This window comes from Amycolatopsis thailandensis (assembly GCF_042723255.1).
GTDB lineage: Bacteria > Actinomycetota > Actinomycetes > Mycobacteriales > Pseudonocardiaceae > Amycolatopsis > Amycolatopsis thailandensis.
The window spans coordinates 38,789-96,459 of record NZ_JBHXJK010000001.1 but is presented as its reverse complement, the minus strand read 5'-3'; the positions used below and the strand labels follow the sequence as shown (position 1 = coordinate 96,459).

54 protein-coding genes and 2 tRNA genes (1 of these 56 cut by a window edge) are annotated in these 57,671 nt (G+C 68.0%); 39 read left to right on the top strand and 17 right to left on the bottom strand.

Going from position 1 to position 57,671, the window contains the following annotated elements; all coding sequences use genetic code 11:
• The 8 genes from ACFWMR_RS00490 to ACFWMR_RS00455 all read left to right on the top strand — a co-directional run.
• Positions 1-433: the 3' end of a DUF6049 family protein gene (locus tag ACFWMR_RS00490; protein ID WP_378375733.1), read on the top strand. 1,718 nt of this gene lie to the left of the window's left edge; 433 of the gene's 2,151 nt are visible here — the last part of the coding sequence; the start codon falls outside the window, past its left edge; its stop codon occupies positions 431-433.
• A gap of 623 nt (positions 434-1,056) precedes the next feature.
• Complete coding sequence (gene murJ, locus ACFWMR_RS00485) at positions 1,057-2,793, top strand: murein biosynthesis integral membrane protein MurJ (RefSeq protein WP_244199919.1); 1,737 nt, start codon at positions 1,057-1,059, stop codon at positions 2,791-2,793.
• A 120-nt stretch (positions 2,794-2,913) separates the two neighbouring features.
• Positions 2,914-4,476, top strand: coding sequence for a protein kinase family protein (locus ACFWMR_RS00480; protein ID WP_378375822.1), 1,563 nt, complete (start codon positions 2,914-2,916; stop codon positions 4,474-4,476).
• A gap of 200 nt (positions 4,477-4,676) precedes the next feature.
• A complete protein-coding gene (gene sigM, locus ACFWMR_RS00475; RefSeq protein ID WP_026467183.1) occupies positions 4,677-5,336 on the top strand; it encodes an RNA polymerase sigma factor SigM in 660 nt (219 codons plus the stop codon).
• A complete protein-coding gene (locus ACFWMR_RS00470) occupies positions 5,333-6,118 on the top strand; it encodes a hypothetical protein (protein ID WP_378375731.1) in 786 nt (261 codons plus the stop codon). The genes sigM and ACFWMR_RS00470 overlap by 4 nt, the downstream gene beginning before the upstream one ends.
• A gap of 175 nt (positions 6,119-6,293) precedes the next feature.
• Entirely contained in the window at positions 6,294-7,289 is a 996-nt protein-coding gene (trxB, locus tag ACFWMR_RS00465; RefSeq protein ID WP_378273572.1) for a thioredoxin-disulfide reductase, read from the top strand.
• A 41-nt stretch (positions 7,290-7,330) separates the two neighbouring features.
• Entirely contained in the window at positions 7,331-7,657 is a 327-nt protein-coding gene (gene trxA, locus ACFWMR_RS00460) for a thioredoxin (RefSeq protein WP_005154472.1), read from the top strand.
• A gap of 251 nt (positions 7,658-7,908) precedes the next feature.
• A complete protein-coding gene (locus ACFWMR_RS00455; RefSeq protein ID WP_005154474.1) occupies positions 7,909-9,057 on the top strand; it encodes an N-acetylmuramoyl-L-alanine amidase in 1,149 nt (382 codons plus the stop codon).
• Positions 9,058-9,431: 374 nt separating this feature from the next.
• On the opposite strand, the gene ACFWMR_RS00450 is transcribed toward ACFWMR_RS00455, so the two are convergent.
• Positions 9,432-10,076 (bottom strand): GNAT family N-acetyltransferase, encoded by a 645-nt coding sequence (locus ACFWMR_RS00450; RefSeq protein ID WP_093937688.1) that lies wholly within the window; start codon positions 10,074-10,076, stop codon positions 9,432-9,434.
• Positions 10,077-10,270: 194 nt separating this feature from the next.
• Here ACFWMR_RS00450 and ACFWMR_RS00445 point away from each other — a divergent pair, with 194 nt between their 5' ends.
• Positions 10,271-11,590, top strand: a complete 1,320-nt coding sequence (locus ACFWMR_RS00445) for an aminotransferase-like domain-containing protein (protein WP_378273571.1) — start codon at positions 10,271-10,273, stop codon at positions 11,588-11,590.
• Positions 11,591-11,626: 36 nt separating this feature from the next.
• Complete coding sequence (locus ACFWMR_RS00440; RefSeq protein ID WP_093937686.1) at positions 11,627-12,577, top strand: D-alanine--D-alanine ligase family protein; 951 nt, start codon at positions 11,627-11,629, stop codon at positions 12,575-12,577.
• A 6-nt stretch (positions 12,578-12,583) separates the two neighbouring features.
• Here the strand turns inward: ACFWMR_RS00440 and ACFWMR_RS00435 are convergent, their stop codons facing one another.
• The 10 genes from ACFWMR_RS00435 to rpmH all read right to left on the bottom strand — a co-directional run bounded on the left by ACFWMR_RS00435 (position 12,584) and on the right by rpmH (position 19,218).
• Positions 12,584-12,958: a hypothetical protein gene (locus ACFWMR_RS00435; RefSeq protein ID WP_378375729.1), complete on the bottom strand. Its 375-nt coding sequence runs from the start codon at positions 12,956-12,958 to the stop codon at positions 12,584-12,586.
• Positions 12,955-13,647 (bottom strand): HAD family hydrolase, encoded by a 693-nt coding sequence (locus ACFWMR_RS00430; RefSeq protein WP_378375727.1) that lies wholly within the window; start codon positions 13,645-13,647, stop codon positions 12,955-12,957. Before ACFWMR_RS00430 ends, ACFWMR_RS00435 begins: the two co-directional genes overlap by 4 nt.
• Positions 13,648-13,711: 64 nt before the next feature.
• On the bottom strand, positions 13,712-14,737 hold the full coding sequence (locus tag ACFWMR_RS00425) for a ParB/RepB/Spo0J family partition protein (RefSeq protein ID WP_093937683.1): 1,026 nt from the start codon (positions 14,735-14,737) through the stop codon (positions 13,712-13,714).
• Positions 14,734-15,663: a ParA family protein gene (locus ACFWMR_RS00420; RefSeq protein ID WP_378375726.1), complete on the bottom strand. Its 930-nt coding sequence runs from the start codon at positions 15,661-15,663 to the stop codon at positions 14,734-14,736. Before ACFWMR_RS00420 ends, ACFWMR_RS00425 begins: the two co-directional genes overlap by 4 nt.
• Before the next feature lie 64 nt (positions 15,664-15,727).
• The gene (gene rsmG / locus ACFWMR_RS00415; RefSeq protein WP_378375724.1) at positions 15,728-16,408 is read right to left on the bottom strand and encodes a 16S rRNA (guanine(527)-N(7))-methyltransferase RsmG; all 681 of its coding nucleotides are present in this window, start codon (positions 16,406-16,408) and stop codon (positions 15,728-15,730) included.
• A gap of 211 nt (positions 16,409-16,619) precedes the next feature.
• Positions 16,620-17,177 carry a Jag family protein gene (locus ACFWMR_RS00410; protein WP_005154507.1) on the bottom strand — a complete coding sequence of 186 codons (558 nt, stop codon included), beginning with the start codon at positions 17,175-17,177 and terminating at the stop codon, positions 16,620-16,622.
• Positions 17,178-17,207: 30 nt separating this feature from the next.
• Positions 17,208-18,326 carry a membrane protein insertase YidC gene (gene yidC / locus ACFWMR_RS00405; protein ID WP_378375722.1) on the bottom strand — a complete coding sequence of 373 codons (1,119 nt, stop codon included), beginning with the start codon at positions 18,324-18,326 and terminating at the stop codon, positions 17,208-17,210.
• A gap of 4 nt (positions 18,327-18,330) precedes the next feature.
• Entirely contained in the window at positions 18,331-18,636 is a 306-nt protein-coding gene (gene yidD, locus ACFWMR_RS00400) for a membrane protein insertion efficiency factor YidD (protein WP_016338357.1), read from the bottom strand.
• Between the two features lie 4 nt (positions 18,637-18,640).
• Positions 18,641-19,051, bottom strand: a complete 411-nt coding sequence (rnpA, locus tag ACFWMR_RS00395; RefSeq protein WP_093937679.1) for a ribonuclease P protein component — start codon at positions 19,049-19,051, stop codon at positions 18,641-18,643.
• A 23-nt stretch (positions 19,052-19,074) separates the two neighbouring features.
• Positions 19,075-19,218 carry a 50S ribosomal protein L34 gene (gene rpmH / locus ACFWMR_RS00390; protein WP_005154511.1) on the bottom strand — a complete coding sequence of 48 codons (144 nt, stop codon included), beginning with the start codon at positions 19,216-19,218 and terminating at the stop codon, positions 19,075-19,077.
• A gap of 602 nt (positions 19,219-19,820) precedes the next feature.
• Between rpmH and dnaA the strand changes: the two genes are divergently transcribed.
• From dnaA to ACFWMR_RS00330, 12 genes are all read left to right on the top strand, one after another.
• Positions 19,821-21,452: a chromosomal replication initiator protein DnaA gene (gene dnaA, locus ACFWMR_RS00385; RefSeq protein WP_093937678.1), complete on the top strand. Its 1,632-nt coding sequence runs from the start codon at positions 19,821-19,823 to the stop codon at positions 21,450-21,452.
• A 1,088-nt stretch (positions 21,453-22,540) separates the two neighbouring features.
• Positions 22,541-23,674, top strand: coding sequence for a DNA polymerase III subunit beta (dnaN, locus tag ACFWMR_RS00380; RefSeq protein WP_378375720.1), 1,134 nt, complete (start codon positions 22,541-22,543; stop codon positions 23,672-23,674).
• 38 nt (positions 23,675-23,712) lie between these two features.
• Entirely contained in the window at positions 23,713-24,603 is an 891-nt protein-coding gene (gnd, locus tag ACFWMR_RS00375) for a phosphogluconate dehydrogenase (NAD(+)-dependent, decarboxylating) (RefSeq protein WP_378275557.1), read from the top strand.
• A 9-nt stretch (positions 24,604-24,612) separates the two neighbouring features.
• Entirely contained in the window at positions 24,613-25,767 is a 1,155-nt protein-coding gene (gene recF / locus ACFWMR_RS00370; protein WP_093937675.1) for a DNA replication/repair protein RecF, read from the top strand.
• Positions 25,768-26,040: 273 nt separating this feature from the next.
• Positions 26,041-26,532: a DciA family protein gene (locus ACFWMR_RS00365; RefSeq protein ID WP_378375820.1), complete on the top strand. Its 492-nt coding sequence runs from the start codon at positions 26,041-26,043 to the stop codon at positions 26,530-26,532.
• Between the two features lie 219 nt (positions 26,533-26,751).
• Positions 26,752-28,719, top strand: coding sequence for a DNA topoisomerase (ATP-hydrolyzing) subunit B (gyrB, locus tag ACFWMR_RS00360; protein WP_378375718.1), 1,968 nt, complete (start codon positions 26,752-26,754; stop codon positions 28,717-28,719).
• Between the two features lie 52 nt (positions 28,720-28,771).
• The gene (gyrA, locus tag ACFWMR_RS00355) at positions 28,772-31,294 is read left to right on the top strand and encodes a DNA gyrase subunit A (protein ID WP_093937673.1); all 2,523 of its coding nucleotides are present in this window, start codon (positions 28,772-28,774) and stop codon (positions 31,292-31,294) included.
• A 36-nt stretch (positions 31,295-31,330) separates the two neighbouring features.
• Positions 31,331-32,017 carry a DUF3566 domain-containing protein gene (locus tag ACFWMR_RS00350; RefSeq protein WP_093937672.1) on the top strand — a complete coding sequence of 229 codons (687 nt, stop codon included), beginning with the start codon at positions 31,331-31,333 and terminating at the stop codon, positions 32,015-32,017.
• A 47-nt stretch (positions 32,018-32,064) separates the two neighbouring features.
• A tRNA-Ile gene (locus tag ACFWMR_RS00345) sits at positions 32,065-32,138 on the top strand.
• A gap of 353 nt (positions 32,139-32,491) precedes the next feature.
• Positions 32,492-32,680 (top strand): DLW-39 family protein, encoded by a 189-nt coding sequence (locus tag ACFWMR_RS00340; RefSeq protein ID WP_093937671.1) that lies wholly within the window; start codon positions 32,492-32,494, stop codon positions 32,678-32,680.
• A 36-nt stretch (positions 32,681-32,716) separates the two neighbouring features.
• Positions 32,717-32,789, top strand: a tRNA-Ala gene (locus ACFWMR_RS00335).
• An 84-nt stretch (positions 32,790-32,873) separates the two neighbouring features.
• Positions 32,874-34,964, top strand: a complete 2,091-nt coding sequence (locus ACFWMR_RS00330) for a tyrosine-type recombinase/integrase (RefSeq protein WP_378375716.1) — start codon at positions 32,874-32,876, stop codon at positions 34,962-34,964.
• Between the two features lie 20 nt (positions 34,965-34,984).
• On the opposite strand, the gene ACFWMR_RS00325 is transcribed toward ACFWMR_RS00330, so the two are convergent.
• Positions 34,985-35,653, bottom strand: coding sequence for an HAD family hydrolase (locus ACFWMR_RS00325; protein WP_378375714.1), 669 nt, complete (start codon positions 35,651-35,653; stop codon positions 34,985-34,987).
• A complete protein-coding gene (locus ACFWMR_RS00320) occupies positions 35,650-36,492 on the bottom strand; it encodes a GntR family transcriptional regulator (protein WP_378375713.1) in 843 nt (280 codons plus the stop codon). The genes ACFWMR_RS00325 and ACFWMR_RS00320 overlap by 4 nt, the downstream gene beginning before the upstream one ends.
• Before the next feature lie 284 nt (positions 36,493-36,776).
• Here ACFWMR_RS00320 and ACFWMR_RS00315 point away from each other — a divergent pair, with 284 nt between their 5' ends.
• From ACFWMR_RS00315 to mobF, 10 genes are all read left to right on the top strand, one after another.
• Entirely contained in the window at positions 36,777-37,046 is a 270-nt protein-coding gene (locus tag ACFWMR_RS00315) for a helix-turn-helix domain-containing protein (RefSeq protein ID WP_378375711.1), read from the top strand.
• A gap of 32 nt (positions 37,047-37,078) precedes the next feature.
• Positions 37,079-39,139 (top strand): type IV secretory system conjugative DNA transfer family protein, encoded by a 2,061-nt coding sequence (locus ACFWMR_RS00310; RefSeq protein ID WP_378375709.1) that lies wholly within the window; start codon positions 37,079-37,081, stop codon positions 39,137-39,139.
• A complete protein-coding gene (locus tag ACFWMR_RS00305; protein ID WP_378375707.1) occupies positions 39,136-39,420 on the top strand; it encodes a hypothetical protein in 285 nt (94 codons plus the stop codon). Before ACFWMR_RS00310 ends, ACFWMR_RS00305 begins: the two co-directional genes overlap by 4 nt.
• On the top strand, positions 39,417-39,794 hold the full coding sequence (locus ACFWMR_RS00300; RefSeq protein WP_378375705.1) for an SsgA family sporulation/cell division regulator: 378 nt from the start codon (positions 39,417-39,419) through the stop codon (positions 39,792-39,794). The genes ACFWMR_RS00305 and ACFWMR_RS00300 overlap by 4 nt, the downstream gene beginning before the upstream one ends.
• Entirely contained in the window at positions 39,791-40,000 is a 210-nt protein-coding gene (locus ACFWMR_RS00295; RefSeq protein ID WP_093939420.1) for a hypothetical protein, read from the top strand. Before ACFWMR_RS00300 ends, ACFWMR_RS00295 begins: the two co-directional genes overlap by 4 nt.
• A complete protein-coding gene (locus ACFWMR_RS00290) occupies positions 39,997-40,443 on the top strand; it encodes a hypothetical protein (protein WP_378375703.1) in 447 nt (148 codons plus the stop codon). Before ACFWMR_RS00295 ends, ACFWMR_RS00290 begins: the two co-directional genes overlap by 4 nt.
• Positions 40,440-41,171 (top strand): hypothetical protein, encoded by a 732-nt coding sequence (locus ACFWMR_RS00285; RefSeq protein WP_378375701.1) that lies wholly within the window; start codon positions 40,440-40,442, stop codon positions 41,169-41,171. Before ACFWMR_RS00290 ends, ACFWMR_RS00285 begins: the two co-directional genes overlap by 4 nt.
• A complete protein-coding gene (locus tag ACFWMR_RS00280; protein WP_378375700.1) occupies positions 41,168-43,171 on the top strand; it encodes a hypothetical protein in 2,004 nt (667 codons plus the stop codon). Before ACFWMR_RS00285 ends, ACFWMR_RS00280 begins: the two co-directional genes overlap by 4 nt.
• Before the next feature lie 11 nt (positions 43,172-43,182).
• A complete protein-coding gene (locus ACFWMR_RS00275; RefSeq protein WP_378375698.1) occupies positions 43,183-44,208 on the top strand; it encodes a DUF2637 domain-containing protein in 1,026 nt (341 codons plus the stop codon).
• Between the two features lie 220 nt (positions 44,209-44,428).
• Positions 44,429-48,946, top strand: coding sequence for a MobF family relaxase (mobF, locus tag ACFWMR_RS00270; RefSeq protein ID WP_378375696.1), 4,518 nt, complete (start codon positions 44,429-44,431; stop codon positions 48,944-48,946).
• Between the two features lie 5 nt (positions 48,947-48,951).
• Here mobF and ACFWMR_RS00265 read toward each other — a convergent pair whose 3' ends face one another.
• Positions 48,952-49,368: a hypothetical protein gene (locus ACFWMR_RS00265; RefSeq protein WP_378375694.1), complete on the bottom strand. Its 417-nt coding sequence runs from the start codon at positions 49,366-49,368 to the stop codon at positions 48,952-48,954.
• 388 nt (positions 49,369-49,756) lie between these two features.
• On the opposite strand from ACFWMR_RS00265, the gene ACFWMR_RS00260 reads away from it, so the two are divergent.
• The 3 genes from ACFWMR_RS00260 (at position 49,757) to ACFWMR_RS00250 (ending at position 52,350) form a co-directional block, all read left to right on the top strand.
• Positions 49,757-50,029, top strand: a complete 273-nt coding sequence (locus ACFWMR_RS00260; RefSeq protein ID WP_093939008.1) for a hypothetical protein — start codon at positions 49,757-49,759, stop codon at positions 50,027-50,029.
• A 192-nt stretch (positions 50,030-50,221) separates the two neighbouring features.
• Positions 50,222-50,566: a hypothetical protein gene (locus ACFWMR_RS00255; RefSeq protein WP_378375692.1), complete on the top strand. Its 345-nt coding sequence runs from the start codon at positions 50,222-50,224 to the stop codon at positions 50,564-50,566.
• Positions 50,563-52,350 carry a DNA cytosine methyltransferase gene (locus tag ACFWMR_RS00250; protein ID WP_378375691.1) on the top strand — a complete coding sequence of 596 codons (1,788 nt, stop codon included), beginning with the start codon at positions 50,563-50,565 and terminating at the stop codon, positions 52,348-52,350. The genes ACFWMR_RS00255 and ACFWMR_RS00250 overlap by 4 nt, the downstream gene beginning before the upstream one ends.
• A 71-nt stretch (positions 52,351-52,421) precedes the next feature.
• On the opposite strand, the gene ACFWMR_RS00245 is transcribed toward ACFWMR_RS00250, so the two are convergent.
• The 3 genes from ACFWMR_RS00245 to ACFWMR_RS00235 all read right to left on the bottom strand — a co-directional run bounded on the left by ACFWMR_RS00245 (position 52,422) and on the right by ACFWMR_RS00235 (position 53,829).
• Positions 52,422-52,706 (bottom strand): hypothetical protein, encoded by a 285-nt coding sequence (locus ACFWMR_RS00245; protein ID WP_378375689.1) that lies wholly within the window; start codon positions 52,704-52,706, stop codon positions 52,422-52,424.
• Between the two features lie 336 nt (positions 52,707-53,042).
• Complete coding sequence (locus ACFWMR_RS00240) at positions 53,043-53,339, bottom strand: hypothetical protein (protein WP_378375687.1); 297 nt, start codon at positions 53,337-53,339, stop codon at positions 53,043-53,045.
• Positions 53,340-53,460: 121 nt separating this feature from the next.
• Positions 53,461-53,829: a hypothetical protein gene (locus ACFWMR_RS00235; protein WP_378375685.1), complete on the bottom strand. Its 369-nt coding sequence runs from the start codon at positions 53,827-53,829 to the stop codon at positions 53,461-53,463.
• 1,083 nt (positions 53,830-54,912) lie between these two features.
• Here ACFWMR_RS00235 and ACFWMR_RS00230 point away from each other — a divergent pair.
• From ACFWMR_RS00230 to ACFWMR_RS00215, 4 genes are all read left to right on the top strand, one after another.
• Positions 54,913-55,461, top strand: a complete 549-nt coding sequence (locus ACFWMR_RS00230; RefSeq protein ID WP_378375684.1) for a hypothetical protein — start codon at positions 54,913-54,915, stop codon at positions 55,459-55,461.
• A gap of 115 nt (positions 55,462-55,576) precedes the next feature.
• Entirely contained in the window at positions 55,577-55,948 is a 372-nt protein-coding gene (locus ACFWMR_RS00225) for a hypothetical protein (protein WP_378375682.1), read from the top strand.
• Positions 55,949-55,956: 8 nt separating this feature from the next.
• Positions 55,957-56,991 carry a hypothetical protein gene (locus ACFWMR_RS00220; RefSeq protein ID WP_378375680.1) on the top strand — a complete coding sequence of 345 codons (1,035 nt, stop codon included), beginning with the start codon at positions 55,957-55,959 and terminating at the stop codon, positions 56,989-56,991.
• Positions 56,992-57,000: 9 nt separating this feature from the next.
• Positions 57,001-57,513 (top strand): YbaB/EbfC family nucleoid-associated protein, encoded by a 513-nt coding sequence (locus ACFWMR_RS00215; RefSeq protein WP_378275553.1) that lies wholly within the window; start codon positions 57,001-57,003, stop codon positions 57,511-57,513.
• Positions 57,514-57,671: the final 158 nt, after the last annotated feature.

The window sequence follows — 57,671 nt, the reverse complement described above, 5'->3', positions numbered from 1 at the left end:
GAAGCAGACGATCGCGCTGGCTTCCGGAGCGTCGCCGCTGCCCGCGTACATCACCAACGGCCTGCCGGTCGGCATCAACGTCCGCACCGTGCTCAAGAACAACGTGGGCCTGCGCTCCACCCAAGAGGTGCCCGAGCGGACCGTCCCGGCCAACGGCGCCGTCAACCAGCTGCTCCCGGTCGAGGCGCTCCGAGCGGGCCGGTTCAGCGTCGACGTGGCCCTGACCACACCCGACGGGACGAAACTCGGCACCGACGCGCGGTTCGAACTGACCTCGACGGAGTACGGCGCGATCACCATCATCATCACCGTCACCGCGGCGGGCGCGTTGCTGCTGCTCTCGTCCCGCCGGATCTACCGGAGGATCAAGGACGCGCGGACCGATCGGGCGAACGAAACCGCTCCACGTGTGACCGAAGACGCACAGGTTTAAGTGTTTCCGGTCGTTCCCGATTACCCTTGGTCGAAAGGTGCCGCCGGGCATCACGTAGTCGAGCACCGAGGATTGGGCGCACGTTGGAAAGAGAGCCGGGTGTACCGCCCGAGCGTGCAGGCCGTCCCCGGCGCGAAGGCACTCCGCCACCGCCCCGTCGCACCGATGGCCCCCGCCGTCCGGAGCGTCGTCAACCGCCGCCGCAGCAGCTCCCGCCCGAGCGCGGTGAGCGGCCGCGTCGTGCCGCGCCGCCGCCCCAGCAGCCGCCGGACGGCCGTCGCCAGCGGGCCGCGGGCCGCCCCGACGACGAGACCCGGCGGCTGAGGCCGCCCCAGAACCAGGCACCGCCGCGGAACGCGCCACCGCCGACCCGTCGTCAGCAGGTTCCGCCACCGCAGCAGCAGGGCCCGCCGCTGCCGCAGCCGACCCAGAATCCTGCTCCGAACCCTGCTCCGCGCCGTCCTTCGGGGCCGCCGCCGCAGGGGCCGCATCAGGCTCCTCACCAGACGCCGCCCCCGCCGCATCGTGGGCGCCGCCAGCCGCCACCGGTCCGCCCGTGGCAGGTCGACCGGCGCGACGAACCCGACGCGACGCGGTTCATCCCGCGCACCCCCGGCGTCCCGATGGGCTCGCGCTGGCCGGTCGCCGACCCCGACGTCCTCCGCCCGTACGACCAGCTCGCCACGCAGGTCATGCCTGCGATCAAGGACGCGCCGCTGGTCAAACCGCGGCCGGGGGAGACCGGCGAACAAGAGGTCGCCGCCCCGGCGCAGGCGCCGTCCATCGCCAAATCCAGCGGCCGGATGGCGATCGCGTCGCTGATCAGCCGCATCACCGGTTTCGCGTGGAAGCTGCTGCTGGTCGCGGCCATCGGCGCCAAGGTCGAGAACGACTCGTTCAACGTCGCCAACACGATGCCGAACATCATCTTCGAACTGCTGATGGGCGGCGTGCTGTCCAGCCTGGTGGTGCCGCTGCTCGTGCGGTCGCAGGACGACAAGGACGGCGGCGAGGCCTACACCCAGCGGCTGGTGACGGTGGCGGGCACGCTGCTCGTCGTCGGGACGGCGATCGCGGTCTTCGCCGCGCCGCTGATCACCAAGCTCTACGTCGACGACAAGGGGCAGGCGAACCCCGACCTGGTCACCGCTTTCGCGTACCTGCTGCTGCCGCAGATCTTCTTCTACGGCGTGTTCGCCCTGCTCTCGGCGATCCTGAACGCGAAGCACATCTTCGGCCCGACGGCCTGGGCGCCGGTGATCAACAACCTGGTCGTCATCTTCACGATCCTCGTGGTGTGGATCATGCCGGGGGACATCTCCACGAATCCGGTGTCGATCACCGACCCGAAGGTGCTCACGCTGGGCCTCGGCGTGACAGCGGGCATCGTGGCGCAGTCCGTGCTGCTGATCCCGCCGCTGCTGCGGTCGGGGTTCAAGCCCAAGTGGCGCTGGGGTATCGACAAGCGCATGAAGGAGTTCGGCGGGCTCGCGCTGTGGACCGTCGGCTACGTCGCGGTCAGCCAGGTGGGCTACACGATCACGACCCGCGTGCTGACCAGCGGTTCGGAAGGCGGTGTGACCGCCTACAGCAACGCGTGGCTGCTCTTCCAGCTGCCGTACGGCGTCATCGGCGTGTCGCTGCTGACCGCGATCATGCCGAGGATGAGCCGCGCGGCCGCGGACGGCGACCACAAGAAGCTGATCGGCGACCTCTCGTACGCTTCCCGGATCTCGACGGTGACACTGCTGCCGATCTCCGCGGTGATGACCGTGGTGGGCGGTTCGGTCGGTATCGCCCTGTTCACCTTGGGCAAGGGCAGGATCGAGGACGCGACGCGGCTGGGCGAGGCGCTGGCCATCTCGGCGTTCGCGCTGCTGCCGTACGCGCTGGTCATGCTCCAGATGCGGGTGTTCTACGCGATGAAGGACGCGCGGACGCCGGTGCTGATCATGATCGTGATGACCGTGGTCAAGGTGCCGCTGCTGTACCTGTGCCCGGCGCTGCTTTCGCCGGACAACATCGTGCTCGGCGTGATGATGGTCAACGGCCTCACGTTCGTCGTCGGCGCGATCCTCGGTCAGGTCTGGCTGTGGGTGACGCTCGGAAACCTGCGGAGCAAGCGGGTTCTCGGGGTGATCCTCTTCACGGTCGTCGCGAGCGTGCTCGGGGTCGGCGCGGCATGGCTCGCCGGGCAGGTCGTGCCTGACTCGTTCGGGCCTACTTTCCATGCCTGGGTGAAACTTCTGCTGCAAACCATCGTCGGGATCGTGGTGTCGTTCGGCGTGCTCATGGCCCTGAAGGTCGAGGAATTGAAGCCCGCCACGGCGAGGATCACCCGGTTGATCAAGCGGCGATAACGATTCACGCACGGATGGCGCGCGTTCACGGGTCGTATTCTGGGTACCCTCGGGGCGGGAGCTACGCGGGAGAGTGCGGTGGATACGAGACGGAGCGAACAGGCAGGGGAGGCGAGCCAGGTGGGCGTTCGTGCCCAAGGCGGGTCGCTGGCCCCTGGCCGGGTCGTCGGTGACGGCCGGTATCGCCTGCTCGCACAGTTCGGGGTGGACGAGCGGGCGGCGGCGCATCTTTGGCGCGCCCGTGACGGGCAGCTGAAGCGGGACGTGGCGCTGACGCTGCTGGTCGGCGACCCCGCGGACGCGGAGGCCGCGAGGCTCGCGCGCCGGACGCTGGAGCGTGCCGCGCACGCCTCGAAGTTCGGCCACGGCGGGGTCGCGCGCGTCCTCGACGTGCTGAGCCTCGGCAGCGGCGTCACCTCGAGCGAAGGTCTGCTCGGTGTCGTCGTGGCGGAATGGACCAAGGGCAGCGACCTGGTCGACCTGGTGGCGCAGCGCCCGGTGGCGCCGGCCGCGGCGGCCAGGATGGTGCAGGCACTGGCGGAAGCCGTCGATCACGCCCACCAGAACGGCCTCGTCCTCGGCCTCGACCATCCGCAGCGCCTGCGGCTCACCCCGGACGGCGCGCTGAAGCTCGCCTTCCCGGGCCCGTTGCCCGAAGCGACCCTCCGCGACGACGTCAAGGCGCTCGGCGCGGTCCTGTACCTGCTGCTGACCGGTCGCTGGGCCCTGCCCGGCGGTCCGGCCGCGATCCCGGCGGCGCCGCACGCGCCGACCGGACGGGTCATCCCGCCGCGTTCACTGGTCCCGACGGTGCCGGTGGAGCTGTCCTCGCTCGCCGTCCGCACCATCGAGGACGGCGGCCACGGTGGCATCCGCACCAGCGCGGCCATCCTGCGCGTGCTGGACCAGGCCGCCGAAGCCGAGGAACGCACCCAGCTGATCAAGGCCGTCGGCGAGGAAGAGGCCGTCGCCGAACCGGACGGCACGGTCTGGACGACGAAGAAGCCGGTCAAGGACGTCGCGCGGCGCAAGAAGCTGGCGTTCGGCGTGACCGTGCTGGTCGTCGCGACCGTGGTCATCCTCGCCTGGGGCGGGATGATGCTGATCAACCTGTTCCAGGGCGAATCGAAGTCCAGCGGCCCGAACATGAACGTCGCCGCGTCGTCGTCTTCGGCCGCTCCGCCGCCGTCGGGCGAGCAGCCCCCGCCCGCGCAGCAGCCGCCGCCGGGTCCCACCGTGGGGACAGCGGTGAAGCCGTCGGCCGTCGCCGTGTTCAACCCGGGCAGCAAGGGCGACAGCCCCGGCCGCGCCAAGAACGCCACGGACGGCGACCCGGGCACCGTGTGGAAGACCGACGACTACGACGAGCAGTTCCCGGTCCTCAAGAACGGTGTCGGGCTGGTCATGACCTTCAAGGACCCGATCAACCTCAGCCAGGTCAAGATCGACGCGGGAAGCCCCGGCTCGAAGGTCGAGATCCGCTCCGCCGACAAGAAGAACCCGAAGCTCGACGAGACGAAGGTCGTCGGCACCGGGGACCTCGCGGCGGGTGAATCGACCATCGCGTTGCAGCAGCCTCAGCAGGGTCAGTACTTCATCGTCTGGATCACTCAGCTGGGTGAAGATGGCGACGGCAAGTTCGTCACCGAACTCAAAGAGCTGACGTTCCTGCCTGCGGGGTGACGCCGAACACCGGGTCAGTGCCCTCTGGGCGCGCTTTCGGATCGGCGTCGCCGGACCGTGGTTTCCGCTGACCCTCACGAGACCGGTTCGGCGGCCCGCCGCCCCCGATCCGAGCCTCCGGCGAAGACGCGCGCGCGTGTTGTCACCTGGCTGTGCACGTCGCGTTCGAGGGACACGCCCGGGTCAGTAGGCTCTCCCGGGTGACAGCTGCAGCTCCAACGGACGCGGATCTCATAGCGGCGCATGCCGCCGGTGACCCGCACGCGTTCAGTGAACTGGTCCAGCGACATCGAGACCGCATGTGGGCGGTGGCCCTGCGCACCGTGCGGGATCCGGAAGAAGCCGCGGACGCCCTGCAGGACGCCTTCATCTCCGCGTTCCGAGCAGCGGGCAATTTCCGAGCCGAATCGCAGGTCACGACGTGGTTGCACCGCATCGTCGTGAACGCGTGCCTCGACCGCATCCGGCGGGGCAAGGCCAGACCGACCGTTCCGCTGCCCGAGACCGGGCAGTTCAACGAACCCGCCTCGCCGCGCGACTCGATGTCCGAGCGCGAGACGAGCCTCGTGGTCAAGGAAGCCCTCGACCAGCTTCCCGAAGAGCAACGTGCCCCGATCGTGTTGGTCGACGTCGAGGGATACTCCGTCGCCGAGACGGCGAAAATGCTCGGCATCGCCGAGGGCACGGTGAAGAGCAGGTGTGCCCGAGGCCGCGGAAAGCTCGCGAAGGTTCTCGGACATCTGCGGAACCCCGATGCGATTGCGAACGTCCCAACTCACGAAAGCAAACGAGAGCGCGCTACCCCGGAACGGGGTGCCAGGCGTCCTCAGGGCACGCCGGGTGACGGGGAGGGAAGATGACAGACGAGAGCAGGGGGATCGGCGGGACCGTCGGTCCGCCGTGGTCTGTCGATGTGCTCGCCGACCTGCACGCAGGTGTACTGGACGAGCGGGAGGCGGCCGAACTTTGGCCGCTGGTGAACGCCGACCCCGAAGCACTGGCGATCATCGAAGCACTCGAAGCGACCACGGCCGACCTCGCGTCACTCGCGAACGAGCCTGTCGCACCCATGCCGGCGGAGTACGCGGCGCGGATCGACGCGGCACTGGCCGCCGAGATGCGGACGTCGCCTGCCTTTCAGGGCACACCTCAAGGGCAGCAGGCGCAGGTCGCCCCGGTGGTGGACCTCGCGGCCGCACGGCGGCGGCGGAACAAGCGGATCGGCTGGGGCGCCGGGATAGCGACCGTGGCCGCGGCGGCCATCGCCGCCGTCGCGATCGTCGTGCCCACCACCCAGCAGACGACGCCGGGCGGCGTCGCGCAGCCTCCGCCCGCTCCCACCGGCCCTTCGGTCGGCGGTGACGGCAACGGGGCGGAAGCGCTCCTCGGCAAGGCGCTCGGCGTCCGCGACTTCGGCTCGTTGAAGACCGAAGAGAAGCTGGACGCCTGCGTCGAGGCCGCCGGACTGGACCCTGACGTGCGGCCGGAGGGCATCCGGCCGGTGAACGTCGCGGGCAAGGACGGTGTGATGGTGATCTACACCACAGGCAAGCTCGCCCAGTTCCGCATCGTCGCCTTCGGGTCCGACTGCGGCCCTGGCAAGCCATCGGTCCTCTTCGACAAGATCATCGGCCAGAAGTAGCGGTAGCAGCGGTAGCAAAGGTCCCTTGCTCCCCCGGCGACGTCCGGGAGGAGCAAGGGACCTTTGCTGTCGCCTGGGAGCAGGGCAGGAGAAGTAGCGCCGGTCACCCCGGGAACACCGGCCCTTACGATCGTGTTGAGCCTGGTGAACAGGTCACTACGAGCGGAGGTCACGGGTGGCTGCCGAGGAGATCAGGAACCTGATCATTGTGGGATCGGGTCCTGCGGGATACACCGCCGCTGTCTACGCGGCACGAGCGCAGCTCGAACCGCTGGTGTTCGAGGGGACTCAGTTCGGCGGTGCGCTGATGACGACGACGGAGGTCGAGAACTTCCCCGGCTTCCGCGAAGGCATCCAGGGTCCCGACCTCATGGAAGAGATGCGCGAGCAGGCCAAGCGTTTCGGCGCGGACCTGCGCCAGGAGGACGTCGAGTCCGTCGAGCTGACCGGTGACGTCAAGTACGTCGTCGCGAACGGCAAACGCTACGCGGCCCGCGCGGTCGTGCTCTCGATGGGCGCCGCGGCCCGCTACCTGAACGTGCCCGGCGAGCAGGAGCTGCTCGGCCGCGGTGTTTCGGCCTGTGCCACCTGCGACGGGTTCTTCTTCCGTGACCACGACATCGTGGTCGCCGGCGGCGGCGACTCCGCGATGGAGGAGGCGACCTTCCTGACGAAGTTCGCCAAGTCCGTCACGATCGTCCACCGTCGCGAGGAGTTCCGCGCCTCCAGGATCATGCTGGAGCGGGCCCGCGAGAACGAGAAGATCAAGTGGGCGCTCAACAAGCAGATCACCGGGGTCGAGGGTGAGGGCAAGGTCGAAGGCCTCAAGCTCAAGGACACGGTGACCGGCGAGGAATCCCAGCTGGACGTGACCGGGTTCTTCGTCGCCATCGGTCACGACCCGCGCAGCGAACTGGTGCGCGGTCAGGTGGACCTCGACGAGGACGGTTACGTGCTCACCCAGGGCCGGACCTCGTACACGAACCTTCCCGGCGTTTTCGCGGCCGGGGACCTGGTCGACCGCACGTACCGGCAGGCGATCACCGCCGCGGGTTCGGGCTGCGCCGCGGCGATCGACGCGGAACGATGGCTGGCGGAGCACGCCGGCGTCGAGACCGCCCAGGAGACGCCTGAGCTGGTCGGCGGCGGCTACGGCGCCACCACCAACTGACTTTCCCGCACCGGAGTTCACCACCCCCAGGAGGAGACACCATGGCCAACAACACCGTGACGGTGACCGACAAGACGTTCGTCGACGACGTGCTGACGAGCGAGAAGCCCGTCCTGGTCGACTTCTGGGCGACCTGGTGCGGTCCGTGCAAGATGGTCGCCCCGGTGCTCGAAGAGATCGCGGCGGAAAACGGCGAGAAGCTGACCATCGCCAAGCTCGACATCGATGCGAACCCGAACACGGCGCGTGACTATCAGGTGATGTCGATCCCGACGCTGATCCTGTTCCAGGGCGGCAAGCCGGTGAAGCAGATCGTCGGCGCCAAGCCGAAGGCCGCGCTGCTTTCGGACCTCGCCGACGTCCTCTGATCTCGCGTTTCACCTGCCGAAACCCGGGGCCTGCCCAGGCTCCGGGTTTCGTCTTTCGGCGGAACGGGTAGATCTGACTGTTACGGCGACGCCTGGACGGGTTCCCCGAACGGGGACTTGACGCACCGACCGGGCCTCCGCGCTCACCGAGAGTTCACAGGGCACAATAGAGCACCGGGGTTCGCCCCGCAGGGTTTTCAAAGTCGTGCATCGAGCTCGATCGGTGCCCCAAAGGGAAGAGCGAGGAGTGCATGCGGGTACTCCGCCGCGGTGACGCCGGACCGGACGTCGCCGAGATCAGGTCCACGCTGGCGGCGATGGAGCTGCTCCCGCCGGTGACCGAATCCGGGGAGTACGAGGTCTTCGACACGGCGATGGAACATGCCGTGCGCGCGTTCCAGCAGCGCCGTGGGCTCATCACCGACGGTCTGGTGGGTCCGGCGACCTACCAGGCACTTCGCGGCGCGGGCTTCCATCTCGGCAGCCGCCCGCTGACCTACATGTTCTCCGCCCCCATGCAGGGTGACGACGTTTTCGCGCTCCAGGAGCGGCTGACCGAACTCGGTTTCGACGCCGGCCGCCCGGACGGGCACTTCGGCGCCCAGACCGAACGCGCGCTCAAGACCTTCCAGCGCGACATGCGCCTGGTCGCCGACGGCATGTGCGGTCCGGCCACGATCCGCGAGCTGCACCGGCTCTCTTCGCCGCGTGCCCGCGGCGGCCGTCCTGTGTTCTTGCGTGAGCAGGAGCAGGTGCGCCAGGCGGGCCCGCGGCTGCGCGGCAAGCGCATCGTGATCGACCCGGGCCACGGCGGCGAGGACCTCGGTGTCGTCGCGGGTGACCTGCGTGAAGCGGACATCGCCTGGGACCTGGCGCGGCGGCTGGAAGGCCGGATGCAGGCCACCGGCATGGAGGCGCTGATCTCGCGCGGCCCGAACCAGAGCCCGACCGAGGGTGACAGGGCCAAGTTCGCGAACGAGGCGGGCGCCGACCTGTTCCTCTCGCTGCACAACGACAAGAACCCCTCGCCGAAGGCGCAGGGTGTCGCGAGCTTCCACTTCGGCACCGGTAACGGCACCACGTCGACCGTCGGTGAGCTGCTCGCGGGCTTCATCCAGCGTGAGTTGGCCGCCCGCACCGGCATGCTCGACTGCCGCACGCACTACAAGACCTGGGAGATCTTCACCCGCACCCGCTGCCCCGCGGTGCGGATCGAGATCGGCTACCTGACCAACCCGGAAGACAGCCGCAAACTGGCCGACCCGGCTTTCCGCGACGTCGTCGCCGAAGGCATCCTGGTCGCCGTGAAGCGCCTGTACCTCCTCGGCGAAGGGGACCAGCCGACCGGCACGTTCACCTTCGCGGACGTCCTGGCCCACGAACTCGCCAAAGCGGAGTAGCCACTCCTCCACACCCCGCACGCGGGCGCACATCCCCCTGCCGAGCCGCTCGGCACAACCGGTTGTGTGCCCCCACTCCCGACCACGCCACCCGTAGATCCCCCCGGCGCGCAGCCCCCGCCCTTCCCGGGGGGCGTCCCCAGGTCCAGCCTACCCATCCACAGATTTTCCACCGCTCCTATCAGGGATCTGTGGATAACTCGGCGGGTTACCCACAGCTGTCCCCAGGCCGGGGTATGGCCGCTGCGCGCACCCGGAAACTCTGCTAACGCGGCCTCGCGGGCGCGCAATGAAGGGGCCTTTCATAGCAAATTTCGCAATGAAGGACGCTTTCATTGCAACCGGACTCAAGCCTCCGGAACAGCGAGAGAAGGTCAGGCGCGGCCCAGGCTCGGTTCGGCGGTCGTGATGGAGACCTGGCCGAGCAGCCGTTCGAGGGCCGCCTCCACGTCTTCCTTCCACGAGATCGCCGACCGCAGTTCCAGCCGCAGCCGCGGCCAGCGCGGATGGGGCCGCACGGTCTTGAACCCGACGCTCTGGAGGAACGCGGCGGGCAGCACGCAGCTGTGTCCGCCGTCGGGATCGGTCTCCTCGGGCTTGGCGTCGCCGAAGGCTTCGATCGCGCGGACACCACGTTTGGTCAGGTCCTTCGCGACGGCCTGCACCAGCATCCGGCCGAGTCCACCGCCCTGGAACTCGGGAAGGACCTGGAAGGCGGTCAGCAGGACCGCGTCCGGTCCGGGCGGCGAAGTCGGGAAGGCCAGCGAACGCGGCACGGCGTTCGGCGGCGCGTAGAGCACGAAGCCGACAGGCAAGGTGTCGCTGTAGACGATCCGGCCGCAGGAACCCCACTCCAGCAGCACGCTGGAGACCCAGGCTTCCTTTTCGACCTCGGTCGCGCCGTATTCCTCGGCCTGCGCCTTCATATGCGGCGCCAGCTCCCAGTACACGCAGCGGCGGCAGCTCTTGGGCAGATGCTCGAGGTTGTCCAGGGTTACGCCCACGACGCGACGCGACACAGACAGACCTCCCTGAACGAAGACACCCGACGCAGCACTGTCCCGAGCAGGGCTCGCTGAAGGGGTCCTGATCGAGGATAGGCCGATGTGATGAACACCGGAAGGCCAGGGCCCCTCAAGGGAGGGTGGTTACACTCGATGGAACTACCAGTCGGTAGCGACTATGTCCACTTCGAAGCACGGGTGAACACCTGATGACCGAGAATCGCCCTGTCCGGCCGGAGCCCGGCCGCCACAACCTCGACCCTCATCTCGACCGCTACGCCGCGCGTACCGCCGGGATGACTGCTTCCGAGATCAGGGCCTTGTTCGCGGTGGCCAGTCGCCCCGAAGTGGTCTCGCTCGCCGGCGGGATGCCGAACCTCGCCGCGCTCCCGTTGGACACGTTGTCCGCGCAGGTCGGCGAGCTCATCGCCGAAGACGGCCTGGTCGCGCTCCAATACGGCTCCGCGCACGGCGTCCCGGCGCTGCGCGAGCAGATCTGCGAAATCATGGCGCTCGAAGGCATCAAGGCCCACCCGGACGACGTCGTCGTGACGGTCGGCTCGCAGATGGGCCTCGACATGGTCACCCGGCTGTTCTGCGACCCGGGCGACGTCATCATCGCCGAAGGACCGTCGTACGTCGGCGCGCTCGGCTCGTTCGCCGCGTACCAAGCCGACGTCGTCCACGTCGCGATGGACGACCACGGCCTGGTCCCCGAAGGGCTGCGCGCCGCCCTCGCGGAAACGCGCAAGGCCGGCCGCCGGGTCAAGTTCCTCTACACGATCCCCAACTTCCACAACCCCGGCGGCGTCACGCTGGCCGTCGAGCGGCGCGCGGAGATCGTGGAGATCTGCCGGGAGAACGACATCCTCATCGTCGAGGACAACCCGTACGGCCTGCTCGGCTTCGGCGGGCAGACGTACCCGGCGCTCCGCTCGATCGACCCCGACAACGTCGTTTACCTGGGCTCTTTTTCGAAGACTTTCGCCTCCGGCCTGCGGGTCGGCTGGGTGCTCGCGCCGCACGCCGTCCGGGAGAAACTCGTGCTCGCGGCCGAGTCCGCGACACTTTGTCCGCCTACGCTTAACCAGTTGATCGTGTCGCGATACCTCTCGACTCACGACTGGATGGGTCAGATCAAGACCTTCCGCGAGAACTACCGGGAGCGCCGGGACGCGATCCTGTCCGCCCTCGAACAACACATGCCCGCCGGCTGCAGCTGGACCAAACCCGACGGCGGGTTCTACGTCTGGATGACCGTCCCCGAAGGCGTGGACACGAAGGCGATGCTGCCGAGGGCCGTCACGGCCCGGGTCGCGTACGCCTCCGGAACCGGCTTCTACGCAGATGGTTTCGGCAGCAGACAGTTGCGTCTTTCCTACTGCTACCCGACGCCGGAGCGGATCCGCGAAGGCGTCCGGCGGCTCGCCGCGGTGCTCGAGTCCGAAATGGACCTCGCGCGTACCTTCGGTAACGTGAGCCCACGCTCGATCTCGGGGCCGCAGAACCCCTCTCCGGACACGGTCTGATCGGCCGGACGTCCCCAAAGAACAAAAGGAGTCCCGGTGGTCGACCGCACCGTTGCCGTACTCGCAGGCGGGCTTTCCCACGAACGCGACGTCTCACTCCGCTCCGGGCGCCGGCTCTCGGTCGCGCTGCGGGCGGAAGGCCTGACCGTCGAGGAATGGGACACCGACGCCGGTCTGCTCGAACGTCTTCGCACCCAGCGCCCCGACGCGGCGATCGTCGCCCTGCACGGTGGCGAGGGGGAGAACGGCGCGGTGCAGACCGTGCTGGAGATGCTCGACGTGCCCTACGTCGGCACCAGCTCGCAGGGCTGCCGCCGCGCGTGGGACAAGCCGACGGCCAAGGCGCTCGTCGCCGACGCGGGATTCACCACGCCGGACTGGGTCGTGCTGCCGCACAGCACCTTCCGTGAACTCGGCGCGCAGGCCGTGCTGGACGCGATGGTCGAGACGCTGGGCCTGCCCCTGATCCTCAAGCCCGACCAGGGTGGTTCGGCGCTGGGCGCCCAGGTCGTCAAGGAAGCCTCGGAGATGCCCGGCGCGATGGTCGGCTGCTTCGCTTACGGCGACACCGTTCTCGCGGAGAAGTTCATCTCGGGCGTCGAGGTGGCCGTGACGGTCATCGAAGGCGAAGAAGGCCCCGAAGCCCTTCCCGCGGTCGAGATCGTGCCTGAGAGCGGTGTGTACGACTACAAGGCCCGCTACACCGCCGGGCTGACCGATTTCTTCACGCCCGCGCGAATCAGCGACGACGCCGCCAAGGCGGTCGGCGAGCTGGCCGTCGCCGTACACCGTCAACTCGGGCTTCGCGACATTTCGCGCACTGACGCCATGATCACCGAGGACGGCACGGTCCACTTCCTCGCGGTGAACCCCTCGCCGGGTCTCACTGAGACTTCGCTCGTGCCCGTGGCGATCGAGGCCGCCGGCGCCACCCTCGGCTCGGTGTTCGCCGACCTCGTCGGGCGGGCGATCTCCCGCAAGAGCTGAGTTCCCTCAGTTCCGGACGACGACTACCTGGTACTCGTCCTCGTAGATGATCCGCCCTGGATCCGCCGACCGGACGGTCTCGCACGGGATCTCGTGCGTCTCCAGAATCGCCAGGTAGCCGTCGACCCGCTCGATGAAGACCCGGGCGCTCGCCTTGAACCATGCCGCGGCGCCGGGATTCACCTCGGCGTCGTAGACGCTCGGATCGGTGTGCGCCGGGTTGATGAAGTTCGCGTCGTACCAGTCGTTGTTCGTCCGGCGGAAGGCTTCTTGTTCGACGGTGAGACGTCCGGCGCGAGCGAGGTTGTTGACGAGACCGAAGACTCCCGTGAAGTTTCCTCGCTTGTCGCGGGTCGGGCTCTGAAAGCGAACGAAAGTCATCGCTGAGTCCACCCACGCACCCACCTCAGCAACTCTTCATCACGCAGGGAAGCGATCACGACGTCGGCGGGGAAGTCCTGCTGCTTCAGCGTGGGTACCCCGATGACAGGCACCCCCGCCGCCCGCGCCGACCGGAGACCGGTCATGGAGTCCTCGAACGCCAGCGCGTCCGCGGGCTCGACGTTCAAGAGGGCACAGGCGGTCGAGTACATCTCCGGATCCGGCTTCGGCGCGGCCACCTCGTCGGCGGCCAGTTTCACGGGAAACATCTCCGAAAGCCCGCCGCGAACGAGGGCGGCCTCCAGGAGCGCTCGAGGCGAGTTGCTCGCGACGGCGACCGGGACGGCGGCGGCGGTCAGTTCGACCAACTCACGCGCGCCGGGCATCGCCTCCGCTTTCGCGGTGACGACCTCGGTCACCAACCTCAGCAACTCGTCCGCGATCCCGGCACCGCCGCCGGGTTCGCCGAACACTTCCGCCATCGCGTCGGCGGCGGCCGGTAGCGACTTGCCGATCACCAACGCCTTCTCGTCCGGCCCGAACGGCAGACCTCGCCGTGAGAACAGTTCGGTCTCGGCCACCGACCAACACGGCTCGGTGTCCATGAGCAATCCGTCGCAGTCGAAGATCACCGCGCGCGGATTTCGACCGCCGAAGAGCCCCTTCACACTTGCCCCCAGTTCAAGCACTCAGCGTCACACCTTCGTCATCACACAGCTATCGTCACCGTGACAAAACGACCCGGGGTAATCCCTAATCGGTTTCGCGTGTCTGTTTTGCCTGATTTTCGTCCATCAGCGCGACGATGCGTTCAAGATCGTCCACCGAGCCGAATTCGAGCGTGATCCGGCCCTTACGGCGACCGAGGTCGACCTTCACGCGGGTGTCGAAGCGGTCCGAAAGCCGGTTCGCCAGTTCCTGAAGACCAGGCGCCTGGATCGGCTTGCGGGGAGCGGGCTTCGGCTTGGCCGGCTTTTCGCTCTTCTTGAGCGTGACGGCTTCCTCGGTCGCACGGACCGACATACCCTCCGCGACGATCCGCGCGGCCAGCTCTTCCTGACTGTCGGCGTCTTCGAGAGAGAGCAGCGCCCGCGCGTGGCCCGCCGAAAGCACCCCGGCGGCGACCCGCCGCTGGACCGCGAGGGGGAGTTTGAGCAAGCGGATCGTGTTCGTGATGACCGGGCGGCTGCGCCCGATCCGGCCGGCCAGCTCTTCGTGCGTGACCGCGAACTCGTCGAGCAGCTGCTGATACGCGGCCGCCTCTTCGAGCGGGTTGAGCTGAACGCGGTGGATGTTCTCGAGCAGCGCGTCGCGCAGCATCGCCTCGTCGGCGGTCTGCCGGACGATCGCCGGGATCGCCTCCAGCTCCGCCAGCTGGGACGCGCGCAGCCGCCGCTCGCCCATGACGAGTTCGTATTCGTCGGCGCCGAGCTCCCGGACCACGATGGGCTGCATGAGCCCGAACTCGCGGATCGAGTGCTCCAGCTCGTTGAGCGCGTCCTCGTCGAAGACCTGCCGCGGCTGCTTCGGGTTCGGCTTGATCTGGCTGACCGGCACCTCGCGGTAGACCGCGCCCGCCACCGTGCCGCCCTGCGAACCGGCCGCGCCGTTGGCCGCGAACCAGCCTTTGTCGTCCGGACCGGACGGCCCCGGCGAACCGGCCGGGGGAGCGGGGACCGCGGCCGAACCGTTCTCGGCCGGTGCCGCGGAGCCCGGCGGCGGGCCGGTGGGGATCAGGGCGGCGAGCCCGCGCCCGAGCCCCCCTCTGCGCTCGCTCATGCCGTACCGCTCCTTTCTTTTATCTCCACCCCACGCTGGGCGATCTCCTTCGCCGCGTCCACGTAGCTCATCGCGCCCCGGGAACCCGGGTCGTACGCGAGGACCGTCTGCCCGTAGCCGGGCGCCTCGGAGACCTTCACACTGCGCGGGATGACGGTCTTCAGAACAGTGTCCCCGAAGTGGTTCCGGACCTCGTTCGTCACCTGATCGGCCAGCTTCGTCCGGCCGTCGTACATGGTGAGCAGGATCGTGGAGACGCTGAGTTCGCGGTTCAGGTGCGCCTGGACGAGCTCGATGTTGCTCAGCAGCTGCCCCAGACCTTCGAGCGCGTAGTACTCGCACTGGATCGGGATCAGCACCTCCTGCGCGGCGACCATCGCGTTGACGGTCAGCAGACCGAGCGACGGCGGGCAGTCGATGAAGACGTAGTCGACGCCGATCTCGTCGAGGATCTCGGAGGACAGCGCCTCCTTGAGTCGCATCTCGCGCGACGCCATCGAGACGAGCTCGATCTCGGCACCGGCGAGGTCGATGGTCGCGGGCACGCAGTAGAGGTTGGGCGACTGCTCGCTCTGCTGCGCCGCCTCCGCGAGCGACACCTCACCGATCAGCACCTCGTAGATCGACGGCGTGCCGGACCGGTGGTCGATGTCGAGCGCCGTGCTCGCGTTGCCCTGGGGGTCGAGGTCGATCACGAGCGTCTTGAGCCCGTGGACGGCCAGGGCGGCGGCTAGGTTCACCGTGCTCGTCGTCTTGCCGACGCCGCCCTTCTGGTTGGCGACCGTCAGCACACGCCGGCGGTTCGGCCGGGGGAGCGCGCCCTCCTTGGGGTGCAGCACGCTGGCCGCGCGGACGGCTTCTTCGGCGATGGGCGTCCAGCCGAGTTCGTGGCCGGTGCTCGCAGGGTCGGACGGTGGGGGAGTCACCGGTCTCGAGCCTCCTCTGTATTAGACGTGGGAGTCGTTCTGCGTTGTTTCACGTGGAACTGGACTAGCTGCGCCTGCCACGCTGTCGCGACGGTTTCGGGGGCAGACGGTGGATCACGACGACCGTGCTGGGGACTTCAAGCACTTTCGTGCCGCACTCGAAGACTTCCGGCTCGCCGCCGCCGGCCTTCCGGACGGCGACGCGATCGCGTTCGATTTCCTCTCCGGCGCTCGCTCCTTTGAGGGCGACCAGAGCTCCTTGCGAACGCACGAGCGGGAGGCACCAGTTCGCGAGCCGGGCCAAGGGAGCGACCGCCCGGGCGGTGACGACATCCGCGCCACCGAGCTCCTCGCGTACCTGCCGCTCTTCCGCGCGCCCGCGGACAACGGTGATGGGGAGTTCCAGCTTCTCGGCAACCTCGGCCAGCCAGTCGACCCGGCGGGCCATCGGTTCGAGCAGAACGATATCGAGGTCCGGTCGGCTGATCGCGAGCGGTACGCCCGGAAGCCCGGCGCCCGACCCGACGTCGACCACGCGGGCACCGTCGGGGATCCGCTCGCCGATCACGGCGGAGTTCAGGACGTGGCGCTCCCAGAGCCGGTCGACTTCACGGGGTCCGATGAGCCCGCGCTCGACGCCGTGACGCTCCAGGAGTTCGACATAGCCGGCAGCTTGCTCGACGCGGTCTCCGAACACTTCCGACGCCGCACTCCGTACCGATGCGGCGACCCCGTCCAAGCCCACTCTCGCTCCTCAATCTCGGCGCCGTTTCACGTGAAACGCGCTCCAGCTGATTGTCCATGACGCCGACCGCAAAGCGGGGAGACAGACCGAAGTTGTGGACAACTCCACTCGGCTCGCGCGTTTCACGTGAAACGCCACGCGTGTAATTCACCCTGATAACGAAGAAGCGGCCCACCGGAAGACCGGCGGGCCGCTTCTCTCAAGAGGACTGTCAGGCGGGGAAGATGACGACCCGGCGCTTCGGGTCCTCTCCTTCACTCTCGCTCTTGACGCCGTCGACGGCGGCGACCGCGTCGTGCACGACCTTCCGCTCGAACGGGCTCATCGGCTGGAGCCGGACACGCTCGCCGGAGGAGACCACCGTCTCCGCGGTCGAGCGGCCGAGCTCGCGAAGCTCCTCGCGACGGTCCGCGCGCCAGCCCGCGATGTCCAGCATCAGACGGCTCCGCGAACCGGTCTCCTGCTGGACCGCCAGCCGGGTCAGCTCCTGCAGCGCCTCGAGGACAGTGCCGCGCGGGCCGACGAGCTTCTCCAGATCCTCGCCACCGTCGATGCTGACGATCGCGCGGCCCGCCTCGACATCGAGGTCGATGTCGCCGTCGTAGTCCAGAAGGTCGAGCAACCGCTCGAGGTAGTCACCGGCGATGTCGCCCTCCTTCACGAGGACGTCGTCGTCGACACCTCCCTTGCGACCCGTCTCTTCAGCGGCGCCTTCGACCTCGGCCGCGCTGTTCTCCTCGGCGTCGATCGTGTCGATCGTCTCCGCCATTGTTGGTCTCCTCTCCAGCCCGGATCGGCGTCAGCGACGCTTCCGGCCCGATTTCTTAGTCGAGTCCGAGATGAGACCGGGCGTCTCCGCGCCGTTCTCCTTCGAGCCGTTCGTCGACGGCTCGGCTGCTGCGTTCGTGGTGTCCTTCGCCGCCGCGGTGGCTGAACCGGTCTGTGCTGAACCGGTCTGGGCGAAGCCGTGGGGCGAGCCCGCCTTCTTCACCTGACCGCCGGCGGACGGCTTGTTCTTCTTCTGCTGGACCGGCTTCTGGCCGGGGCGCGGCGCGGTCGGCTTCTGACCCGGCTTCGGGCCGAGGTTCGCGCGCTTCTCCTTCTCGGCTTCCTTGCGGGCCTCTTCTTCCTTGTCGATCCGCGTGTAGACGAGACGCTGCTGCATCAGGGTCCAGCCGTTGTTGGCGAGCCAGTAGAAGAGCAGGCCGACCGGGAACAGCGCACCGAAGACGAGGACACCGAGCGGGAAGATGTACATCGTCAGCTTGTTCATCATCGCGGTCTGCGGGGTGGCCGACTCGGGGTTCTGGCGCTGGACCGAGTGCCGCGCGGTGAGGTGCGTGGCGATGCTGGCGACGATCATCAGCGGGATCGCGACCGGGGCGACGCCCCAGTGGAAGCCGGCGACCGTGTTGCCACCGCTGACCATTCCGACACCGGTGTAGATGGCGTCGCCGAGGGTGACACCGAAGATCTTGGCGTGGACGTACGAGTCGACGCCGGCCTGGGTGAAGAAGTAGTTCTCGGTCTTCGGGCCGCCGTACGGGTTGATCGTGAACATCCGCAGGACGTGGTTCAGACCGATGAAGACCGGGATCTGGAGCAGCATCGGCAGGCAGCTGCCCAGCGGGTTGACGCCGTGCTCCTTCTGGAGCTTCTGCATCTCCATCGCCTGGCGCTGCCGGTCGTTCGCGTACTTCTTCTGGATCTTCTTCATTTCCGGCGCGAAGTCCTGCATCTTCTTCATCGACCGGACCTGGTTCACGAACGGCTTGAACATGATGCCGCGGACCGTGAACGTCAAGAAGATGATCGCGAGGATCCAGGAGATCGCGTTCGACTCGCCGAGAACGAACCCGAAGACCTTGTGCCAACACCACAAGATGAAGGACACGGGGTAGTAGATGAAGTCGAGCACTGAGCTACTCCTCGATCGGTGTTTCAGGTCGGCGGTGGCGCCACGAGAACGTCTCGGGTACCGGATCGCGGCCGGGCATGGTCCACGGGCCACAGCGCAGCAAGCGCCGGACCGCGAGATAGGTGCCGCGGCCGGCGCCGTGCCGGGTCAGTGCCTCGACGGCGTACGCGCTACAGCTCGGGTAGAACCGGCACGCCGGAGGAAGGAAGGGGGAGATCGCCTTGCGGTACAGCTTGATGGGCAGGAGCAACACCCATGCCACCGGGCCGGGCCGGGCGTCTTCGGTGGTCTCGTTCTCGGTGGCTCGCATGCCGTTACACCGCTGATCCGTTGTCGGGGGGTCGCGTCTGGCGGGACTTCCCGGCGACGGCGGAGTGCCCGGACAGCCCGAGGCGCCGCAACGACGCGTCGAGATCCGAGCCGAGTTCCGCGCTGGACGCGTCCGCGGCCGGGGGTAGTGCCCGTATCACCAACGAGCTCCCCGGCGGCAGTGTTCCGATCCGGTCGGAAACGAGATGCCTCAATCGCCGGCTCACCCGGTGGCGCACCACCGAATTGCCGACGGCCTTGCTCACCACAAAACCCGCCCGCGCCGCTTCGGCGGCATCGGGCGGGTCCGTGGTCAACGCATGGACGACGAGGCGGCGCCTGCCTGCCTTGGCCCCACGCCGCATCACGGCACGGAAATCCTCACTGCGCCGCAACCTCGCGGCGGCTGGCAGCACGACGTCCCTCGACGGCGGCCGGATCAGGCGGACAGCGCGCCGCGGCCCTTGCGACGGCGAGCCGCCAGGATGGCCCGGCCGGCGCGGGTCCGCATGCGCAGCCGGAATCCGTGGACCCGGGCGCGGCGGCGGTTGTTCGGCTGGAAGGTGCGCTTACCCTTGCTCACGACTAACTTCTCCTGTTTCTCGGCCGCCGGGAACGGTTCGACCCGTTCCTGGCGTGTCGTGCTGACGCACGGCAGTCTCTGGTGTCTCCTACCAACGTGTGGCCTCGTCACGTCGAGCGACGACAACGTGGGCACGCGAAACGCCCCCGCTGTATACGGGAGACCTTACGAGGGTACGCACCCACCGCGAGAGCCCGTCAGGCACCCCCTCGACCACGGACCGCGACCGTACCGGGAGAGTGATCACCGACGACGCGCGGGCATCGAATGGCAACACGCCATACACCGTGAAATGCTTGCGCGCGAGGATGCCTTGTGGCAACGAGCGGGGCTTGTTAGCGTGCCCCTCCCGGGTTTTCGCCGAGGTGGAACGGTGCAGGCGCCCGGGTGTCCTTGGGGATGTGGAGGCGTCCCGTCGGCATACGTCGATCCCGCAGGTGGGCTCACCGCGGGTCGCCGTACATTAGTGCACAGCTGTGGACAACTATGTGGATATTTGCTGTGCGCATGAGCCGATCGGGCCATGATGACGCTCGACCCGGCGTTTCGGGCCGCTGAGTGATCTCACGCACGCACCGAATGAGGGGAGGGGAGTCAGGCAGGTGTCCGATCACCAGCACAATCTTGGCGTCATCTGGGAACAGGTCGTGCGCGAGCTGTCCGATGGCACCCTCTCCCCGCAGCAGCGCGCCTGGATGCGGGTGACCCGGCCGATCGGCCTGCTCGACGGCACCGCGCTCCTCGCCGCCCCCAGCGACTTCGCCAAGGAAGCGATCGAACGCGCCCTCCGCGGCGCGATCACCGAAGCCCTCTCGCGCCGGCTCGGCCGCGCGGTCTCCCTCGCGGTGAAGGTCGACAGCACCGAGACGCACACCTCGATGCCGCCCCCCGCGCCCGGCCCTCGCTATGACCCGTCACCCGGTCGGGTGGAAAACGGTTCCGGCCCGATGCCGGGGAGTCCTCCGCTGCCGGACGGTGACGGCATGCTGTCCCCGACCAGGCCCCGGCCCGAGCCTCCGAAGCCGAGGCCGCCGCGGCAGCAGCCGGTGGACAACAGCCTGAACGACGGCGACGACAGCGATGAAGAAGTCGACGAAGAGGGCGAGGCCCTCGCCGCCGTGACCGAGATCTGGCCGACGTTCTCCGGCCAGCCGATCGCGGGCCAGCCCTACACCGCGCCGGCCCAGCCGCAGACGTCGAAGACGAAGCTCAACGAGAAGTACACGTTCGACACCTTCGTCATCGGTGCGTCGAACCGCTTCGCGCACGCGGCCGCGGTCGCCGTCGCCGAAGCACCGGCACGCGCGTACAACCCGTTGTTCATCTGGGGAGAGTCCGGACTCGGGAAGACCCACCTGCTGCACGCCGTCGGGCACTACGCCCAGCGGCTGTTCCCCGGCATGCGCGTGCGGTACGTGTCGACCGAAGAGTTCACCAACGACTTCATCAACTCGCTGCGCGACGACCGCAAGGTCGCCTTCCAGCGCCGCTACCGCGACATCGACATCCTGCTCGTCGACGACATCCAGTTCCTGGAAGGCAAAGAAGGTACGCAGGAAGAGTTCTTCCACACCTTCAACACCCTTCACAACGCGAACAAGCAGATCGTCGTCTCCTCCGACCGCCCGCCGAAGCGCCTCGAAACGCTGGAAGACCGGCTGCGCACGCGGTTCGAATGGGGCCTCATCACCGACATCCAGCCACCCGAACTCGAAACCCGGATCGCGATCCTCCGCAAGAAGGCCGCACAGGACCGGCTCGCGGTTCCGGGCGAGGTGCTGGAGTTCATCGCATCGCGCGTCGAGGCGAACATCCGGGAGCTCGAAGGCGCGCTCATCCGCGTCACCGCCTTCGCGTCGCTGAACCAGCAACCGGTCGACGTCGCACTCGCCGAGATCGTGCTCCGGGACCTCATCCCGGACTCGCACGCGCCGGAGATCACCGCGCCGACCATCATGGGCGTCACGTCCGAGTTCTTCGACGTGACCCTCGACGACCTCTGCGGGCCCGGGAAGACGAAGGCGCTCGCGACAGCTCGTCAGATCGCGATGTACCTCTGCCGCGAACTGACCGACATGTCGCTGCCGAAGATCGGACAGACCTTCGGCGGCCGCGACCACACGACCGTCATGCACGCGGACAAGAAGATCCGCAAGGAGATGGCCGAACGACGGCGCATCTACGACCAGGTCCAGGAGCTCACTTCGAGGATCAAGCAGCGCGCCAGGCAGTGATATCTGTCGAGCGCTGAAGGAAACGTGCCGAAGGGGCGTCGTTCCGCTTCCAACTCAGGTTGAGAGCGGAGGGCGCCCCTTCATCGCGTTTTCGTGGGCCTTCGGCCCGAAAGAGGGCGCTCGACGGTGAAGTCTCCCGTCGCGCTGGCGCGCTTCCGGGAGACCGTTGGGTCATCTGAGCATCGATTCGTTAGCACACAAGGGTTTCAGGGGCTCTCACCGTCCAGGTGGGAGCCCTTTTCTTCGTGTCTACATAGGTCTGAAGGGGGTGTAGAGCGGCGAAGGGTGGGTACTTGAGGAGAAGGGGCGAAGGGCGCGAAGGAGCCGAAGCGCGTGTGAGAGGGCTTCGCGATTTCCCTTGTGTACAAAGGGAATCCACATGCTGTGGGTATCTTGTGCACAACTCCGGCAGGCTCCGGGCCAGCGGCGATCGGATTTTCGTCCACATCGCACTCACAGGCAGTCCACAGCATTTCCACACCATGATCCACACGCTGTCCCCAGGTTGCCCACATCTTGTGCACAAGGGTGACGCAAGCCGCTCGGGTCACTCTCCCGAGCGATTCCGGTCACGAACCGGGCCCACAGCCCCTGGGTATAAATCGGCGCACAGCTGGGGATAACCGTGGGGACAACTGTGGATGACTGTGGACAAATCGAGCGTGGCTCGAAACCATCCACGGGACGCCCGAGCTGTCCACCGTCCGTACACACCCGGAGTCCACAGGGTCGGACGCGCCCGGACCTGCGCGAACGAGCCTTGTCCACACAATCCACAACACCTATTACTACTGCTGTCTTTTCTTCTTCTCTAGAAGAGAACAAAACAAAAACAGGCGAAGGACGAAGTTGGGGACAGCCGGAGACTCGTGTCGTCTTGTCGACAAAAGCAAGGGGAGGCCGAGGTGACGCGGACCCCGGGGACGGCCTAACGTGGGTCCCTGCACCTGGTCTGCGTGTCGACGTGCGTTCGCGTCCTCGCACGGACCGGACACACCTGCGAGGCACCTGGCCATCGCGCTCTCCGGCCGAGGTGACCCGTTGAGCTTTCGAGCCGTCAGGGGCTCGGCTGTCGAAAGGAAGCGCGCATGAAGATCCGCGTCGAGCGTGACGGGCTGGCCGACGCCGTCGCGTGGGTGGCGAGAAGCCTCCCGTCGCGGCCCCCCGTCCCGGTTCTGGGCGGTGTCCTGCTCGATGCGGGATCCGACGGGACGAGTGACGCACTCACCGTCTCCGGATTCGACTACGAGGTCTCCGCCACGGTCGGCGTCCCGGCCACCATCGCCGACGGCGGCCGCCTCCTGGTCTCCGGTCGTCTGCTGGCCGACATCACCAAGTCACTGCCCGCGCAGCCGGTGGAGATCTCCGTCGACGGCGCCCGCGCGACCATCACCTGCGGCTCCGCGCGCTTCTCCCTGCCGACCATGCCGGTCGAGGACTACCCGCAGCTCCCGTCGCAGCCCGCCTTCGCCGGCGAACTCACCGGCGACGCCTTCGGCCAGGCCGTCACCCAGGTCGTCGTCGCCGCGGGCAAGGACGACACCCTCCCGATGCTGACCGGCATGCGGCTGGAGATCTCCGGCTCCTCGCTGACCCTGGTCGCCACCGACCGCTTCCGGCTCGCGATGCGCGAGTTCACCTGGGAGCCGGCCGAGGGCCTGTCCGACGCCGCCGTGCTCGTCCCGGCGCGCACGCTCGCCGAAGCCGCGAAGACGCTCGGCGCCAGCGGTGCCAAGATCCGCCTCGCGCTCGCCAGCGGTGAGGGCCTCCTCGGTCTCTCCGGTTCCGGCCGCTACACCACGACCCGTCTCCTCGACGCGGAGTTCCCGCCGTACCGGCAGCTGCTGCCCGCGCAGCACACGTCGCGCGCGATCATCGAGGTCTCCGCGCTCGCCGAGTCGATCAAGCGTGTTTCGCTCGTCGCCGAGCGTGGCACCCAGGTGCGGCTGGAGTTCAAGGATGGTTCGCTGCGGCTTTCCGCCGGTGGCGACGACGAGGGTTCGGCCGAAGAAGAGCTTCAGGTCGACTACGAGGGTGAGCCGGTGACCATCGCGTTCAACCCGGGGTACCTCGTCGACGGGCTCGGCGCGCTGAACGCGAACCGCGCGGAACTGACGTTCACCACTCCGAACCGGCCGGCGCTGATCAAGCCCGCCGACGAAGAGGGCAACGTCGTCCCCGGCTACCTGTACCTGCTGATGCCGGTTCGCCTCCCGGGCTGACCGGTCTTTAGTTTTCTTTCGCACCAAAGGGGATCTTCATGGCTCAGCTGGGACTCATCGGCCTCGGCAAAATGGGGTTCAACATGCGTGAGCGGCTGCGTGCGGCCGGTCACGAGGTCATCGGTTACGACCGCAACCCCGACGTCACCGACTCCACGTCACTCGAGGACATGGTGTCCAAACTGGACGGTCCCCGGATCGTCTGGATCATGGTGCCCGCCGGTGAGCCCACCCGGCAGACCGTCGCGGAGCTCGGCAACCTGCTGTCCGAGGGCGACCTCGTGATCGACGGCGGCAACTCGAAGTACACCGACGACAAGATCAACGGCGACCTCCTCGCCGCGAAGAAGATCGGTTACCTCGACTGCGGGGTTTCCGGTGGCGTGTGGGGCAAGGACAACGGCTACGGCCTGATGGTCGGCGGCGCCGCTTCGGACGTCGAGAAGGCCATGCCGATCTTCGACGCGCTCCGCCCCGAGGGACCGCGCGAAGAGGGCTTCTCGCACGCCGGCGCCGTGGGCTCCGGTCACTACGCGAAGATGATCCACAACGGCATCGAGTACGGCATGATGCAGGCCTTCGCCGAAGGCTTCGAGCTGCTCGAAGCCGCGAAGGTCGTCGAGAACGTGCCCGCGGTGATCAAGGGCTGGCAGCGCGGGACGGTCGTCCGCTCGTGGCTGCTCGACCTGCTCGTCCGCGCGCTCGACGAGGACCCGGAGCTGGACGACCTCGAAGGCTACGTCGAGGATTCCGGTGAAGGCCGGTGGACCCTCGAAGAGGCGATCAACAACGCGGTCCCGGCCCCGGTCATCTCGGCCGCGCTGTTCGCCCGGTTCGCTTCGCGCCAGGAGGATTCCGCCGCGATGCGGGCCGTCGCCGCGCTGCGCAACCAGTTCGGCGGCCATTCGGTCAAGAAGGCCGGCAGCTAGGCAAACGGGTTGTACTTGAGACATCTCCAGGTCACCGACTTCCGGTCCTGGCCACAAGCCGATCTCGCGCTCGAACCCGGCCCGACCGTCCTCGTCGGACAGAACGGCCGCGGCAAGACGAACCTCCTCGAGGCGATCGGCTACATCGCGACCCTGGGTTCGCATCGCGTCGCGACCGACGCGCCGTTGGTGCGGCACGGCTGCGAACGCGCGCTGATCAGGGTCGCGGTGGTCAACGAAGACCGCGAGCTGACGGTCGAGCTGGAGATCACCCCTGGCAAGGCGAATCGCGCGCGGGTCAACCGCGGCGCGGTCGGCAAGCCGCGTGACGTGCTCGGGATCCTGCGCACGGTGCTGTTCTCCCCGGAGGACCTGGCACTCGTGCGCGGGGATCCCGGGGAGCGCCGCCGGTTCATGGACGAACTCCTCGTGCTGCGCGCGCCCCGGTACGCCGGGGTCCGCGCCGACTACGAGAAGGTGCTGAAGCAGCGGAACGCGCTCCTCAAGACGGCGGGCAAGCGGCGGACGGGGCGCGAAGACCCGTACGCGTTGTCGACGCTCGACGTCTGGGACGACCACCTGTCGGTGGCCGGTGCCGCGTTGCTGGCCGCCCGGCTCAACCTCATCGCGGACCTCGCGCCGTACGCGGCCTCCGCGTACATGGGGGTCGCGCCCGATTCGAGACCGGCGAAGATCGCGTACAAGTCGAGCCTGGGCGAAGCGATGCCAGAGGGCTACGGCACCCCGGACGGCCCTCGCGCCGATCAGGCCGTGCTCAAGGAAGTTCTGGTCGAGGCGCTGAAACGGTCCCGGAACCTGGAGCTGGAGCGCGGGGTGAGCATGGTCGGCCCGCATCGGGACGAGCTCGACCTCATCCTCGGCGAAGCGCCGGCGAAGGGCTACGCGAGCCATGGGGAGTCCTGGTCGTTCGCCCTCGCATTGCGTCTGGGAAGCTACGAGCTCCTGCGTGGCGAGGCCGGGGAACCGGTGCTTCTGCTGGATGATGTGTTCGCCGAGCTGGACCGGCGTCGCCGGGCCCGGCTGGCGGAGGTGGCGGCCGGTGCCGAGCAGGTACTGGTGACCGCCGCCGTGGACGAGGACGTACCCGCCGAACTGGCCGGGGCTCGATTCCTCGTGGCGGATGGTGAGATCAACCGAGGGTGATCCGCGCGGCGGACACCCCGGGTGATCGGCGCCACAGCAGTTGCCCACCGATCTGGGGACAAACCTGTGGACAGTGTGGATAACACCGTGAACGCGTTATCGCCCCGCGTGACCAAGGGGCCTGATAAGCGGCTTGACACCCCCCGCTCGGGCGGTAACCCGAGTGAGGGAGCCCTGTTCGACACGCAGAGTGAACGCGCTCCGGTATCGAACGGCCCAACCGGTACTGAAGGCAATGAGCCGACTACCGGTCGTGACCTCGCGCGTGCCGCTCTGGACGCCGCGAAAGCCAAAGCGAAGGCCCGCGGAGTTGAACCGGGCGTCCGTCGCGGCCGTATCACCGGTGGAGGGGCTGGGGCGAACGGCCAGAGCTCGCGACGTCGTCGCTGGTCAGGGCCGGGCGCCGACATCCGTGACCCGCAGCCGCTCGGCAGGCTCGCCTCTCGGATCGCGGTCGACCGCGGCTGGAACACGCGGCTGGCCAACGGTCAGGTCTTCGGGCACTGGGCCAGGCTCGTGGGTGACGAGGTCGCCGAGCACGCGCAGCCCGTCGCCTTGAAGGACGGCGAGCTGACAGTGCGCGCGAGCTCGACGGCGTGGGCGACGCAGCTTCGCCTGCTTCAGAGCCAGCTGCTGGCGAAGATCGCGAAAGGCGTCGGACACGGCGTGGTGAAGAAGATGCGGATCCAGGGGCCGACGGCCCCGAGCTGGCGGAAAGGGCCGCGGCACGTCCCAGGACGTGGTCCGCGTGACACGTACGGCTGACCCGACTTGCGCTTCGCCGCGTCTGTGCTTCGAAGACCGTGCCGCCAAAGCCCCGAGAAGCCGCTCAGAGTGCTTCGCGAACGTCAAGACTCTTCTTCGGACGAATTAGCGCGCCTGTGAGCAAATCAGGGGTGTCCTTGCCGCATGTCAGCGGACGCGGCCAAGTACACTGGAGACGAGCGAGCTTCCGCTCGGGGTAGACGAGGAGAATCAACGCCTGTGACCGAGAACAAGAGCGAGTACAACGCGTCGTCGATCACGGTGCTCGAAGGTCTCGAAGCCGTCCGCAAGCGTCCCGGTATGTACATCGGTTCCACCGGTGAACGCGGCCTCCACCACCTCGTCCAAGAGGTGGTCGACAACTCCGTCGACGAGGCGATGGCCGGTTACGCCACCAAGGTCGAGGTTACCCTGCTCGCCGACGGCGGGGTGCGCGTCGTCGACGACGGCCGAGGCATCCCGGTCGACATCCACCCCAAGGAGCAGAAGCCGACCCTGGAGGTCGTGCTCACCGTGCTCCACGCGGGCGGCAAGTTCGACAGCGACTCGTACGCGGTCTCCGGTGGTCTGCACGGCGTCGGTGTCTCCGTGGTGAACGCGCTCTCGACCAAGCTGATCGCCGAGGTCAAACGCGGCGGGCACAGCTGGCGCCAGGAATACACGGACCAGGTGCCCGGCGAGCTGCAGGACCTCGGCCCGGCCGAGGAAACCGGCACCATCATCAGCTTCTGGGCCGACGGCAGCATCTTCGAGACCACGACGTACAACTTCGAGACGATCTCCCGTCGTCTCCAGGAGATGGCCTTCCTCAACAAGGGCCTGACCCTTTCGCTGCGCGACGAGCGCGTCGCCGACGAAGAGACCGAAGAGGACGCTTCCGGCCAGGCGGCGCGGGTCAAGGAAAAGACCTACTGCTACCCCGGCGGTCTCGAAGACTTCGTCAAACACATCAACGGCAGCAAGGATCCGATCCACCCCAACGTGATCTCCTTCGAGGCCAAGGGCACCGGCCTCGAGGTCGAGGTCGCCATGCAGTGGAACAACGGTTTCACGCCGTCGGTGTACACCTTCGCCAACACGATCAACACGCACGAGGGCGGCACGCACGAAGAGGGCTTCCGCGCCGCGCTCACCCGCGTCGTCAACGCGTACGCGCGCGAGAAGAAGCTGCTCAAGGAGAAGGACGCCAACCTGACCGGTGACGACGTGCGCGAGGGTCTCGCCGCGATCGTCTCGATCAAGCTGTCCGAGCCGCAGTTCGAAGGCCAGACCAAGACCAAGCTGGGCAACAGCGAGGCCAAGACGTTCGTGCAGCAGACGTCGAACGAGTGGCTGGCCGACTGGTTCGAGCGCAACCCCACCGAGTCGAAGACGATCATCAACAAGTCGATCTCCTCGGCCCACGCGCGGATGGCCGCCCGCAAGGCGCGCGACCTGGTCCGCCGCAAGGGCGCGCTGGAGATCGGCGGGCTGCCCGGCAAGCTCAAGGACTGCCGCTCGACCAACCCGTCGGAATGCGAGCTCTACATCGTCGAGGGTGACTCGGCCGGCGGTTCGGCCAAGGAAGGCCGCGACTCGATGTACCAGGCGATCCTGCCGATCCGGGGCAAGATCATCAACGTCGAGAAGGCCCGTATCGACCGCGTCCTCAAGAACACCGAGGTCCAGTCGCTGATCACCGCGCTCGGCACCGGTATCCACGACGAGTTCGACCTCGAGAAGCTGCGCTACCACAAGATCGTGCTGATGGCCGACGCCGATGTCGACGGCCAGCACATCACCACGCTGCTGCTCACCCTGCTGTTCCGCTTCATGACCCCGCTCATCGAGCACGGCCACGTGTTCCTCTCGCGGCCGCCGCTGTACAAGATCAAATGGCCGCGCCAGGAGCCGGAGTACGCGTACTCCGACCGCGAGCGCGACGCCGTCATCCAGGCGGGTGTCGAGGCGGGCCGGAAGCTGCCCAAGGACGACGCGATCCAGCGCTACAAGGGTCTCGGCGAGATGAACGCCGAAGAGCTGTGGGAGACCACGATGGACCCGGCGAACCGGCTGCTCGGCCAGGTCACCCTGGACGACGCCGCGCAGGCCGACGATCTGTTCTCCGTCCTGATGGGCGAGGACGTCGAGGCGCGCCGCTCCTTCATCACGCGCAACGCCAAGGACGTTCGCTTCCTGGACGTCTAGCCGTCCCCGCTCTCTTTTGTCCCTTCAGGACTGCTCCCACGAGAAGGACCTCATGACGGAAACCTTGCCGCCGGCTCCGGACCACGACCGGATCGAACCGGTCGACATCCAGCAGGAGATGCAGCGCTCCTACATCGACTACGCGATGAGCGTCATCGTGTCGCGGGCGCTGCCGGACGTGCGGGACGGCCTCAAGCCGGTGCACCGCCGCGTGCTGTACTCGATGTTCGACTCCGGCTTCCGCCCCGAGCGCGGGTACAACAAGTGCTCCCGCGTCGTCGGCGACGTGATGGGCAACTACCACCCGCACGGTGACTCCGCGATCTACGACGCGCTGGTGCGGCTCGCCCAGCCGTGGTCGCTGCGGTACCCGCTGATCGACGGGCAGGGCAACTTCGGCTCGCCGGGCAACGACCCCGCCGCCGCCATGCGGTACACCGAGTCCCGGCTCGCGCATCTCGCGATGCACATGCTGCAGGACATCGAAGAAGACACCGTCGACTTCTCCGACAACTACGACGGCCGCACCCAGGAGCCCGACGTCCTGCCGTCGCGCTTCCCGAACCTGCTGGTCAACGGCGGTTCCGGGATCGCGGTCGGGATGGCGACCAACATCCCGCCGCACAACCTGCGCGAGGTCGCCGACGGCGTCAAATGGGCGCTGGAGAACTACGACGCGACCGACGACGAGCTGCTCGCCGCGCTGCTCGTCCGGATCAAGGGCCCGGACTTCCCGACCAAGGCGATGATCCTCGGCACCTCCGGCATCGAGGACGCGTACCGCACCGGCCGCGGCTCCGTGCGCATGCGCGCGGTCGTCGAGGTCGAAGAGGACGCCAAGGGCCGGACCATCCTGGTCGTGTCCGAACTGCCGTTCCAGGTCAACCCGGACAACCTGGTCGAGAACATCGCGAACCTCGTCCGCGACGGCAAGCTCACCGGCATCTCCGACATCGCCGACGAGTCCAACAGCCGCAGCGGCATGCGGATCGTCGTCACGATCAAACGCGACGCCGTCGCGAAGGTCGTGCTGAACAACCTGTTCAAGCACACCCAGCTGCAGCAGAACTTCGGTGTCAACATGCTGGCCCTGGTCGACGGCGTGCCCCGCACGCTGCGCCTGGACCAGATGATCCGGCACTACGTGAAGCACCAGATCGAGGTCATCGTCCGCCGGACCCGGTACCGGCTGCGGAAGGCCGAGGAACGCGCCCACATCCTGCGCGGTCTGGTCAAGGCGCTGGACATGCTCGACGAGGTCATCGCCCTGATCCGGCGGTCGCCCTCGGCCGAAGAGGCCCGGCCCGCCCTGATGAGCCTGCTCGACGTCGACGAGATCCAGGCGACCGCGATCCTCGACATGCAGCTCCGCCGCCTCGCGGCACTGGAGCGGCAGCGGATCATCGACACCCTCGCCGAGATCGAACTCGAGATCGCCGACCTCAAGGACATCCTCGAGAAGCCCGAGCGGCAGCGCACGATCATCGCCGAGGAGCTCCAGGAGATCGTCGACAAGTACGGCGACGACAGGCGCACCAAGATCATCCCGTTCGACGGCGAAGTCTCGGTCGAAGACCTCATCGCCGTCGAGGACGTCGTCGTCACCATCACCCGCACGGGGTACGCCAAGCGGACGAAAACCGACCTGTACCGCTCGCAGAAACGCGGCGGCAAGGGCGTCCAGGGCGCGACCCTCAAACAGGACGACATCGTCCAGCACTTCTTCGTCTGCTCGACGCACGACTGGATCCTGTTCTTCACGAACAAGGGCCGCGTCTACCGCGCCAAGGCCTACGACCTGCCCGAGGCCAACCGCAACGCGCGCGGCCAGCACGTCGCGAACCTGCTCGCGTTCCAGCCCGACGAGAAGATCGCCCAGGTCATCGAGATCCCGAACTACGAGGTCGCCCCGTACCTCGTGCTCGCGACCCGCCGCGGCCTGGTGAAGAAGACCAAGCTCACCGACTTCGACTCCAACCGCGCCGGCGGCCTCATCGCCGTCAACCTGCGCGAAGGCGACGAACTCGTCGGTGCGGTCCTCGCGGCCGCCGAGGACGACCTGCTCCTCGTGTCCGCGGAAGGCCAGTCGATCCGCTTCCACGCCACCGACGAAGCACTGCGCCCCATGGGCCGCGCGACGTCCGGTGTCCTCGGCATGCGGTTCAACGACGGCGACGAACTGCTCGGCATCAACGTCGTCCAGCCGGACAAGTTCCTCCTCGTCGCCACCGGCGGCGGCTACGCCAAGCGCACCCCCACCGACGACTACCCGGTCCAAGGCCGCGGCGGCAAGGGTGTGCTCACCATTCAGTACGACCAGAAACGTGGCAGGCTGGTGGGCGCGGTCATCGTCGACGCCGAAGACGAGCTCTACGCGATCACCTCCAGCGGCGGGGTGATCCGCACTTCGGCCGGGCAGGTGCGCAAGGCAGGCAGGCAGACGAAGGGAGTGCGGCTGATGAATCTCGACGAAGGAACCACTCTTCTCGCGGTCGCACGCAACGCGGACGAGCCCTCAGACGTCGCCACTGCAGGTAGTACTGAAGGAGAAGACACCCCGGCGTCGGAGCAGTAGACGACGCCCCACGTACTGGGTAAGGACTGACACCTCGTGACACCATCCGAGAAGCCCGAAGCAGGCGGCGCGCAGGCGGGATCGTCAAGCCCGCCTTGGCAGCGTGACAGCGGTGCCGGGGAACCCGAAGGCTCCAGTGAGCAGACGGTCTCGGTGTCTTCGGTCGCCACCGAAGACGTGGCCCACTCGGAACCGAAGCAGGACGCGACAACCGTGACCGACTATCACGGGGTAAGCGGCACGGCCGCGAGAAGGCTGTTCGGCGACAGCGGAGAGGGCGAACCCGCCCCCTCCGCCATCCCGTCCGCCTCCCGCACCCGTGCCACCCCCACGGCGCTCCGGCGCCCCGGCCGCGGACCGCGTCGCGCCAGCCTGCAGATCAAACGCTTCGACCCCTGGTCGGTGCTGAAACTGTCCCTCGTCCTCGGCGTCGCACTGTTCTTCGTGTGGCTCGTCGCCGTCGGCGTCCTCTACACCGTCCTCGACGGCATGGGCGTCTGGGACAAACTCAACGGGACCTACTCCTCGCTCGTCGGAGGAGAAGGAGCCGACGCACCGGCCGACCCGCTGATCAGCGCCGGCCGCGTCTTCGGGATCGCGGCCATCCTCGGCGCCATCAACATCGTGCTGATCTCGGCCCTCGCCACCGTCAGCGCGTTCATCTACAACGTCTCCGCCGACCTCGCCGGAGGCCTCGAAGTGACCCTTTCCGAACGAGAGTGACCCGGTTGCAGGACGCCGCGAGGCGTCCTGTAATCTTCTCCTCGTTCGGGCCCATAGCTCAGGCGGTTAGAGCGCTTCGCTGATAACGAAGAGGTCCCAGGTTCAAGTCCTGGTGGGCCCACCCGATTGCCCGGTCTGTGTTCGCGGAAAGCGCGAACCCGGATCGGGTGTTTTTCGTTTCTGGGGGTCGAACCCCCAGACCCCCGCCAGGAGGGGCTCCGCCCCCTGGACCCCCCGGCGTTGGGGTGCGTGGCGTAGTGACGTGCGGGTGGCGTTGGGCTTGGGCCCTGGCGGGCCCATCGCGGTGGGGAAGAGACGGCGGCTCGAAAGCGTTATGGCTGTGGCCCTGTCGGTTTTCTCTTCCCGGCAGGGTTCTTGGTTCCACGTGGAACGTGGGGGCCGAGGGGTTGCGGAGCCGGGTGCAGTAGCATCGGTGGGTAAGCGGAGCAACTCGGCAGGAAGAGGGGGCTTCTGATGAAGAAGCTGTTGGCACTCGCGGTCATCGCGGGCGGCGTGCTGTTCGTGATCAAGCGCAACAAGGCCGCCAAGGCCGAGGCCGACCTCTGGCGTGAGGCCACCGCGCCGACCGAGCGCCCGCTCGGCGCCGTTTCCACGAACGGAAGCGCCCCGACCAAGGCCGCGGACGCGTCCCGCAACAACTGATTCGGCGCAGGCGGTTATCATGATCGCCTGCGATCCGGGGCTGTAGCTCAATTGGTAGAGCACCGCCTTTGCAAGGCGGGGGTCAGGGGTTCGATTCCCCTCAGCTCCACAAGTTTTACCAGCGGTTTCACCGCTCCCGACGATCCCGAAGTTGATCAATGGGAGCCATGGTGGGTGCGGGTACGATCAATCCGTGGCCAAACAGGCGGCTAGCAAGGCCCGAGACCGCGGTTCTATCGAGCGCCGCGGCAACTCGCTGCGCATCAAGGTCTACGCCGGAATCGACCCGCTGACCGGCAAACGCCTCTATCTCACCGAGTCGACGACCGACGAGAAGGAAGCCAAGCGCATCCTCACCCGCCTGCTCGCCGAGGTCGACGAGGAGCGCCATGCGCGCAGCAACGGAACTCTCCGCGTCGCGATGGAGGACTGGCTCCGGATCGCCGAGCTGGGTGACGAAACCCGCGACACTTACGAGATGTACGCCCGCCGCTACATCTATCCCGCCTTCGGCGATCAGCCACTCGCGAAGATCCGCGTCCGGATGCTCGACGAGTTCTATGCCGACCTTCGCCGCTGCCGGATGCGATGTGACGGCCGCCCATTCCTGGAGCACCGCATCGACGGCCCGCACGAGTGCAGGACCGTGAAGCACAAACGTCCGCCAGGACGGCCGCCCGCCGGCGGCTACCCGCCGCACGACTGCGCGACCACCGGCTGCCGCGTCATCGAATGCCCGCCACACTCTTGCCGCCCGCTCGCCAAAGCAAGCGTCCTCAAAGTCCACTTCATGATCAGCGGCACTTTCTCCGCAGCCCAGCGATGGGAGTGGGTGAAGAGCAACCCTGCCGAACTGGCAGTCAAGCCGAGCGCGCCGAAGCCGGACCCCAAGCCGCCAACTCCCGAACAGGCTGCCGAAATCATCACCGCGGCCTGGGGACAGGACGACGTCTGGGGGACGCTGGTCTGGCTCGTCATGGTCACCGGCGTCCGCCGCAGTGAACTGGTCCGGATTCGCTGGCGCGACGTCCAATTCACCAACAAGATCCTTGCCGTGCACGAGACGAAGAGCGACCAGCCGCGGCGAATCTCGCTCGACGACGCCACAATCGAGGTTCTGCGCGATCTACGCGGTCATTACGAGGAGCGGATGCGCACGCTCGAAGTCGCATCGACGGACGATGCGTACCTGTTCTCCTATGCGCCAACGTTTGACCGGCCGTGCGACCGCTCCGCCATCACCCATCGCTACGCGCGGATGTGTGCCTCGATCGGGATCGACAGCCACCTGCACGCGCTGCGGCACTACTCGGCCACCGAGTTGATCCTCGCTGGCGTCGATATCCGTACAGTCGCTGGCCGACTTGGCCACGCCGACGGTGTCACGACCATGCGGGTGTACGCCGCCTGGGTCGCCGAGGCCGACAAGCGCGCGGCCGATATCCTCGGAGGTAGAATGAAGCGCCCGGGCCGCATGCAGGTTCATCCGGAAAACCTGTCCGTTGGCGTAGCGGTGCCGCACGACGTCAAGCGCGCAGTCTGTTCGCGGTGGCCAGTTCGCGGGGAGTCGTGGGCTTCAGCCGCGGAAGGCGAGTTCGCCGAACTGTGCCGCAGCTACGAAGCTAAACCGCAGAAGGTTTTAGCCGCCCGCTATGGGCTCGTTGTGTCGGTCGAAACACCCAGTGGGCTACTGATCATGAAGTCGACGCCTGATCCTGCTGGCGCTCTCCAGGCTCGCGCAGCGCAACGGCTCGCAATGCTCGGCGTGGCGCCGGTTGTCCACCAGGTCGTTGAGTCGACCGTTAGCACGTGGACAGTGATGGACCAGGTACAGCCAGGTACGAAGGACATTCGGTCTGCGTCGGTTGACGAACTCGCCGCCATCCTTCGTCCCCTTGCTGGGGCCTTGCAGTCTCAGGAGTTCCCTCCGATCTCCAACTGGCTGCGCGAGCGTCTACTCGGTGGTGACGTGCTGGACCTTCCGCCCGGCGCCGAGGCGGCGAGCGACGAAGAACGCGAGCGAGCCCTGCCGATCCTCGCTCAGCTCGTCGTAGACGAGTCGCGCTCCTTGTGTCATGGGGACCTTTCGTCTGGGAATGTGCTTCGCGGCGAACGCGGGCTGCTGTTGATCGATCCTCGTGCAGTTTCTGGAGACCGCGAGTACGACGCTGCTGTACTTGCTCTCAAGGCTGGTCGTCCGGTTGGCGAGCTGGCACGTCGACTTCAACTTGATGTTTCTCGTGCCGAGGCGTGGGGAGCTGTCGCCGTCGCAGCTCGTGTCTGAATTGGACAGTGGTGCGCGGTCTACAAAGGCGTGCGAACGTCCAACAAGTCGCTCATTGCCCCAATGATCGCGTCAGCCCCAAGGTGCTCGAACCGTTCGCGCTTGCCGACTTTATTTGCGTAGCCGACGGCGACGGCCCCTGCGGCCCGCGCGGCCTCGATGTCCGTAGCGGAATCACCAATCATGAGGCAATCGGTAACCGCACAACCCAGGATCGCGGCCGCGCGGTGGAGCAAATGAGGGTGAGGCTTCAGTAAGCTGGGGTCTGGATTGACCCTCGAAGACACACTGGCCACGAGGGAATCGAGACCGTGCTCCTCCAGGTAGGCATGCACCGCTGCGGCGGAATTGTTGCTCACGACGACCACCGGTCGGCCGGACTCGCTGAAATGTCGGAGTACTGCATCCGCGTCGGGAGTCGGCTCGGCGCGAAGTACCGCCATCTTCTCAAGTTGGGCGAGTTCCGCCTCTGCGCTGACGAGTTTTGTCGGTTCGTAGCGGGCGACGTAACCAAGTAGCTCGAATGGTTCCTGCGTCTCTGGCGCAGCATCGAGCCTGAGAGCAGTCCGTAACTCGTGAGCGACGGCCGCTGGAGTGAAGGTGCTGAAGACCGAGCAAACGGGTCCGTCAAAGTCGAGCAGAACGCTAGACGTCCGTGTTAGTGCAGCTACGAGCTGCTCGGAGGTCATGGCTGGTAGTCCCTGCCTACGGTGGTCCACAGGGAGTCGAACCACATCCGTGACTGCCGAGTAAACTGTGACGCGAGGCTGTCCTCGTCACCGTCTGCCGAGTAGTGGAACAGAATCGCGTCCTTGCCCATCAGGTCCCAGATCGCTGTCCGCTCACCGTCGAGCGCTACTTGGTGCTCTTGAACGGGGTAGTACCCGAAAAACGTCTCGCTGTTGTTGATTACGTACAGTTTGAACAGCGGCACAGCGGGGTTGACCCGCACATGTGCTTTCGCGTCCGGGACGAGGCCAAGGTCTGCAAGCTCACTCACCGCGTCCACGATCGCGAGCGTATGCCGCTCCATGATTCGGGTGGCCCGCGCACGGAAGGCGGGGCTGTCGGCGAGGTCGTCGACCTGGGCGGGCAACGTCCACGGTCGGCGCGGATCTGGCACGAGTAGCCGAATCGATAGCGAGTCGGGCCGGAGACGACCGTCACGGATCTTGTCCAGCGGCTCGGTGATGGCGCCGTGCAGCGTCTCACCGGAGAAGCCGGCGAAATCGACAGAGACCTCGGGTTGCTCGAAGGCGCGCTCAAGGTGAGACCGCAGGTCCACCGGTCGCTGAGTGCGCTCTCGGACATAGACGCCGCTGCCCTGCCGGGACACGACCAGACCTTCGTCGCGCAGTAGTCGGATGGCCGTCTGCACAGTCATCCGGGCAACGCCGAACTGCTGCGACAGCTCCGGGCCTGACGGCAGCTTCTCGCCCGGCTTGAACGTCTTCGTCAAGATCGCGGCGCGTAGTGCGTTCGCGACCTGCTGATAGGGCGGCCGAGGATCGTCCGGGTCGAGTTGCATGCAGCTCAGGGTACGACCTCTTTGCACATCCGAGCTAGCCAGCCTAGACAGGCAGTTGACATGGCTAGCCATGCTGGTTATCTTCAAACATGTCCAGCCAACCTAGACAAATTTGAGGGGTTGGGACACCGAAAGTAAACGGCCCGAGCGGGGGTGCCACCCCGCCCGGGCCTCGCATCGGACATTTGGAGACCCAGATGCAGGAACAAGCTACGACACAAGACGGGCAGACCGCTCGCGGCCAGACTCGTGAACTGCTTCGCGATATTGCGCTGCAGGCTGCGATGAGGAAGCGCACGGCTGGGGTGCCGACCTACACAGTGCCCGAGGCCGCGGCGCTGCTGAGTCTTTCCCAGGAGTACGTCTACCGCCTGATCCACGCCGACGCGTTCCCCGCACTCCAGCTTCGCCGTGGCGCAGGACAGGGCCGCTATGTCGTGCCAGCGAAAGCCGTCGAGCAGCTGCTCGACTTCGCCGCGAAGGCTGGCAACTGCGTTGACGTCGCCGAGTGGGTTGACGCTTGGCGTGCGACTTCGGCTGGAGGTGCGGCCTGATGCGCACGTTCGGGGCTCTTCTAACGGCAGTCGTGTTGACCGCGCTGGGGAATTTGCTGAGCGACTGGCACGTGAAGGCCGCGGTGGTGTGGCCGTGGTTCGTGGTCGCGGGCGTCGCGGCCGGCGTGTTCGGCCTGGCGGAGCTGGTGAAGGGGAACGCGGCACGGCTGGTGACGGTCGCGGCCGGGCTGACCGGCTTGTCGATCTGGTTCGCGGGCTGGGTTCCTGCCGAGACGCCGGGCTACGAGGTATGGCCATGGGGTCTGCTGTTCGGTGGCCCGGTTCTGGCCGTGGCGGCGTTTGTGGCTTTGCGTGGCCGGAATGGTTCGTCGGGGTTGATCGGGAAGTGGTCGCGGCGTTCGCGCCGCAATGGTGGTGTGGCGTCGCGGTGGCAGATCTGGCGGGTGGCGTCGAAGTCGGCGATGCGGCGTAAGGCGAAGGTGCTGAAGCCGGGGTTGAAGCGGGCGATGTGGTGGACCCGCCGCCGGGTGCCGGTGACCGAGTACGCGACGGCGGTGGCGCGGGTGGGGTTTCAGCGGATCTGGTCGCCGGTGGAGGACGTGACGTTGCGGCTGGGTGGGCCGCGGTCGGGGAAGACGGGGGAGCTGGCGTGCCGGATCCTCGACGCCCCGGGCGCCGTGATCGCCACCTCCACGCGGACGGACCTGATCGAGCTGACTGCGCAGCTGCGCGAGCAGCAGCACGGTCCGGTGTTCGTGTTCAACCCGTCGGGGTTGGGGAAGCTGGACTCGACGATCACGTTCGACCCGCTGGCCGGATGCTCGAACCCGGTGACCGCGACGCACCGCGCCGGCGATCTGCTGCCGGATGGGGGCAGTGACGAGCGGGAGCATTGGGTGTCGCAGGCCCGCCGCGCTTTGGCGACGCTGATGCACGCGGCCGCCCTCGGTGAGCTGGCCATGGTGGATGTGCAGTCGTGGGTGGCGGACCCGGAGGGTGCGGCGGATGAGGTGCTGCGGCTGTTGCGCCGATCCAGCGAGCCGGCGTTCGAGACCACGGCGCGGCAGTTCCTGACCACGAACGACCGCACGAGGTCGTCGATCACGACGACGATCATGCCCGCGCTGGGGTGGTTGACCGACCCGACCGCGCGGGCCGCGGCCACGGGTGGTGCGTTCGACGTCGCCGATCTGCTCGAACAGCGCGGCACCGTGTACATGCTCGGCGCCGAGGAAGGCCACACCGCCCCGCTGGTGGCGGCGCTGACGTCGCACATCGCCCGCGAGGCCCGCCGCATCGCGTCGGAATCCCCGGGTGGGCGGCTGGATCCGGCGTTGACGATGGTGCTGGATGAGGCGGCGCTGATCTGCCCGGTTCCGTTGGACAACTGGACCTCGGATATGGGTGGCCGCAACATCACCATCCACATCGGAGCTCAGTCGCGTGCGCAGCTGCGGAAGCGGTGGGGCGACACGGGGTGTGCGGCGATCCTGACGAACTCCTCGACCCTGCTGGTGCTGGCCAACCAGAAGGACCCGGACGACCTACAGGCGTATTCGCTGCTGACCTCGGATCGGCACGAGATGGTCGCCACCGAGGACGTCGACGGGCACGTCACCGGCCGGACGCCGCAGCGGGTTCCGGTGCTGTCGCCGGGGCAGATCTCGCAGCTGCCGGAGTTGCACGCGGTGATCGTGCGGCGGGGGATGCCCGCCGCGATCGGGACACTGCAGATGGCGTGGAAGCGCCGCGAGGTGAAAGCGATCGAGCGCCGCTGGCGTCACGCCGAGCTGATGATCCGCTGGGCCGACCGCCGCGAGCTATGGCTGACCAAGGCCGGGGCGTTCGTGGACATGCTCGCCGACCGCGTCGAGCCGTGGGTGGCTCGTGCGCAGGACTGGGCCGCCGAGCGTCGGGCCGCTCGTGTCGAGGCGGTCGTGCCGCCGCAGGCCGAGCACGAGGCCGGCGCGGTCCGGATCCAGGCGGTGCGCCTCGACGGCGACCCGACGCCTGCCGACGGCACCAGGTCAGCCGATCCGCTGGCCGCGCTGGACGCCGAGCTCGACGCGCACATCGCCGGTACGGGCGAGGTCCCGGGCGGCGATGAGCGCGGGGAGGGCCGGACGCGATGAACCCGAATCAGCCCTTCATGCCGGTCGACACGTTCCGGATCACCGGCGTGATCGAGCAGCTGGCCCGCGACTTCGCCACACACTCCGGCGAATCCCGGCGCCTGGTCGCGATGCTGGTGGAGATCATCGTGTGGCGCACGGTCAACGGCCAGACCACCGAGCAGATCACCGCGTTCCTCAACGCCCACATCGCGCCCGGCGTCCGCGACGACTTCGTCGACTGGGTCGTGTCCGAGACCGGCCGTCGCCTGAACTCCGTCCCGGGCGGTGACAGGCGATGACCGCGATCGAGTCGAGGTTGCACGCGTTGCTCAAAACTGGGCACGCGGTGGTGAACGCCCGCTACGACACGACCGAGCCCTACGCGGTCACGTTCGGATTCCCCGGCGCCGAGTGGGTGATCAGCAGGGAACTGCTCGCCGAGGCGCTGCACTGCGGACAGGCCGGGATCGGCGACGTCCGAGTCACCGCACCCGGCGACCTGATCACCGTCGGCCTGAGCACGCCCGAAGGTTCCGGCTGGGTGGTGTTCCGCCGTGACGATCTCGCCGAGCTCGTCGCCGCCACCTTCGATGCCGTCCGTCCCGGCACTGAGTCCGACGCGATCGACTGGTCCCAGGCGGCCGAGGTGTTCCCGGGGGTGAGCCTCCGATGAGCGCCCCCACGGCACCGCGGGTGTGGCTCGCCGCCGGCGTCGCCCACCGGCCCGCGCCGGACGACGCGCCGGTGGTGCGCGACGACCTGATGCACCTGTGGTTCCCCGGCGACGACGGGCACTGGCACACCGCCGACAACCGTCACCACGCCGCCTGGACCGAACTCCACGCCCGCTTCGACCTCGTTGAGGTGATCGACCGATGACGTCCACTCACCCTGTACTCCTTACCGATGTTCCGGCGACCATGATCGCCAGGGTTTCCGAGCTGTCGACGCTCGGTCGCCGCACCATGATCGACGACGAGGTCCAGGCGCTGCGGCCGCTCTTCGCGAGGTACGACGACACCGAAGAAGCCGTGATCGCGCTGCACGCGGTGTTCCTGCGCAAGGCCGCGATGATCTCCTGCCCGGATGACTTCGCCGTGCCCGCGGCCGTGCTGTTCGGACTCGGCCGCGCGCTGCGGCCGGGGTGCCGGATCGTGCCCGATGACGTGGTTCTCAACGTCCTCGCCCACACGATCCGCGCGGCACTGGCCGCCGCCGAAGACCGGGACACAGTCGACACCCGGCGGCACCTGGAACTGGCCCGGTCGTGGATGGCGCACGCCCACCTGGTCGCCGGTGTCGAGAGCGGCGGTGCCCGATGAGCGCCGACGAGAAGAAGGAACCCGAGTTCGCGACGTCGGCGGCGGTGGCCGGTCTGGCCCGTGAGGTCGAGGGCCTGAGGCTGACGATGGAGGCGGTGACCCCACTACCGGAGCGGGTGGAAGCCCTGCACGAGGTGGTCGAGCCGTTGCCGGAGCAGGTCACGAAGCTGGCCAAGGTCGTCAAGGCCCTGGTGGAGCAGCTCAACGACGAGGAACCCGGGACGAAGACCCGGCCCCTGTCGTGGCTCGACCTCGCGGACGGCGCGGACGCCGACGGCGCCGACGAGGCGCAGACGGTCCTGACGGAGCTGTCGTTGTGGCTGACGCGGGTGTATCTGCGCTACCACGGCGCCGAGCTCCCGGAGTGCTGGTGGTGGCACCCCGACGTGGTCGAGGAACTCGTCAGCCTGATGCGGTCGTGGCTCGCGGCCTACGTCGACCGGGACGCCACGGTGGCGCGGGCGGCGGACTGGCATGACCGGTACCGGCCGGGTGTGGTGAAGCGGATCAAGGCGGCGACCGGGAACTGTTCGCTGGAGAACCACCAGGACGGCGGCACCCTGTTCCTGCCCGGGTCGCGTGTTCCGTCCGGGACGGCGCTGGCGTCGATCGCCGCGTGGTGGGGGACCGCCCGCACCGAGACCGCGCCGGAGCCGGACGCCGAGGTCGTCGCGGACGCTCGTGCGGCCGAGGCCGCGCGCCGCCGCGTCGGAGGTGGTCGGCGATGACCGAGTGGATGGATCAGCTGACCCAGGCCGCGACCCGGCTGGCCGCGGAACGGCACCGCGATATCGCGTTCCTGCGCTCCACCGCCGCCGCCGGGGCCACCGACCCGGTGGTGCGGGCACGGTTGGAACGCGAAACCGCCGAGGCCACCGCCCTCGCCGACGGCTACGCCGCCCGGGCCGCCGAGCTGGCCGTCGGCAACGAGCCGTGGGAAGAGGCGGAGATCGCGCAGCAGGTCGAGCAAGCTCGTGTGGCCGCGACGTATGACGTGCTCGACGGACCTGGCGAGACCACGGAGCAGTTGCGGCGGCGGGAGATCGCCGACGCGACGATGCTCTCGTACCTGACGTGGCAGCGGGAAGGTGTTCCGCCGCAGGAGATCGCGCAGCGGCTGGAGCGGGTCTCGCCGATCGGTGCGAAGGCCGTCAGCGACTACGAGCAGCTTCTCGCCATCGGCTACGAGCCTGACGAGGCGCGGGCGATCGCCGCCGACACCGCCGCTCAGGACCCCGTCCCCACCGACGGCGCCGCCGAGGACGAGGCCGAAGTGGATCTGTTCGAGCCGGACGTGCCCGACCCCGTCGCCGCCGAGGTCGAGCAGCTGGCGTTCGACCACAACGACCGGGTCGGGCGGGACGCGGTGGCGATGTTCGAGAAGGCCCGCGAGGACGGGCGCAGCGAGGACGACGCCTCTGAGGAGGTGCTGGGTACCTTCCCTGTCGAGGACGTCCCGGTCGCCGACACCGCGCTCGGTCACTACCTGGAATACCGCCGGGACGGGTTCGAACCGACCACCGCCGCCGAGCTCGCCGCCCTGGTCGCCGCCGACGAGCTGACCCCTTTCGAGTTCGGACGCGAGCCCACGGTGGACGACACCGACGCCGCCGGCTTCGAGGACCCGGAGGTGGTGGTGATCGACCCGGACGAGCTGATGCCCGCCGGGGAGGCGATGCGGAACTACGACGTCGCCTCCGATGCGGTGGGTCGCTTCGCGCAGCTGCGCTCCGAGGGCTGGGACGACGACGCCGCGCACCGCCGCGCGGTCGAAGCCAGTGACGACGACCCCAGGCTCGCGAACGCGGCCGTCCTGTCCTACCGCAGCCAGCTCGCCGCCGGCCAGGACCACGAGGCGGCCCGCTCCGCGGCTGTCACCGACACCGCCGCCGAGTTCACCTCACGCATCAGCGCCGAGCAGGCCGACCAGGTCCGCGCCGCACTCACCTATCCCGCCGACGCCATCGAGCACACGGCGGACCACGACACCGGAGAAGGGTCCACTGTGGATGCCAACGAACGGGGAACCTCCGCACAGGCCGGGGACGCTGTCGCCGGTGAGTCCATGATGTTCGGGGCGTTCATGCCGGGGCAGGTGGTCCGGAGCCGGATCACCGGTGAGCTTTCGACCGTCACCGGTGACGCGGCGATGTGGGACCCGGCGTTCTACGCGCCTGCCGACGAGATCGAGGCACCCGAGGTTCCCGAGCAGGCCCCGAGACCGGGCAGCTGGATCGCCCGGAACCTGCCCGCGCGCGACGACTTGCCGCAGATGGACTTGCGGGCCGCGATCGAGGCTGTGGCCGAGCACAGCCGTGTCGAGGACGACTACCCGGGCTTGACCGCGCGCGACGCCGCCGCCACGGCCCGGGAACTGACCACGGAAGACATTTACGGCGGGATCGACAACCACGCGACCCGCGCCGCCTACCTCACCGTGCTCAACGCGTTCACCGAGGACATCGACCAAGCCCTCGGCGGGCTCGACGACACGGACGTCGTGCTGGGCCGCATCGACCAGGTCCTCGCCGACGAAGACGTCGAGTCGCCGTTGGCTGACCGGGTCGTCGAATGCGGGCACGCGGTCGAGGCAGCCGAGTCCGCGGTGCAGCACCACGAGAACACCGTCGCGGACACCGAACGCGCGGAGCGGTGTGCCCGCTGGAACGTCGAGGACGAGACCGATGAGGACGCCGCCGGCGACGTTGACGAGTGGGGGCGGGGATGAGCGTGGACGAGGTGACGACGCGTCGGGAGGAAGCCCGGGCGGACCGGGCCGCGGTCGCCGAGCAGCGCCGCGCGGACAAGGCCGCGGAGCGGGCGGAGGAGCGCGAGGACCAGCGGTTGGCGTTCGAGCAGCGCCGTGCGGCCGAGACTGCCAGGCAGGAAGCGCGGGCGGCGAAGAGCGCCGAGCGGAAAGCGGCTCGGATCCGGTTCGCGAAGATGCTGGTGGCGGCGAGCCGCAAGCATGCCCTGGATCTGTTGTTCGTGCCGGTGATCCTGGTTCCGGCGATCCTGGCGTGGTCGGCGATGGCCGAGTACGGCAAGCAGGTGTTCGGCCCGGTCGGGGTGCTGCTGCCGTTGTTCAGCGAGGCGGCGATGTGGGCGTTCGCCGCCGCGGTGACGATCGGGGTGCGCCGGGGCGAGCCGACCGGCTGGCTGAAGGCGGGGGTGTGGGTGTTCGCGGCTGTCGCGGCGGGCTTGAACTTCCTGCACGGCTACTCGACCGGACATCACTGGGACACCGGTGTGGTGATGGCCGTGGTGTCCATCGGCGGCGTGGTCGTCCACCAGTTGATCACCGCCCGCCCGGCGGCGAAGCGCGCGAAGACCGTTCCAGCGAACCGCCCGTCCACGGCGACCGTCCAGCCGGAGCCCGTCCAATCGGATCGGCCGTCGGCCGGGTCCGTCCAATCGGATCCTGTTCGGCCGGACCCGGTGGACGCGTCCAGTGCGTCCGTGGCGGGTGAACGTCCAGCCGGACAACCGGAATCTGTTCAGCCGGGCGAGGCGGAGGGACAGCCCGGTCGCGCGTCGTCGCCGGAGCGTCCAGTGGTGTCGGCGTCGTCGCCGAAGCGGGACCGGGCGTTGCACGAGGCCCGCAAGCACCAAGCGGTCCACGGCAGTCTCCCGACCGTCGACCAGCTCTCTGAAACCGCCCAGGTCTCCCGAGGCACCGCCGGAACCGTCCTCAAAGAACTTCGGGAACAGCCTCATCACCTTCACGTCATCACGAACCACAGCACCACCAAGGCCAACTCATGATCAGCAAGTCAGCCAGCAGCACATCACCACTTAGTAAGCCACCAACTCAGCCCAAGACACCCATTAGCCACTCACTCAGCAAGTACTCACCAACCAAGAAATCAGATGCACACCTATGCATCACGATCTGTCGGGCCGGTGCGCCCTGGCGGGCGCCCGGAACCGCGACCGCCGTTGTTGATCTTCAAAGCCTATTTGTTGATCTTGAAAGGTGGCCGGGATGCTGACGTTGTCGAACGGGTACTCGGTCTCCTACCTCACCGAAGAGGTCGCGAAAGGCCGCGAGAACTACTACACCGACGCGGTCGCCGAGGGCGAGCCGCCGGGCCGCTGGTACGGCGGCGGAGCCGAGAAACTCGGCCTCACGGGACTGGTCGACGAGCAGGACATGCGCGCGGTCTACGAGCAGTTCGTCGACCCCCGGGATGAGTTATTCAAGGATTCAGCGCGGTGGGCGGAGGCGTCCACTCTCGGCCACACCGGGCGGAACTATCCAACGGCGGACGAGTTGTACGCGGCCGCATTGGACAAGGAACCCGGGGCGACGGGTGAACGCCGCGAGGAGTTGCGGCTGGAGGCGAACAAGGCCGCGCGGAAGAACGTGGCCTTTCTGGACGCCACGTACAGCGTCCAGAAGTCCGTCACCGTTCTGCACACCGCGTTCGATGCGCAGCAGGTTCGCGCTGAACAGGCGGCTGGACAACTGAACGACGCGCTCGCCGCCGCCACGGCGGCGGGCGCGTCCCCGGCCGAACTCGCCGAAATCGGCCGCCAGCGCGACGACGCCCGCACCGCCGCTGCGTCGTGGCGGGCGCACCGCGACGCGGTCGAGGACGCGATCTGGGCCGGGAACCGCGCGGCGCTGGACTACCTGTCCGAGCACGCCGGGTACTCGCGAGTGGGGCATCACGGCGGGGCCGCCGGGAGGTTCATCGACGCCCACGACTTCGTCGTGGCGTCGTTCTTTCAGCACGATTCTCGTAACCACGATCCGCAGCTGCACATCCACAACGCGATCCTCAACCGTGTCGAAGGCGCCGATGGGCAGTGGCGCACGCTGGACGGCCGCGCGCTGTACGCGTACCGGGGCGCCGCGGCGGCGGTGGGAGAGCGCACCACCGAGGAACACCTCGCCAAGGCGCTCGGGATCCGATTCGCCGCACGGCCGGATGGGAAGTCCCGCGAGGTCGTCGGGATCGACCAGCAGGTGATGGATCTGTTCAGCTCCCGCCGCCGCGCGATCACGAAGAAGACCGCCGCCCTGGTCGAGACGTTCGAGGCGCGGTTCGGGCGGGAGCCGAACTCGCTGGAGCTGGACCGCTTGCAGCGGCAGGCCACGTTCGCCACGCGCAAGGCGAAGTCCCACGACGGCGAGACCACCGAGGCGCGCCTGGAGCGCTGGGACCGCGAGCTGCGCGCCGAGGTCGCCGACGGGCTCGCCGGCGTCGCCCGCGACGTCCTCAACCTCGACCACGGCCCGGGCGAAGCCGCCCAGTGGTCACCGGACGACGTGCTCAAGACCGCGTTGGCGGACGTTCAGTCCACCAAGTCGGGTTGGACCGCACCCGACCTGACGCGCGCGATCTCCGACGCGCTGCCGGACCACCTGGGCGACCTCGACGGCGCCCAGGTCGCCCGGCTGCTGGACACCCTCACCGCCGAAGGCGTGAAGCTCGCGACCCCACTCGCCACCGACCGCCCCGGCGTCGCCGTCCTGCCGGACGCGCTGAAGCTCGCGAACGGCGAATCTGCCTACGAGGGACCAGGCCGCCGCCTGTATGCGACGCCGGAGCACGTCCACACCGAACGCGCTCTCGCCGCGGCCACGGCCCGGGGCGGCGCCCCGGCGCTCGATGTGTCCGCAGTGGACGACTTCGTGTCGGCGCTCGCCGACGCGGGGATGGTGCTGGGCGCGGACCAGGCCGCCGCGGTGCGCGGCGTGCTGACCTCCGGCGCGGCGGTCGAGTCGCTGGTCGGCCCGGCCGGGACCGGGAAGTCCTTTGTGGTCGGCGCGCTCACGAAAGCCTGGGAGGACAACGACTTGTGGGGCGGCCAGTCCCGCCGTGTCGTGGGGTTGGCGTCGAGCCAGGTCGCCACCGACGTCCTCGCCGGCGAAGGGCTCACGGCGCGGAACATCGCCCGGTGGCTGGGCGTGCAGGCGAAGCTGGCCGAGGGCTCGACCCACCCCGAGCACGTCGAATGGGCGTTGAACCCCGGCGACCTGGTCGTGGTCGACGAGTCCGCCATGGCCAACACCGCCGACCTCGCCCGGATTCAGCACCATGTCGAGGCGGCGGGGGCGAAGCTGCTGCTGACCGGGGATCACCGGCAGCTGGCCGCCGTCGGTGCCGGGGGCGGCATGGACCTGATGGCGACCGCCGGGGCCGCGTACGAGCTGACCGAGGTCCGCCGGTTCCGCTCGGAGTGGGAGCGTGCGGCGTCGCTGCGGCTGCGCGACGGGGACGAGACGGTGCTCGGCGACTATCACAAGCAGGGCCGGATCCTCGACGGCGGAACCCGCGAACAGGCCGAGGCCACCGCCGGGAAAGCCTGGCTCGCGGATACCCTGGCGGGGAAGCACTCGATCCTGATCGTGGACACCAACGAGCAGGCCGCACACCTGTCCGCCGAACTGCGCAACGACCTCGTCCGGCTCGGCAAAGTCGCCGAGTCCGGGGTGCCTTTGGGGATGCAGGGCACCTACGCCGGCGTCGGGGACCTGGTCCAGGCCCGCTACAACGGCTGGCACCTCACCGGATTCGACGGCAACCCCGAGGCGCCGATCAACCGCAAGCAGTACCGCGTCCTCGACACCCGAGACGACGGCGGCCTCATCGTCGCCCGCGTCCTCGGGCGAGAGGACGGCGTCGGTGAAGTACTGGGGGAACGCATCACGCTGCCCGGCGCCTACGTGTCCGAGCACGTGGTGCTCGGCTACGCCTCGACCGTCCACAGCGCCCAGGGCCTCACCGTCGACACCTCGCACTCGGTGGTGACCGAGGCGACCGGCCAGGAAGCCCTCTACGTCGGGCTCACCCGAGGCCGCGAAGGCAACACCGCGCACGTCACCACAGCGACGGCCTATGAACTGGCGTCCCGGGTCGGCGAGGCCGATCAGCCGCACGGCGGGTTGATGGTGCAGGTGGATAGCCCGACCGGCGAGGTGGTCGACGTTGTGCGTAAGTCGCCGCTCGCGGTGCTCGCCGGCGCGTTCGAGGGCGCGGGTCCGCAACGGTCGGCGCTTCAGGAGGCGGCCGAGGCCGCCGCCGACAACGAGGCGATCCGCACCCCGGCGGAGCTTCTCGCCGACGCCACCGAGCTGGCCACCGCCGGACGCACGCAGCGCTGGCTCGACGAGCTGGTCGAGGAAGGGAAGCTGACGGAGAACCAGCGCGCGAGGATCGCCGCCGAGGACGGCGGCCCCACTCTCGCGCGGCTGCTGCGCCGCGCCGAGCTCGCCGGGCACGACCCACGCGAAGTCCTCGACCACGCCGTCACCGCCCGCACGCTGTCCGGGTCGCGGCAGCTGACGAACGTGATCCACCACCGCATCACCGACACCGTCACCCTCGACCCCGTCGGTGACTCCTACGCCGACTGGCTCCCGAAGGTCGACGACCCGCAATGGGCCACCTACCTGCGCACACTGGCCGACACCGCCGATCAGCGACGTCAGCTACTGGGCGACGAGCAGGCGAAGGAGCCCGAGCAGTGGGCGATCGAGGCGTTCGGCCCCGTTCCTGACGCTGCGGATGAGCGAGACGCGTGGATCGAGAAGGTCGGCGCGGTCGCGGCACACCGCGAGCTGACCGGACACGACGACCCCGAGACCGCGTTGGGTGCTGCCCCGAAGTCGGGGCAGGTCGAGGCGTACGCGTCGTGGCGCTCGGCCTGGCGCGTCCTTGGACGCCCGGAGTCCGGGCGGGATGAGCTGGAGATGTCCGACGGGCAGTTGCTGGTCCGGATGCGGGCGTGGGAGCGGGAGAAGGCGTGGGGGCCGGAGTTCGTCGGCCAGGAACTCGCCGGAACCCACCAGGCCCTAGACGCCCGCCGCCGGGACGCCGCGATGCGCCGCGCCGAGGCCGACGCCGTCGCTGACGAGGCCGAGCGGGAGCGGATGCTGCAGGAAGCGGCCGAGGCCGACGCGCTCGCCGACACCCTCGCCGCTCGCGCGGCGGAGCTGGAAGGCGCGGACGAGGCGCGGGCGCTGTGGTACGCCCACACCGCCGAAACCCGCGCAGCGGCCGACCGTGCCAGTGCGGAGATCTCCGCCCGCAACCTCGACACCACACCCGTCCCGCTGGTGACCTCGGACGAGTGGCTTCAGGCCCACCGGGAGCACATGGCCACCGAGGACGTCCACCGCGAGGTCACCGCCGACCACGACCTCACCGACGTGGCCCGGCAGCGCGCCGACGACGTCGACACCGCCACCGCGGCCGACGCCACGGACGGCGATGAGGTGGCCGAGGTCGAGGTGGCCGACGTCCGCGAGGTCGCGGCCGCCGAGGACCCGATCGTCGAGTCCGACGAGGTCCGGGTCCCCTCAGCCGAGGAGACCGCCGGATCGGTTGAGCTGGCGCAGCGCGCGTTGAAGGAGATCGCCGCCCGCCAGGCCGCCGAGGAACAGCACGCCGCAGAGGAGGCTCAAGCAGCGGAGCTGTACCGCCGCAACAGCGACGACGCCGCCGACGCGGCCGAGCTGGCCGACGCCGACGGCGCGGTCTACGGGCGATGAACAGGTCAGCCCTGGGAGTGGGCGGGAACGTCGAGCGGCGGAACACCGCTACGGCGCCACGCCCACTTCAGGGTGGCCACGACCGAGTCGAGCCATCCGGGGCGGCTTTCGAGGTACTGGGGAACCGGCCGGCGCCACAGCAGCCGCTCAGCCGCGAGTGTCTCGGCTTCGATGGTTTCCTCGTGTGCCAGCCCGAAACGACGGGTGACCGGTGCGTCGGCGAGCCGGGGTTGCTGGTTGACGCGGCGCACGGTGGCGCAGGCAAGCCAACGACAGGTCTGCGCGACACCGAAATAGGCCCAGTTCTTCGGATCAGCGTCGAGCGCGCGTTCCGCGGTCAGCCACAGGCGCGCGAACTCGACGACCGGGACCCGCACGTTGCCACGGGGGATCCGGTCGAAGTCGCGTCCGGTCAGCTCCATGGAATCCATGGTGACACGAGGTACCGACAGGAACTGTCCACCGACCGGGGCAATCCGCCGGCGCCGGTGCGCTTTCACCGATGACCGCCCTCTGCGGGCGGAACAAGGTCCGCGCAAGCGCGGCCTGTGTTTTTGAGCTTCGCAGCCCGGCTTAGCACGGCCCCAACCTCACGGTAAAGGGGCGCATTCCAAAAACTTTTCGAGCGCGAAAAGCGTGCGCTCAAAAACTTTTCGGCCTGACCCCTTGACCGCGAGCCTCTGGGGCCGCGCGGTGCGCCTCAAAGGGGCAGCGGCAAGCCGACGCCCCGCCCTACGGGCAGCGAAGAACGACCGGACCAGCGAGCAGCGCACAGATTTCAGCACCCGACCGCCAGAAAGGGAAACCGCAATGGATCTCACTACCGCGATCGACATGGTTCTCGCCCACTCGCGCGAAGAGGACCCCGACCAGGAACTGACCGACCGCGAAATCCTCGCGGAAATCCGTGGCTTCGACCACGCGGAAATCGACAGCTGGATCGAGTCCGAGGTCCTGGAGCCCGGCGAACGAGAGACCGCCTACCGCGCCGTGCTCGACGCCTCCGACGACGAGATCACCGCCAGCCGCACCACGCGCACCGCCACCCGCACCGAGACCGACGAGGACACCGACTGCCTCTGAGCCACACCAGGGATGCGGGGCCACACCGGTCCCGCATCCCCACCGCAGACAAAGGGGATCGTCATGGCAGCACAGGGAAAGAACAACCAGGAAGCTGGCGAGCTCGCGATGACGGGCGAGCAGTGGGCAGCAGGCCAAGACGCAGATCGCGGACTACCTCGACCAGGTGCTCAACGGCGAGGAGAACCAGCGATGACGAACCCGCCCGCCGAACTCGTGTGGACCGATGAGCGAGGGCTCTACCTGACCGAACACGACGACACCGTCTGGGCACTGGCTGCCCACAGCGTCCACCGCGGCAAAAGCGGCTGGTCCAGCACCGACGAATGGCACCTCCACCGGGCCTACCCCGATCCCGACAACGTGGGCTTGATCGCCGGGACGATCCCGCTCGACCACGGCCGCTGGATCGCATACCCCGGCCGCCGAAACCTGGACCGTGCGAAGCGGCTCGCCGGGTGGATCATCGCCAACCCCGGCGCCGCCGCCCGGATGACCCACCACGAGATCGTGCAGGCCGCTGGGGAGGAGGCATGAGCCGCACGGCCACGCACCGTCCTGCGAAGCGACGCCGGCGTTCCCGCCACGACGACCCGGTCGCGGTCGAGCTGTTCTCCGGGTTCGGGGGTTTGACGCAGGGGATCAAGCTGGCCGGGTTCGAGACGATCATGGCCGCGAACCACAACGAGTTCAAGGTCGAGGTGCACGAGGCGAACCACCCGGAGGCCGAGCACTGGATCGCGGACCTGGTCGATCCCGAGTCGGGGGACTACCACGACGCCCGCGACCTCCCGGCCGGTGACCTTCTCTCCGCCGGGGTGAGCTGCGTGAACCACTCGATCGCGAACACGGTCAAGGCGTATGAGCAGGGTCTGACGTTGTTCTCGATGACCGATCCGGAGTTCGAGGAGCGGGTGACCCGGTCCGAGCGGGACCGCGCGACCGCGAACTGCGTACTGCACTACGCCGCCGTGCACCACCCCCGGCTGATCCTCGTCGAGTGCACGACCGAGCTGACGTCGTGGGGACCGGCGATCCCGGGAAAGCCGAAGGTCGGCGACGGCTCCACGTACCGGTGGTGGCTCAAGCAGTTCGACACGCTCGGCTACGACCACAAGGTCATGTACTTGAACAGCATGTTCTTCGGGGTGCCGCAGTCCCGGGACCGCTACTACGCCGCGTTCTGGGACAAGACCCTGCCCGCGCCGGACCTGGAGCACCGTCCCGAGTCGTGGTGTGCGCGTTGCGATACGACCGTCGAAGCGGTGTGGTCCTGGAAAACCGGGGTCCCGCCCACCGGGTCCGTGCGCTACGGCAAGCAGTACAACTACCGGTGCCCGCGCTGCCGGGCCGAGGTGTTCCCGCCGATGACGCCGTCGATCGAAGCGCTCGACCTGACCAACCTCGGGACCCGCATCGGGGACAAGCCGGTCAAGAAGCAGCGGGACGGGTCGGTCGGGCCGCTCGCCGCGGCGACGATGGCCCGCGCGGAACGCTGCCGCCAGCGCTTCGGCGACTTCCCCGCCGTCCTGATGCCCGCGAAAGCCGTCCACGGCACGGAGAAACACCCGTGGCAGCCGATGGCGACGCAGACCAGCCAGCAGGAAACCGCGATCCTCTCGACGGGCGCGCTCATGGTCGCCGCCGGCAACACGTTCGAGCGGCCGGGCTCCGTCTGCCGCACCCGGGACCTGGGGCAGCCGCTGTGGGCGCAGACCGCGACCAACGGAACCGGTCTCCTCACGCCACCGGTCGCGGTCGCGACCGGGTCGGTAATCGCCGCGCACCGCCACAACGGCGACGGCCAGCACATCACCCGCCCGATGGACACCATGACCTCCACCCATGAGAAGGCGATGCTGCTCGCGATCGCGAACTTCCAGGGCGCGCCCCGTGGCGCGGATGTGCCGTTGCCGACGCAGGCGGGGTCGGAGACGCTCGGCATGGTGTCGGCTGGGATCGTGCCGTTCCGGCAGAACACGGTCCCGACCACGCACGCCGAGTCCATGCCCACCGTCACCTCCGACCAGATCCCCGGCCTGCTCACCGCCGCAGGAGCCACCCAGCTGGCCGCCGAATGGCGCGCCACGCTCGCCGAGCTCACACTCGACGACTGCTACTTCCGGATGCTCGGCAAACACGAGATCGGCCGCGGCTGCGGCTTCGACGTCGACTTCCCCGGCTACCAGGGCACGTTCGTCGTGTGGGGCACCGCCCGCGCCCAAACCGACGGATTCGGCAACGCCGTATCCCCGGCCGTCGGCGCCTGGATCGGCGCCCGACTCCGCGCCGTCCTCAACACCCCCGAAGCGATCGCCTGAACGGCGAACGCTGGCATACGTAGAAGGATCCCGTCATGATGACGGGGTCCTTCTACGTATGAGCTGGTTCGTCAGGGTTTGCCGAGGCGGACCAGGCCGAGGTCAACGGTGGCGTTGAGCAGCCACATCACGCCCGCGATGACGGTGAGGATAGCCAGCAGCCGGATCGTGGCCGGCCACGATCCGAGGATCTGCCCGGCGAGCTGGAACAGGGCTCGCCGTTCGGCGCCTGTCTCCTCACGCTCGCCGACCGGCGGATTCGGCCCCGGTACTGCCACGTGCTGTTCGTCGTCGCGTGGGACTGTCGTTCCGTCGTTGCGGGCTCGCAAGATTTCCCGCGGGGGATCTATCGTCATGGTGTTCCGTTCTCACGTGTTCCTGCTGGAAGCGAGACACCATCGGACGGGACAGCTACTGGGGGCGGCCTCTCGGATCAGGAGAGGCCGCCCCCGCTTTGCGGCCGATGGTGCTCACGAACGAACCTATGAGAACGCGATCGACCTGAAAACCGACGTTCGGCGTCCGGCCGCTCCGTGCAGCGAACGCGCGGCAGTCCGACATGCCGAGCCGAAACCGCACGCCCGCCCAGCGTTTTCTACATGCGATGAGCGGCTTCGCGGTCGCGGTGAAAGACTCCTCGCGGCACGATCACGCTGCGTTCACCGCGCCCGCGGCGACGATCCTCAGAGGATCTACACGTCGCGGCGACGGAGAGCGTCCGAGACGACCCATTGGGCGTTCCGGGTTCCGCCGCGGTCAAGGTCGCCGATCGTGAAGACCACCCAGCCGACCCAGTGTCCGGTGGTGGTCGCCTGCCACATTCCGAGGAACCCGGGAACCGTGGTCGTCAGGTCAAGCTCGTCCGGCAAGGTCGGACGGCACTCGCCGACCTGGTAGACCTTGCTCAAGTCGACCCACACCGGACGGCTCGGCCGCACCATGTGCAGGTACGGCGCACCAGGTGAGAACGTGTCGCCGGTATCGAGCATGTGTTCGATTATGCATCGGACGCGACCGGTCGCAGTAGTCGAGCTGTTCGCCGGTGAGGCGCGGCTGGCTTCGATGATCTGGCCGCCGAGATGGTCAATGACCGCAGTCTGGCCGGGTGCGTCAGCCCATGGTCAACGGAAACGCGTCTTGGCGGGTCCTGTTCCGCCAGCGCCCCCGCCACGTGACGACCACGACGTCCCCGGGGGTGCAATCGCTGACGTCGAGTTGTGCCCAGCTGAAACGGCTGAACGAACGTCCTTCCAACTCTGCGCGCAGGTCGGTGGCCTGAAGTGGCATCCGATGCGGAACGTGAACCTGGACGACAGTGACCTGTCTGCGCCATCCGATGTAGGTCAGCACCGCGACTCCTCCGGCTGCCGCAGACAAGCGCCAGGCCGCGCGCGGCCGGTTGACGTCCCACGCCAGGAACGCGAAGCACAGCGACGCGCTGGAGATGCCGATGCCGATCCACGGTGCTACGTCGCTCATCAGTGCAGCCTAAGGCCGTGACTCAGCGAACCAACGAGTCAGAACAGGAAGGAGCTGGACCGTATCGAGTGATGTAGCGAACTGGTGACTCTCTAACTGTTGCAACCGTGCAATGAAGCGTGGAGGGTGGCTTCTGGTTGCCGGGCGGAGGGCCAACTCCGCCCGGCAAACAGGAGTGCTACTTGAAGAAGTGGTGCATGATCGGGCTGATCAGAGGAATGAGCACGATGAGGAGCTTCAGATACTGCATGTGAAGCTCGCTGAAGTTGCGTCGGCCAGGGCTGTTACCCCTGGTTCGGCGCTTCTTTGGTCTTTCGGGGTGTTTGGGCAAAGCTGATCTCCAGTTGGAGGCGGGCCTCGGGGAGGCGTTGGTGCTCCGACGTGACCGGTCACGTCGGAGCGAAGGGCAACCCGTGCGTTGGGGCTTGTGCCCCTCGAACGGTTGGTCGAAATGTTGGAGCTTCTGCCTGGACCGGCGCAAGTTCACCTGGGGACCGGCCTGTGGATAACTTGTGGAAAACCTCCTTGAACTGGGCACAGGGCGAGCAGAAGCTGTTCACACCTTGGGGGCAACTTTCGGCGGCGACCTAAAGTCCCTGCTCAGGGCCTATGGGCAACCTGTGGAGAACTTTTCCGAACTTTATTCGGCGTGTCGGGCAAAACCTGCCCTTCGGCGTGTCGCGAAGAGTGACGACGGTGGTCCACCAAGAAGCAGTGCCCAGCGTCGATGGTAAGAACCGTGGTCGGGCCACCGCCGGAGGCGACGCGGCGTCGTCGTGTTCCCAGTCTGCGTCCCGCACGTCGCGCCGCGGCGACGTAGTTGATCAATGGGGTCCACGGTGGGTGCGAACCACGTCCGGGAGCATCCGCATATGCCAGTCCAGACAGGCCCTGGTTCAGGTTGACCAGCGGCAGACGCCCCAGATGCCTCCGACCAGCACTTTTGCAAGGCGGGGGTCAGGGGTTCGATTCCCCTCAGCTCCACGCACGACAACGGCTTGGCCCGAGGATTTCCTCAGGCCAAGCCGTCGTCATTTCCCGGAATCGGCACTCAACCGATCCTTCCGAGCGTAATCTCCTCTCGTGGAGGAGTTCCCGGATCCATCCGGTCCGCCTTACCCGTACGAGTACCCGCTGCCTGAGCAGGCAGAGGCCGAGCATCGGCGCGCCGCGGAGTACTTTCAGCGCAAGCTCGAATACTGGGAAAGCGCTCACACGGGTCCTGCCCAGGTATGCGTGTTCCTGATCGCCCTGTGGGCGGCCACTGATGACGATTACCTGTCCGGGTCGGCTCTGGTCATCTGTTTGATCATCGGCATCGTGTTGCAGCTGGCCCTGAGCTACCGGGTCATGGTGCTGTCCCACGAGAAGGACAAACACGCGAACCTGCTGAAGGCATACGGTGTCCTGCCGCCGGCCACCGCCAAAGCGGCGCTGGCCACACAGTCGAAAGACTTCGACAGGATGCACGAACTCCAGGGCAAACCCCTTGCCCGCGAAGAGACGGCGCCTCAGCCGACACCACGAAAGCCGAAGCAAAGCCTCTATGACGAGCCGCCCCGAAACGGGAATCCGTACAGCGGGGTGATCCGGCTCAGCCCGCCTCGGTCGCGTCCCGAAATCGAGCGGTAGAAGAGCCGCCTCGCGTGGTGACGTTCGTCACCCGGCCCGGATCACGAAGTCGCGCTCTCAGCCAAGTCAACGCTGCTTACATGGGGGTGGAATCACGGGATAGCGAGGTGACGACATGGTCGATTTCGAAACAGACCTCGACGATCTCAGGGCGTCGAGCAAAGAGCTGGGAAAAGCCGCTGACATCGTCAGCACCGTCCACGCGGGGGTGCAGGGACAGGACGTGCCCGCCCCCGACCCGATCACGGGCGGCTTCCTCCCCGGCATGTTCGCGCCGGACACCGCCTTCGGGAAGTCCTTGGGCATGCGCGGGGTTTCGGCGGCCTACGAGGAACACCGCGCGGCCGTCGAGAAGATGCTCGCGAAGCTGCACAGCAGCACGCAGGACGCCAGCCAAGCGCTGGCGCGGGTCGCCGAGCTGTACGAATCCGTCAACGAGGAGAACCGGCAGCGAGTGAACCGCGCCGCGTACGGGGAACAGGGGTAGCGGCGGGCATGGACGGATACTTCAACGCGCTGGACGCGGAAACCACCTCCGAAGGCGTCAGCAACGAAGAACTTCTCGAGGGAATCTCCGAGGACCTCAAAGTCGGGGCCGAAAAAGCCTTCCTGGCGCTGGACCTCCTTTTCTCGCCGTTCCCCGGCTTCGAACTCGATCTCGGTGGCCCGCGCAAAGAGGAGGTCCGCGACTTCTTCCTCGAGTTCTCCGAGGCTGAACTGGTCGGGAACAACAGCCTGCAGGTCATGATCGAGGCGTACGAACGTATCTGGAACGCCTTCGGGGACACGAAAACGTCGCTCGACCGCTCGCTGGTCCTGCTTCTCAAATGGCGCGGCGAAGGGGCGGAGAGCGCCAAGAGCTACATCCAGGGGCTGGTCAACACCTACACCAGGGTGGGCACCAAACTCACCGTGCTGGAAGCCGACATCGTGGCCGCGCGTGACGCCATCGCGTCCGCGCGACACGACTTGACCCAGCTTTCCGAGGCCCTCCTGGCCGCCGCGAAAAAGTACCGGGACGACCAGGAACGCCAAGACGAATCCGCTCTGTTCAAGGCGCTGGCGGCGGGGTTCGCCGCCGCTGTCGGAGTCTTGCTCGTGGCGGCCGCCCCCGCGACCGGCGGTCTCACCGCGGCGACGTTCTTCACCACCGCGAACGCCATCCAGTTCGCCGGGGCCACGGCCGGGGCGGGGATCTCCACCTACGCCAGCGAGCAGTCCGCGGTCTTCGGGGACAGCCCTGAAACCCTCTACACCAGCTACAAAGATTCCGTGGACAGCGTCCGGGAAAGCATGTACCGGGCGTCGGAGGCGCTGATCTCGAAGATCAATGCCGAGATCAACGGCCTTCCGGCCATCCCCGAGCCGCCGGATGTCAGCCCGGGCGACACCTTCGACCCCAGCAACTTCGAAACGGAGAAGACCGACAAGGGGACGGAAAAGCGGGTCCGGGACAAGAACGTCGACATCTCGAACGACGGCAAGATCGAGCAGCCGCCGATGGAACTGTCACCACTGCCCACCGACTGACGGAGGATCGTGGCTGACAAACCGGAGCCCAAGAAACCGCCCGCCGACAGGCAGGCGATGCTCGAGGCATTGGCCGCCCTTTCGGTGGACGCGTCCTCGCCGGACGGCGCCGTCTCCGTCTCGGTCAACACCGACGGCGTGATGACGCGGCTCAGAGTCGGTGACTCCGCGGCGCGGATGTCGCCCGCCGAGATCGCGGACGCGGTCATGCGGACCTACCAGGAAGCGCAGCAAGGATCCGCGAAACGCAGTGCGGAACTGATGGCGCCGATCGGCAACGCCGGGTACATCACCGACAGGCTCCGCTGGCGGCTCGGGTTCACGCCGTCGTACCAGGACACTGGTATGACGGCTTCCCCCGTGCCGCCCGCGTCGCGCCGGGCACCGGCGGACACGGAGAACGTCGTGCTCAAGGACCGTTCGGAAGAACCGGCCGGGCCCGACCTCGACGAGCAGCCCGCACCGGCGGAATCCGACGACCAGTACTACGAGCAAGGCCTGCGATACAACCCTTCCTGGTAGTACGGGCTTGCGCTCAACCGCGCTTCAGCTCGCACCCTGGTCCGGCGGGCGCCATACCGGGGCCGCGCGGCCGCCGGGGGTTTGGGGGGGATGGAACAACCCGGGTCCGAGGGGGAGGACCGGGAGGCGGTTGGGGGCGCGGCGGTGGACAGCCAGGA

Coding starts and splice junctions, on each gene's coding strand:
- murJ (WP_244199919.1), top strand. CDS start 1,057: ATGGGCTCGCGCTGGCCGGTCGCCGACCCCGACGTCCTCCGCCCGTAC.
- ACFWMR_RS00470 (WP_378375731.1), top strand. CDS start 5,333: ATGACAGACGAGAGCAGGGGGATCGGCGGGACCGTCGGTCCGCCGTGG.
- trxA (WP_005154472.1), top strand. CDS start 7,331: ATGGCCAACAACACCGTGACGGTGACCGACAAGACGTTCGTCGACGAC.
- ACFWMR_RS00455 (WP_005154474.1), top strand. CDS start 7,909: ATGCGGGTACTCCGCCGCGGTGACGCCGGACCGGACGTCGCCGAGATC.
- ACFWMR_RS00445 (WP_378273571.1), top strand. CDS start 10,271: ATGACCGAGAATCGCCCTGTCCGGCCGGAGCCCGGCCGCCACAACCTC.
- ACFWMR_RS00435 (WP_378375729.1), bottom strand. CDS start 12,958: ATGACTTTCGTTCGCTTTCAGAGCCCGACCCGCGACAAGCGAGGAAAC.
- ACFWMR_RS00425 (WP_093937683.1), bottom strand. CDS start 14,737: ATGAGCGAGCGCAGAGGGGGGCTCGGGCGCGGGCTCGCCGCCCTGATC.
- ACFWMR_RS00410 (WP_005154507.1), bottom strand. CDS start 17,177: ATGGCGGAGACGATCGACACGATCGACGCCGAGGAGAACAGCGCGGCC.
- yidD (WP_016338357.1), bottom strand. CDS start 18,636: ATGCGAGCCACCGAGAACGAGACCACCGAAGACGCCCGGCCCGGCCCG.
- dnaN (WP_378375720.1), top strand. CDS start 22,541: ATGAAGATCCGCGTCGAGCGTGACGGGCTGGCCGACGCCGTCGCGTGG.
- gnd (WP_378275557.1), top strand. CDS start 23,713: ATGGCTCAGCTGGGACTCATCGGCCTCGGCAAAATGGGGTTCAACATG.
- gyrA (WP_093937673.1), top strand. CDS start 28,772: ATGACGGAAACCTTGCCGCCGGCTCCGGACCACGACCGGATCGAACCG.
- ACFWMR_RS00340 (WP_093937671.1), top strand. CDS start 32,492: ATGAAGAAGCTGTTGGCACTCGCGGTCATCGCGGGCGGCGTGCTGTTC.
- ACFWMR_RS00325 (WP_378375714.1), bottom strand. CDS start 35,653: ATGACCTCCGAGCAGCTCGTAGCTGCACTAACACGGACGTCTAGCGTT.
- ACFWMR_RS00320 (WP_378375713.1), bottom strand. CDS start 36,492: ATGCAACTCGACCCGGACGATCCTCGGCCGCCCTATCAGCAGGTCGCG.
- ACFWMR_RS00315 (WP_378375711.1), top strand. CDS start 36,777: ATGAGGAAGCGCACGGCTGGGGTGCCGACCTACACAGTGCCCGAGGCC.
- ACFWMR_RS00305 (WP_378375707.1), top strand. CDS start 39,136: ATGAACCCGAATCAGCCCTTCATGCCGGTCGACACGTTCCGGATCACC.
- ACFWMR_RS00300 (WP_378375705.1), top strand. CDS start 39,417: ATGACCGCGATCGAGTCGAGGTTGCACGCGTTGCTCAAAACTGGGCAC.
- ACFWMR_RS00295 (WP_093939420.1), top strand. CDS start 39,791: ATGAGCGCCCCCACGGCACCGCGGGTGTGGCTCGCCGCCGGCGTCGCC.
- ACFWMR_RS00290 (WP_378375703.1), top strand. CDS start 39,997: ATGACGTCCACTCACCCTGTACTCCTTACCGATGTTCCGGCGACCATG.
- ACFWMR_RS00285 (WP_378375701.1), top strand. CDS start 40,440: ATGAGCGCCGACGAGAAGAAGGAACCCGAGTTCGCGACGTCGGCGGCG.
- ACFWMR_RS00280 (WP_378375700.1), top strand. CDS start 41,168: ATGACCGAGTGGATGGATCAGCTGACCCAGGCCGCGACCCGGCTGGCC.
- mobF (WP_378375696.1), top strand. CDS start 44,429: ATGCTGACGTTGTCGAACGGGTACTCGGTCTCCTACCTCACCGAAGAG.
- ACFWMR_RS00265 (WP_378375694.1), bottom strand. CDS start 49,368: ATGGAGCTGACCGGACGCGACTTCGACCGGATCCCCCGTGGCAACGTG.
- ACFWMR_RS00260 (WP_093939008.1), top strand. CDS start 49,757: ATGGATCTCACTACCGCGATCGACATGGTTCTCGCCCACTCGCGCGAA.
- ACFWMR_RS00255 (WP_378375692.1), top strand. CDS start 50,222: ATGACGAACCCGCCCGCCGAACTCGTGTGGACCGATGAGCGAGGGCTC.
- ACFWMR_RS00250 (WP_378375691.1), top strand. CDS start 50,563: ATGAGCCGCACGGCCACGCACCGTCCTGCGAAGCGACGCCGGCGTTCC.
- ACFWMR_RS00245 (WP_378375689.1), bottom strand. CDS start 52,706: ATGACGATAGATCCCCCGCGGGAAATCTTGCGAGCCCGCAACGACGGA.
- ACFWMR_RS00240 (WP_378375687.1), bottom strand. CDS start 53,339: ATGCTCGATACCGGCGACACGTTCTCACCTGGTGCGCCGTACCTGCAC.
- ACFWMR_RS00235 (WP_378375685.1), bottom strand. CDS start 53,829: ATGAGCGACGTAGCACCGTGGATCGGCATCGGCATCTCCAGCGCGTCG.
- ACFWMR_RS00225 (WP_378375682.1), top strand. CDS start 55,577: ATGGTCGATTTCGAAACAGACCTCGACGATCTCAGGGCGTCGAGCAAA.
- ACFWMR_RS00220 (WP_378375680.1), top strand. CDS start 55,957: ATGGACGGATACTTCAACGCGCTGGACGCGGAAACCACCTCCGAAGGC.